General features: G+C 69.8%; 58 protein-coding genes (1 of these 58 cut by a window edge). 18 read left to right on the top strand and 40 right to left on the bottom strand.

The features are described from left to right. A protein-coding gene (locus ACFWV3_RS10800; protein ID WP_382410610.1) for a class I SAM-dependent methyltransferase crosses the window boundary here: on the bottom strand, nt 1-691 show its 5' portion. 29 nt of this gene lie to the left of the window's left edge; 691 of the gene's 720 nt are visible here — the first part of the coding sequence; the start codon lies at nt 689-691; its stop codon lies off the left edge, out of view. Nucleotides 692-724: 33 nt separating this feature from the next. Between ACFWV3_RS10800 and ACFWV3_RS10795 the strand changes: the two genes are divergently transcribed. The 4 genes from ACFWV3_RS10795 to ACFWV3_RS10780 are packed head-to-tail and all read left to right on the top strand — an operon-like array spanning nt 725 to nt 4,607. Next, nucleotides 725-1,570, top strand: coding sequence for a ParA family protein (locus ACFWV3_RS10795; protein ID WP_382410608.1), 846 nt, complete (start codon nt 725-727; stop codon nt 1,568-1,570). Then, complete coding sequence (locus tag ACFWV3_RS10790; RefSeq protein WP_382410606.1) at nt 1,563-2,324, top strand: Fpg/Nei family DNA glycosylase; 762 nt, start codon at nt 1,563-1,565, stop codon at nt 2,322-2,324. Before ACFWV3_RS10795 ends, ACFWV3_RS10790 begins: the two co-directional genes overlap by 8 nt. A 53-nt stretch (nt 2,325-2,377) precedes the next feature. Continuing rightward, nucleotides 2,378-3,595 (top strand): cytochrome P450, encoded by a 1,218-nt coding sequence (locus tag ACFWV3_RS10785; protein WP_382410604.1) that lies wholly within the window; start codon nt 2,378-2,380, stop codon nt 3,593-3,595. Between the two features lie 34 nt (nt 3,596-3,629). After that, entirely contained in the window at nt 3,630-4,607 is a 978-nt protein-coding gene (locus ACFWV3_RS10780) for a quinone-dependent dihydroorotate dehydrogenase (RefSeq protein ID WP_382410602.1), read from the top strand. On the opposite strand, the gene ACFWV3_RS10775 is transcribed toward ACFWV3_RS10780, so the two are convergent. From ACFWV3_RS10775 to ACFWV3_RS10730, 10 genes are all read right to left on the bottom strand, one after another. Continuing rightward, nucleotides 4,588-5,802 (bottom strand): glycosyltransferase, encoded by a 1,215-nt coding sequence (locus ACFWV3_RS10775; protein ID WP_382410600.1) that lies wholly within the window; start codon nt 5,800-5,802, stop codon nt 4,588-4,590. The two genes, ACFWV3_RS10780 and ACFWV3_RS10775, sit on opposite strands and share 20 nt — an antisense overlap. A gap of 197 nt (nt 5,803-5,999) precedes the next feature. After that, nucleotides 6,000-7,184, bottom strand: coding sequence for a uracil-xanthine permease family protein (locus tag ACFWV3_RS10770; protein WP_382410598.1), 1,185 nt, complete (start codon nt 7,182-7,184; stop codon nt 6,000-6,002). Between the two features lie 237 nt (nt 7,185-7,421). Further along, the gene (locus tag ACFWV3_RS10765; RefSeq protein ID WP_382410596.1) at nt 7,422-8,243 is read right to left on the bottom strand and encodes a hypothetical protein; all 822 of its coding nucleotides are present in this window, start codon (nt 8,241-8,243) and stop codon (nt 7,422-7,424) included. Between the two features lie 34 nt (nt 8,244-8,277). Further along, nucleotides 8,278-9,129: a PspA/IM30 family protein gene (locus ACFWV3_RS10760; RefSeq protein ID WP_382410594.1), complete on the bottom strand. Its 852-nt coding sequence runs from the start codon at nt 9,127-9,129 to the stop codon at nt 8,278-8,280. Nucleotides 9,130-9,478: 349 nt separating this feature from the next. Continuing rightward, entirely contained in the window at nt 9,479-9,901 is a 423-nt protein-coding gene (locus ACFWV3_RS10755; RefSeq protein WP_382410592.1) for a helix-turn-helix domain-containing protein, read from the bottom strand. Nucleotides 9,902-10,003: 102 nt separating this feature from the next. Further along, nucleotides 10,004-10,483: a CinA family protein gene (locus ACFWV3_RS10750; RefSeq protein ID WP_382410590.1), complete on the bottom strand. Its 480-nt coding sequence runs from the start codon at nt 10,481-10,483 to the stop codon at nt 10,004-10,006. Next, nucleotides 10,480-11,058, bottom strand: a complete 579-nt coding sequence (pgsA, locus tag ACFWV3_RS10745) for a CDP-diacylglycerol--glycerol-3-phosphate 3-phosphatidyltransferase (protein ID WP_382410588.1) — start codon at nt 11,056-11,058, stop codon at nt 10,480-10,482. Before pgsA ends, ACFWV3_RS10750 begins: the two co-directional genes overlap by 4 nt. Continuing rightward, a complete protein-coding gene (rimO, locus tag ACFWV3_RS10740) occupies nt 11,055-12,458 on the bottom strand; it encodes a 30S ribosomal protein S12 methylthiotransferase RimO (protein WP_382410586.1) in 1,404 nt (467 codons plus the stop codon). Before rimO ends, pgsA begins: the two co-directional genes overlap by 4 nt. 39 nt (nt 12,459-12,497) lie before the next feature. Then, nucleotides 12,498-13,055, bottom strand: coding sequence for an RloB family protein (locus ACFWV3_RS10735; RefSeq protein WP_382410584.1), 558 nt, complete (start codon nt 13,053-13,055; stop codon nt 12,498-12,500). Beyond that, complete coding sequence (locus ACFWV3_RS10730; RefSeq protein WP_382410582.1) at nt 13,042-14,292, bottom strand: ATP/GTP-binding protein; 1,251 nt, start codon at nt 14,290-14,292, stop codon at nt 13,042-13,044. The genes ACFWV3_RS10735 and ACFWV3_RS10730 overlap by 14 nt, the downstream gene beginning before the upstream one ends. Nucleotides 14,293-14,486: 194 nt before the next feature. Between ACFWV3_RS10730 and ACFWV3_RS10725 the strand changes: the two genes are divergently transcribed. The 7 genes from ACFWV3_RS10725 to ACFWV3_RS10695 all read left to right on the top strand — a co-directional run bounded on the left by ACFWV3_RS10725 (nt 14,487) and on the right by ACFWV3_RS10695 (nt 19,493). After that, complete coding sequence (locus ACFWV3_RS10725; protein WP_382411318.1) at nt 14,487-14,936, top strand: amino-acid N-acetyltransferase; 450 nt, start codon at nt 14,487-14,489, stop codon at nt 14,934-14,936. 62 nt (nt 14,937-14,998) lie between these two features. Then, nucleotides 14,999-15,850, top strand: coding sequence for a MerR family transcriptional regulator (locus tag ACFWV3_RS10720; RefSeq protein ID WP_382410580.1), 852 nt, complete (start codon nt 14,999-15,001; stop codon nt 15,848-15,850). Next, on the top strand, nt 15,834-16,625 hold the full coding sequence (locus tag ACFWV3_RS10715) for a hypothetical protein (RefSeq protein ID WP_382410578.1): 792 nt from the start codon (nt 15,834-15,836) through the stop codon (nt 16,623-16,625). Before ACFWV3_RS10720 ends, ACFWV3_RS10715 begins: the two co-directional genes overlap by 17 nt. Next, a complete protein-coding gene (locus tag ACFWV3_RS10710) occupies nt 16,597-17,130 on the top strand; it encodes a hypothetical protein (protein ID WP_382410576.1) in 534 nt (177 codons plus the stop codon). Before ACFWV3_RS10715 ends, ACFWV3_RS10710 begins: the two co-directional genes overlap by 29 nt. Beyond that, nucleotides 17,127-18,281 carry a YcaO-like family protein gene (locus tag ACFWV3_RS10705; RefSeq protein ID WP_382410574.1) on the top strand — a complete coding sequence of 385 codons (1,155 nt, stop codon included), beginning with the start codon at nt 17,127-17,129 and terminating at the stop codon, nt 18,279-18,281. Before ACFWV3_RS10710 ends, ACFWV3_RS10705 begins: the two co-directional genes overlap by 4 nt. A gap of 5 nt (nt 18,282-18,286) precedes the next feature. Next, nucleotides 18,287-18,940 (top strand): nitroreductase family protein, encoded by a 654-nt coding sequence (locus tag ACFWV3_RS10700; protein WP_382410571.1) that lies wholly within the window; start codon nt 18,287-18,289, stop codon nt 18,938-18,940. Nucleotides 18,941-19,025: 85 nt separating this feature from the next. Next, nucleotides 19,026-19,493 (top strand): phospholipase, encoded by a 468-nt coding sequence (locus tag ACFWV3_RS10695; protein ID WP_382410569.1) that lies wholly within the window; start codon nt 19,026-19,028, stop codon nt 19,491-19,493. A gap of 263 nt (nt 19,494-19,756) precedes the next feature. Here ACFWV3_RS10695 and ACFWV3_RS10690 read toward each other — a convergent pair whose 3' ends face one another. Beyond that, a complete protein-coding gene (locus ACFWV3_RS10690) occupies nt 19,757-22,150 on the bottom strand; it encodes a DNA translocase FtsK 4TM domain-containing protein (RefSeq protein ID WP_382410567.1) in 2,394 nt (797 codons plus the stop codon). A 148-nt stretch (nt 22,151-22,298) separates the two neighbouring features. On the opposite strand from ACFWV3_RS10690, the gene ACFWV3_RS10685 reads away from it, so the two are divergent. Then, nucleotides 22,299-23,042, top strand: coding sequence for a lysophospholipid acyltransferase family protein (locus ACFWV3_RS10685; protein ID WP_382411317.1), 744 nt, complete (start codon nt 22,299-22,301; stop codon nt 23,040-23,042). Here ACFWV3_RS10685 and ACFWV3_RS10680 read toward each other — a convergent pair. Together ACFWV3_RS10680 and ACFWV3_RS10675 are read right to left on the bottom strand one after the other, a co-directional pair. Continuing rightward, complete coding sequence (locus tag ACFWV3_RS10680) at nt 22,939-23,619, bottom strand: hypothetical protein (protein ID WP_382410565.1); 681 nt, start codon at nt 23,617-23,619, stop codon at nt 22,939-22,941. The genes ACFWV3_RS10685 and ACFWV3_RS10680 overlap by 104 nt on opposite strands. A 48-nt stretch (nt 23,620-23,667) precedes the next feature. Further along, nucleotides 23,668-26,439: a BTAD domain-containing putative transcriptional regulator gene (locus ACFWV3_RS10675; protein ID WP_382410563.1), complete on the bottom strand. Its 2,772-nt coding sequence runs from the start codon at nt 26,437-26,439 to the stop codon at nt 23,668-23,670. A gap of 137 nt (nt 26,440-26,576) precedes the next feature. Here ACFWV3_RS10675 and ACFWV3_RS10670 point away from each other — a divergent pair, with 137 nt between their 5' ends. Continuing rightward, on the top strand, nt 26,577-27,191 hold the full coding sequence (locus ACFWV3_RS10670; RefSeq protein WP_382410561.1) for a class I SAM-dependent methyltransferase: 615 nt from the start codon (nt 26,577-26,579) through the stop codon (nt 27,189-27,191). A gap of 69 nt (nt 27,192-27,260) precedes the next feature. Here the strand turns inward: ACFWV3_RS10670 and atpB are convergent, their stop codons facing one another. The 8 genes from atpB to thyX all read right to left on the bottom strand — a co-directional run bounded on the left by atpB (nt 27,261) and on the right by thyX (nt 34,460). Continuing rightward, entirely contained in the window at nt 27,261-28,064 is an 804-nt protein-coding gene (atpB, locus tag ACFWV3_RS10665) for a F0F1 ATP synthase subunit A (protein ID WP_382410559.1), read from the bottom strand. A 127-nt stretch (nt 28,065-28,191) separates the two neighbouring features. Beyond that, nucleotides 28,192-29,871: a ribonuclease J gene (locus ACFWV3_RS10660; RefSeq protein ID WP_382410557.1), complete on the bottom strand. Its 1,680-nt coding sequence runs from the start codon at nt 29,869-29,871 to the stop codon at nt 28,192-28,194. After that, nucleotides 29,868-30,764, bottom strand: coding sequence for a 4-hydroxy-tetrahydrodipicolinate synthase (dapA, locus tag ACFWV3_RS10655; protein WP_382410555.1), 897 nt, complete (start codon nt 30,762-30,764; stop codon nt 29,868-29,870). The genes ACFWV3_RS10660 and dapA overlap by 4 nt, the downstream gene beginning before the upstream one ends. Before the next feature lie 19 nt (nt 30,765-30,783). Next, nucleotides 30,784-31,395, bottom strand: coding sequence for a TIGR03085 family metal-binding protein (locus ACFWV3_RS10650; protein ID WP_382410553.1), 612 nt, complete (start codon nt 31,393-31,395; stop codon nt 30,784-30,786). A 25-nt stretch (nt 31,396-31,420) separates the two neighbouring features. After that, nucleotides 31,421-31,834 (bottom strand): hypothetical protein, encoded by a 414-nt coding sequence (locus ACFWV3_RS10645; protein WP_382410551.1) that lies wholly within the window; start codon nt 31,832-31,834, stop codon nt 31,421-31,423. A gap of 2 nt (nt 31,835-31,836) precedes the next feature. Beyond that, a complete protein-coding gene (locus tag ACFWV3_RS10640; protein WP_382410549.1) occupies nt 31,837-33,279 on the bottom strand; it encodes a serine/threonine-protein kinase in 1,443 nt (480 codons plus the stop codon). A 70-nt stretch (nt 33,280-33,349) separates the two neighbouring features. Continuing rightward, nucleotides 33,350-33,751: an ACT domain-containing protein gene (locus tag ACFWV3_RS10635; protein ID WP_382410547.1), complete on the bottom strand. Its 402-nt coding sequence runs from the start codon at nt 33,749-33,751 to the stop codon at nt 33,350-33,352. Nucleotides 33,752-33,755: 4 nt separating this feature from the next. After that, nucleotides 33,756-34,460, bottom strand: coding sequence for an FAD-dependent thymidylate synthase (thyX, locus tag ACFWV3_RS10630; RefSeq protein ID WP_382410545.1), 705 nt, complete (start codon nt 34,458-34,460; stop codon nt 33,756-33,758). 67 nt (nt 34,461-34,527) lie between these two features. On the opposite strand from thyX, the gene ACFWV3_RS10625 reads away from it, so the two are divergent. Continuing rightward, a complete protein-coding gene (locus ACFWV3_RS10625; protein WP_382410543.1) occupies nt 34,528-35,043 on the top strand; it encodes a toxin-antitoxin system HicB family antitoxin in 516 nt (171 codons plus the stop codon). Between the two features lie 5 nt (nt 35,044-35,048). Then, nucleotides 35,049-35,990, top strand: a complete 942-nt coding sequence (locus ACFWV3_RS10620) for a DUF4097 domain-containing protein (protein WP_382410541.1) — start codon at nt 35,049-35,051, stop codon at nt 35,988-35,990. A gap of 31 nt (nt 35,991-36,021) precedes the next feature. On the opposite strand, the gene ACFWV3_RS10615 is transcribed toward ACFWV3_RS10620, so the two are convergent. Genes ACFWV3_RS10615 through ACFWV3_RS10605 form a run of 3 tightly spaced genes read right to left on the bottom strand, consistent with a single transcriptional unit; the run spans nt 36,022 to nt 38,132 of the window. Continuing rightward, the gene (locus ACFWV3_RS10615) at nt 36,022-36,516 is read right to left on the bottom strand and encodes a hypothetical protein (protein WP_382410539.1); all 495 of its coding nucleotides are present in this window, start codon (nt 36,514-36,516) and stop codon (nt 36,022-36,024) included. A gap of 18 nt (nt 36,517-36,534) precedes the next feature. After that, complete coding sequence (locus tag ACFWV3_RS10610; protein ID WP_382410537.1) at nt 36,535-37,143, bottom strand: TetR family transcriptional regulator; 609 nt, start codon at nt 37,141-37,143, stop codon at nt 36,535-36,537. 5 nt (nt 37,144-37,148) lie between these two features. Then, nucleotides 37,149-38,132 carry an aldo/keto reductase gene (locus ACFWV3_RS10605; RefSeq protein WP_382410535.1) on the bottom strand — a complete coding sequence of 328 codons (984 nt, stop codon included), beginning with the start codon at nt 38,130-38,132 and terminating at the stop codon, nt 37,149-37,151. A 131-nt stretch (nt 38,133-38,263) separates the two neighbouring features. Between ACFWV3_RS10605 and ACFWV3_RS10600 the strand changes: the two genes are divergently transcribed. Both ACFWV3_RS10600 and ACFWV3_RS10595 read left to right on the top strand, forming a co-directional pair. Continuing rightward, a complete protein-coding gene (locus ACFWV3_RS10600; RefSeq protein WP_382410533.1) occupies nt 38,264-38,806 on the top strand; it encodes a helix-turn-helix domain-containing protein in 543 nt (180 codons plus the stop codon). Further along, nucleotides 38,803-39,672 carry an SRPBCC domain-containing protein gene (locus tag ACFWV3_RS10595; RefSeq protein ID WP_382410531.1) on the top strand — a complete coding sequence of 290 codons (870 nt, stop codon included), beginning with the start codon at nt 38,803-38,805 and terminating at the stop codon, nt 39,670-39,672. Before ACFWV3_RS10600 ends, ACFWV3_RS10595 begins: the two co-directional genes overlap by 4 nt. Before the next feature lie 178 nt (nt 39,673-39,850). On the opposite strand, the gene ACFWV3_RS10590 is transcribed toward ACFWV3_RS10595, so the two are convergent. After that, nucleotides 39,851-40,348: a hypothetical protein gene (locus ACFWV3_RS10590; protein WP_382411316.1), complete on the bottom strand. Its 498-nt coding sequence runs from the start codon at nt 40,346-40,348 to the stop codon at nt 39,851-39,853. A 30-nt stretch (nt 40,349-40,378) separates the two neighbouring features. Beyond that, entirely contained in the window at nt 40,379-40,921 is a 543-nt protein-coding gene (locus ACFWV3_RS10585) for a GNAT family N-acetyltransferase (protein WP_382410529.1), read from the bottom strand. A gap of 70 nt (nt 40,922-40,991) precedes the next feature. Here ACFWV3_RS10585 and ACFWV3_RS10580 point away from each other — a divergent pair, with 70 nt between their 5' ends. Next, nucleotides 40,992-42,197, top strand: a complete 1,206-nt coding sequence (locus ACFWV3_RS10580; protein WP_382411315.1) for a winged helix-turn-helix domain-containing protein — start codon at nt 40,992-40,994, stop codon at nt 42,195-42,197. Nucleotides 42,198-42,964: 767 nt separating this feature from the next. On the opposite strand, the gene ACFWV3_RS10575 is transcribed toward ACFWV3_RS10580, so the two are convergent. The 13 genes from ACFWV3_RS10575 to ACFWV3_RS10515 form a co-directional block, all read right to left on the bottom strand. Then, nucleotides 42,965-43,402, bottom strand: a complete 438-nt coding sequence (locus tag ACFWV3_RS10575; protein WP_382410526.1) for a tetratricopeptide repeat protein — start codon at nt 43,400-43,402, stop codon at nt 42,965-42,967. Further along, entirely contained in the window at nt 43,399-44,136 is a 738-nt protein-coding gene (gene dapB / locus ACFWV3_RS10570) for a 4-hydroxy-tetrahydrodipicolinate reductase (RefSeq protein WP_382410524.1), read from the bottom strand. The genes ACFWV3_RS10575 and dapB overlap by 4 nt, the downstream gene beginning before the upstream one ends. Next, nucleotides 44,133-45,434 carry a M16 family metallopeptidase gene (locus ACFWV3_RS10565; protein ID WP_382410522.1) on the bottom strand — a complete coding sequence of 434 codons (1,302 nt, stop codon included), beginning with the start codon at nt 45,432-45,434 and terminating at the stop codon, nt 44,133-44,135. The genes dapB and ACFWV3_RS10565 overlap by 4 nt, the downstream gene beginning before the upstream one ends. A gap of 98 nt (nt 45,435-45,532) precedes the next feature. Beyond that, on the bottom strand, nt 45,533-47,773 hold the full coding sequence (locus ACFWV3_RS10560) for a polyribonucleotide nucleotidyltransferase (protein WP_382410520.1): 2,241 nt from the start codon (nt 47,771-47,773) through the stop codon (nt 45,533-45,535). Between the two features lie 237 nt (nt 47,774-48,010). Further along, complete coding sequence (gene rpsO / locus ACFWV3_RS10555) at nt 48,011-48,280, bottom strand: 30S ribosomal protein S15 (RefSeq protein WP_030471762.1); 270 nt, start codon at nt 48,278-48,280, stop codon at nt 48,011-48,013. Nucleotides 48,281-48,407: 127 nt separating this feature from the next. Beyond that, nucleotides 48,408-48,854 (bottom strand): 2'-5' RNA ligase family protein, encoded by a 447-nt coding sequence (locus ACFWV3_RS10550; RefSeq protein ID WP_382410518.1) that lies wholly within the window; start codon nt 48,852-48,854, stop codon nt 48,408-48,410. Next, on the bottom strand, nt 48,851-49,330 hold the full coding sequence (locus ACFWV3_RS10545) for a helix-turn-helix domain-containing protein (protein ID WP_382410516.1): 480 nt from the start codon (nt 49,328-49,330) through the stop codon (nt 48,851-48,853). The genes ACFWV3_RS10550 and ACFWV3_RS10545 overlap by 4 nt, the downstream gene beginning before the upstream one ends. An 85-nt stretch (nt 49,331-49,415) precedes the next feature. Further along, entirely contained in the window at nt 49,416-50,348 is a 933-nt protein-coding gene (locus ACFWV3_RS10540; RefSeq protein ID WP_382410514.1) for a bifunctional riboflavin kinase/FAD synthetase, read from the bottom strand. Nucleotides 50,349-50,395: 47 nt separating this feature from the next. Beyond that, complete coding sequence (truB, locus tag ACFWV3_RS10535; protein ID WP_382410512.1) at nt 50,396-51,283, bottom strand: tRNA pseudouridine(55) synthase TruB; 888 nt, start codon at nt 51,281-51,283, stop codon at nt 50,396-50,398. Nucleotides 51,284-51,294: 11 nt separating this feature from the next. Continuing rightward, nucleotides 51,295-52,620 carry a nitrate/nitrite transporter gene (locus ACFWV3_RS10530; RefSeq protein ID WP_382410510.1) on the bottom strand — a complete coding sequence of 442 codons (1,326 nt, stop codon included), beginning with the start codon at nt 52,618-52,620 and terminating at the stop codon, nt 51,295-51,297. Between the two features lie 130 nt (nt 52,621-52,750). After that, nucleotides 52,751-54,052: an MATE family efflux transporter gene (locus ACFWV3_RS10525; protein ID WP_382410508.1), complete on the bottom strand. Its 1,302-nt coding sequence runs from the start codon at nt 54,050-54,052 to the stop codon at nt 52,751-52,753. 62 nt (nt 54,053-54,114) lie between these two features. Continuing rightward, nucleotides 54,115-55,248 carry an ROK family protein gene (locus tag ACFWV3_RS10520; protein WP_382410506.1) on the bottom strand — a complete coding sequence of 378 codons (1,134 nt, stop codon included), beginning with the start codon at nt 55,246-55,248 and terminating at the stop codon, nt 54,115-54,117. Then, nucleotides 55,245-56,231 carry a bifunctional oligoribonuclease/PAP phosphatase NrnA gene (locus ACFWV3_RS10515; RefSeq protein ID WP_382410504.1) on the bottom strand — a complete coding sequence of 329 codons (987 nt, stop codon included), beginning with the start codon at nt 56,229-56,231 and terminating at the stop codon, nt 55,245-55,247. The genes ACFWV3_RS10520 and ACFWV3_RS10515 overlap by 4 nt, the downstream gene beginning before the upstream one ends. Between the last annotated feature and the right edge of the window lie 296 nt (nt 56,232-56,527).

The following is a 56,527-nucleotide window of genomic DNA, read 5'->3' as shown; positions in this document are numbered from 1 at the left end:
AGCGGGCGGCGACATCGCGGAGCGGGGACCGCGTGGCAGCGGCCAGTTCCAGCTCGGCGAGCGCGTCCGCGGCGCCGGGGTTGGCGTCGAGCACCACCCCGGGCACCAGGTCTGAAACTACGCCGTGACCTTGCAGGATCTCGACAGCCAGACCGGATTCGAGGACGAGTTTCTCGAGTCCCGCGACGTCGAACCGGCGCTGGAGCGGGTCGCGGGTACCCGCCAGCTGCCCGGCGTCGTCGTCCAGGAGCCTGCGCGCGTCGACGATACGACCCGCGATCGCGCGGTGCAGGATCGCCGCGAAACGGTTCACGACCAGCACGGACACGGCCCCGCCGGGCGTCACGGCCGCGGCCAGCGCCGACAACGCCGCCGGTGCGTCGTCCACGACCTCGAGCAGGCCGTGCGCCAGCACCAGATCGGCCTCACCAGCGGGAACACCCAACGAGTCGGTGTCGCCCTGGACCGCGGCGATCGTCACGCCGGCCTCGCGCGCACGGGTGTGCAGCGTGGCCAGTGCGTTCGGAGAGGGCTCCACGACCGTGACCGCGCATCCCGCCGCGGCGAGGGGCACGGCCCAGACACCACTGCCGCCGCCGACGTCGAGCACACGGGGCGCCTCGCCGCCTCTGCGCTCACGCGCGGCAGCCAGTTCGGCGTCGAGCAGCCGTTGTACGGCGTCCGGTCGCATGGCACACAGAGTAGGAGACCCTAGAGTAGGTCTGTGCATACGGTGTCCGTGCTCAGCCTCAAGGGAGGCGTCGGCAAGACGACGGTGGTGCTCGGCCTGGCCTCTGCCGCCCTGCGCCGTGGCGTCCGCACTCTGGTAATCGACCTCGATCCGCAGTGCAACGCCACGTCGACGCTGGAACCCGAGGAGTCCAAGGCCAGCATCTACGACGTCCTGCAGGACCCGTCCGAGGAGAACCTGGAACAGGCGATCCGTCCCAGCAGGTGGGGTGACGGCATCGACGTGCTGTCGGGGTCCGAGGACGCCGAGCTGCTCAACCACCCCGATCCGAACGAGTCGCGGCTGCACCGCTTGAAAGACGCGCTGCGCACGTTGCGGGACATGTACGACGAGTTCCCGTACCACCTCGTGCTGCTCGACTGCCCGCCGTCGCTGGGCCAGCTGACCCGCTCGGCGCTCGTGGCGGCCGACCGCGCGCTGCTGGTCACCGAGCCGACGATGTTCGCCGTGGCGGGCGTTCAGCGGGCGTTCGAGGCGGTCCAGAACGAGCGCGAGGCCAACAACGCCGACCTGCAGCCGCTGGGCGTCGTGGTGAACCGGGTGCGGCCGCGCTCGCACGAGCACCAGTTCCGCATCGACGAGCTGCGCGACATCTTCGGCCCGCTGGTGATGCCGGTGGCGCTGCCCGACCGGCTCGCCGTGCAGCAGGCCCAGGGCGCGTGCATGCCGATCCACGAGTGGGGCACGCCGGGCGCCCGTGAGGTGGCGCTGGCGTTCAACCTGCTGCTCGCCCGCATCCAGCGGATCTCCCGCAGCCGGCGCCGCGCCGTGCACCACGACTTCGACGACGACGAGATCCAGGAAGCGGTGGATGCCTGAGGGCGACACCGTCTTCCTCGCGGGCAAGCGCATGCACGACGCGCTCGCCGGGAAGACGCTGCTGAAGGGCGAGCTGCGCCACCCCAGGCTGGCCACGATCGACCTGGCGGGCCTCGACGTGCTCGGCGTGCGCACCTACGGCAAGCACATGTTCACGCACTTCTCCGACGGCACCAGCCTGCGCAGCCACTTCCGCATGGACGGCTCGTGGCACCTCTACCGGCCGGGCGAGCGCTGGCGCCGTCCCGCGCACCAGGCCCGTGCGGTGTTCGAGGTGGACGACCGGCAGGCCATCGGATTCGCGCTGCACGACATGGAGATCGTTCCGACATCCCGCGAAGATGAGCTCATCTCGCATCTCGGACCTGATCTTCTCGCGGACGACTTCGACGCCGCTGAGGCCGTTCGGCGGTTGACCGCCGATCCTTCCCGACCTATCGGGATCGCATTGTTGGACCAGCGGGTGATGGCCGGGGTCGGCAATCTCTACCGCGCGGAAGTGTGTTTCCTGTTGCGCGTTCTGCCGACCGCCCCGGTGTCGGCCGTGGACCCCTCACGTGCGGTGGCGCTGTCGCGGAAGCTCTTGCAGGCCAACCAGTGGCGGCCCGAACAGTCGACGACGGGCGACCTGCGCGTGCAGCACTACGTTTTCGAACGCACCGGCAAAGCCTGTTTGCGCTGCGGCACAAGAGTCCGATCGGACGAGATCGAGGGCAGATTCGTGTACTTCTGCCCAAAATGCCAATCCGGTTGAACCGAGACGCTCCTGCGGCCGTGTCCCTCGATATGGCGGTAAATCTGGATGCGTTGCGCCCGGGCTTCACCGACGACCCGTACTCGGTGCTGAAGAGCCTGCGCGAGTCAGGTCCCGTGCACCGGGTCGAGACCCTCGGTGTGCCGATGTGGCTCGTGACCCGATACCCCGACGTGCGCGCGGCGCTGGACAACCCGCTGCTGTCCTCGCACGGCTCCGCTCTCGCGGAACCCCTGCGCGGCCATCCCCACTTCGCGTCGTGGTGGTTCGGCGACCTCTCGGACCACATGATGAACGCCGACGCGCCCGACCACACGCGCCTGCGACGCGCGGTGTCGAGCGTGCTCACGCCGCGCCGGATCGCCGCCCTCCGGCCGCGCGTCGAGCAGCTCGCCGCCTCGCTCGTGGACTCCTTCGCGGACGCGGGCAGCTGCGACCTGATCGCGGACTTCGCGGCCCCGCTGCCGATCACCGTGATCATGGAGCTGCTCGGCGTCCCCGCCGTCGACCAGGAGAACTTCCGCTACTGGGCCGACGTCGTCACGGGCCTGGCCGCCGGTGACGCGGCCTCGGCGCGTGAGGAGACCTCCGGCTACCTGCGCGACCTCGTGGCGCACAAGCGGACGTCCGGCGACGACGACCTGATCGGCGGCCTGGCCCGCGCGACCGGCGAGGCGGCGCTGACCGACGACGAACTGGCGTCGCTGTCGTTCCTGCTGCTCGTGGCCGGCTACACGACCGCCGTCGACCTCGTCGGCAACGGCACGCTCGCGCTGCTGCGCGACCCCGAGCAGCTCGAGCTGCTCCAGCGCTCGTCGTCGCTGCTGCCGGGCGCGATCGAGGAGTTCCTGCGGTTCGACGGCCCGACCTCGCACGTGCTGCGGTTCGCCGCACAGCCCCTGACGATCGGCGGCGTGCAGATCCCCGCCGGCGACGTGGTGCTGCTGTCGCTGGCCTCCGCCGAGCACGACGGCACGCGCTACCCGCGGGCCGACCAGCTCAACATCGAGCGGGCGGACCGGCAGCACCTGGCGTTCGGGCACGGCATGCACTTCTGCCTCGGCGCGCCGCTGGCCCGGCTGGAGGGCGACGTGGCGTTCCGGACGCTGCTGGAACGGTGCGCGGGCCTGGCGCTCGACACCGCGCAGCCGCTCGGGTGGCGGGTGTCGCTGGGCAGCCGCGGGCTGCGTGCCCTGCCGGTGACGTTCCGGACCAAGCCCAGGATGCCGCTGGACGAGCAGGCGACGATCAAGGTGCCCAAGCCCATGTGACGCCGCCCCTGAACTGGCGTTATAGGGTGGGCGCGTGGTCTACAAGCAGGTGGTTCGCAGGGCGTTGTTCGGAATGCACGGTGGCGACGCGGAGCGGGTCCACGAGACCACGCTGAACGTCATGGCGCGGCTGAGCCCGCTGGCGCGGTTCGCGCGCGGCCAGAACAACCCGCGCACCGTCTTCGGCGTCCGCTTCCCGAACCCCGTCGGGCTCGCGGCGGGCCTGGACAAGGACGGGCGCGCGCTGCCGGCGTGGGCCGCGCTCGGGTTCGGGTTCGTGGAGGTCGGCACCGTCACGTGGCACGCGCAGCCCGGCAACCCGAAGCCGCGGCTGTTCCGCCTGCGCGAGGACGAGGCGATCATCAACCGGATGGGCTTCAACAACGCGGGTGCGCAAGCGCTTGCCGCCAAGCTCGACAAGACCTCGCTGAAGGCCCCGCTCGGCATCAGCCTCGGCAAGTCCAAGATCACGCCGGTCGAGGACGCCGTGCAGGACTACCTGAACTCGCTCCGCGCGTTGCAGCACCACGGCGACTACTACGCGATCAACGTGAGCTCCCCCAACACGCCCGGCCTGCGCAGCCTGCAGGACAAGGGCGCGCTCACCGAGCTCGTCCAGACGCTCACCAGGGCGACGGACAAGCCGATGCTCGTCAAGATCGCGCCGGACCTCACCGACGACGCCATCGCCGAGGTCATCGGGGTGTGCGTCGACAACGGCGTGCAGGGCCTCATCGCCACGAACACCACCCTCGGCCGGGAGGGGCTTAAGAGCGCCCATCGGGACGAGACCGGCGGCCTGAGCGGCAAGCCGTTGACCCGGCGCGCGAACGACGTGGTCCGCTTCATCACCAAGAACAGCGACCTGCCGGTCATCGGCGTCGGCGGCATCGCGACCCCCGACGACGCCAAGCGCATGATCGACGCGGGGGCGAGCCTCGTGCAGATCTACACCGGGTTCATCTACGAGGGACCGGGGCTCGTGTCCCGGATCAACCGGGTACTGAGGTGAGCGTGCGCTCGACGTGCTCCCAACGGCCGACGGGCCGATAGCCGCGCAGGACCGTGAACAGCGAGCGCAGCACCGCCACGAAGTCCACGAACACGATCACCATCAGCAGCGGGTACGCCAACGGCGCCAAGGCCAGCAACGGTGCCTTGGCGCGCCATGGTTCCGTGAGGTCGCCGACGATCGTGAACACCGCGACGCCCGTGTAGACCGCGCACAGCAGCACGATGCCCGTGAACCACCCCGTTTGGAACGTCGCGCTGATGACGACGTAGATGAAGACCGGTTCGAACAGCACGAGCACCTCACCCGCCGCCGTGTACGGCAGGTGCACCCACGAGAGAAGACGCGAGCACGTGGAGCCGAAGAACAGCGAGCGGTGCTTGTAGAACGCCTGCAGCCGCCCGAACTTCCACCGGAACCGCTGCCGCAGCAGGCCCTTGAACGACGGCACCGCCTGCGTGTACGCGATCGCGTCGGCCGCGAAGATGATCCGCCAGTCGAAGTTGCCGCGCTGGGACAGGATCTTCATCGAGAAGTCGATGTCCTCCGTCATGGTGTCGGTGTCGAAGTAGCCGCACGACCGCACGATCGACGTGCGGAACATCGAGCCGACACCGCCGATGACGTACTCGCAGTTGAACACCGTGTAGCCCTGCTTGAGCCGGTGCACCACCGCGTACTCCAGGCGCTGCACCCACCCCAGCACCCCGCGCTGCCCCGCCACCTTCACGTTCGCCGCCGCGGCGAGGACGACCGGGTCCGCGAAGTGCGCGACCATCTTCTCGACGGCGGTGCGGGACAGCGTCGAGTCGGCGTCCAGCACCATCACGAGCCCGTCGCCGACCAGCCGCATGCCGGTGTTGATCGCCGCCGCTTTGCCCGCGTTCTCCTGGGACACGACGCGCACGCGCTCACCGAAGCCCGCCAGCGCCGCGACGGTCCCGTCGGTCGACCCGTCGTCCACCACGACCACCGACACGTCCGGATAGGAGCTGTCCACAACGGACTGCACCGCCCTGGCGACGCACAGCTCCTCGTTGTACGCCGGGATGACGACCCACACCGTTGGCGTGTAAGGCAACGGGCTGGACCCGAACAACGACAGGTCGTAGACGTCAGCCGCCACGAGGACGACGCACACGCGCACAATGCCGATCATCGCGAGCGGCACCATCAACCACGCCAGTGATGTCATCGGCGGTGGCGCAACAATCGGATGCGGGACGCGACCAGGCTGCCCGTGATGACGGCGCAGGCGAAGAACAGCACCACGTAGTACGCGGCGACCATGAGCAGACTCCCTCTGTGGACCGGAAGCAGGATCGTCCGGAGTGGAGGGACGAAAACCACACGAAGGTGTGGGAGTCGATCACGCCTCGCGGTGCGGCGGGATCAGGTGCGGCGAGCGGCCCTGAGCCAGCGCATGATCGGGTGCAGGATGACGACGAGCAGCGAGCCCCAGACCAGGCCGCCCATCTCCAGGTCGCCGATCTCGATCGTCAGGTCGCCGACCCCGGCCACCAGCGCGGCGCCGCCGACCATCGCGTTCGCCGGGTTGGCCAGGTCGACGCCGCGGTCCATCCAGATCCGCACGCCGATCAGCACGATCAGGCCGTAGAGGATCACCGTGCAGCCACCGAGCACGCCCGGCGGGATGGTGCCGAACAGCGCGATGGCCTTCGGGGAGAACGCCAGTGCCGCCGCGAAGACACCGGCGAACGCGAACGCCGCCGTCGTGTAGACGCGGGTCACCGCCATCACGCCGATGTTCTCGGAGTACGTCGTCGTGCCGACGCCCCCGCCCAGGCCGGACAGGGCCGTCGACAGCCCGTTCGCGATGATCGCGTCGCCCGCGCTGCCGTCGAGGTTTCTGCCGGTCAGCGCCGCGACCGCCTTCACGTGCCCGACGACCTCGGCCACCAGCACGATCACGACCGGGAGCATCAGCAGGACGACGGACGGCCGCAGTTCGGGCTGGTGCAGCTGCGGCAGCCCCACCCACGCCGCCTCGCGCAGCGCGGTGAACTTGGCCTGCGGCACCGCGCCGGCCAGCAGTCCGCCCACCCAGACGGCGACGAAGCCCAGCAGGATCGAGAACCGGAACAGCAGCCCGCGTCCCAGGACGCCGGCCAGCAGGATCACCACCGTCGTGATGGCGGCCAGCAGCGGCTGCTCGGCGAAGTTCGAGGTGGCCTGGTGCGAGAGGTTCAGGCCGATGATGATCACGACGGCGCCGCTGACGACCGGCGGCATGACCGACTCGAGCAGCCGCACGCCGAGCGCCTTGACCGCGATGCCGACGACGATCACCAGCAGACCGGCGGCGACGACACCTCCGAGCTGGGCGGCCATGCCCTGTTCGCGGGCGGCCACCAGCGGTGCCACGAAGGCGAAGGAGGAGCCCAGGTAGCTCGGGACGCGGTTCTTGGTGATAACGAGGAACAGCAGCGTGCCCAGGCCGGAGAACAGCAGCGTGGTGGCGACGGGGAGGCCGGTGGCGGTGGGGACGAGCACCGTCGCGCCGAACATGGCGACCAGGTGCTGCACTCCGAACCCGAGGGTGAGCGGCCAGCTCACCCGTTCCTGGGGTGCGACGGTTTCACTGTCGGTGATCCGACCGTCCCCGTGCACGGTCCACAACGCCAACGCACTGCCTCCCGGCGTTTCAGCCGGTCTTCCCGCAGACCGGCCCCGGAATCCTGCCACGCCATGTAGTGACCACGGCTAGGTAACGGTCTGATAATCACACGATCGCCGTAAAGATCTCCAGAGAGAACCGCCGATTAGGCGCACGCGACCACGGAGAGTTAGATCTCAGTGCGCTGAATAGCCGGACACGTCACGCATCGCGGACGCCAGTCCGGCCAGGTGGTCCGTCGCGTCGTCGAGCACGGCGCGCGGGTCCTGGAACTGGGTGCTCGCCGCCAGCGCCTTGCCCGCCTCCGCGACCAACGCGCAGTAACGGTCCACGCCGTCCGCCAGCTGGATCCTGAGCACCCGCACGCCCTCGACCAGCTGCGCGCGCTCCAGGTGCGGTGCCGTGTCACGGGCGCGCTCCACGGCCTGCAGCTGCCCGGACACCGCGCGGATGGCCGACGAGGCCTCCTGGGCGGTCTGACGGGCGTGCTGGACGGACTCCGCCGGCATCGTCGTGAGCGCGGGCGAGTCGAGCTGGCGCAGCAGCTCGGTCATCGCGTCCTCGGCGCTGTGCAGCTTCTCCATCGGCACGCGCGCGGACGAGATGTGCGCGGGCAGCGGCGGCCGGGGCGGCGGCGGTGGCGACAGCGCCAGCCGTTGCCGGGCCGCGGTCAGCTCACGCAGCTTGACCCCGCTGCGCACGGCGAGCAGACCGGGCACGGCGGCACCGATCGTGCCGCCCACCGCCGCCCACGTGCCGAGCACGCCGGTGAAGCCGAAGACGGCGAGGGTGCCGAAGATCGTGATCAGCACCAGCCAGAACGTGAGCACGGCGTTGGTCCGCTTGCGCCTGCGTTCGAGCTTGGCGACCGGGTCGTTCCACTTCTGCAGGCGGTACCGCGCCTGCTCCGCCAGCGGGTGGCCCTGGAGCGACGCACCCAACTCACCGACGACCTTGCGGACGATCTCGTTGTTGGGACGGTTTCTCCAGGGCTCCATGATCACCTGCTGACTCCTCCTGCCCCGCTGCCCGTCAGTTCTGGGCCGGCGGGACCTGCTGCTGCGTGGTCTTCTGCTCCTGCTGGACGCGCTGCGCGATCTCGGCCTGGATCTGCGCGGCGGCGCTGTTGCCCGCGGTCACCTGCTGCGGCGTGCCGGACTGGCCGCCGTGCATGGACGCGCGGATCTGCTCCAGCCGCGACGAGCCGGCGAGCTGGGTCGTCGAGGCCTGCACCTCGAGCATCCGGCCCTGCACCGAGTTCTGGGCGAGCTCGGCGGACCCGAGGGCGGTCGAGTAGCGCTTCTCGATCTTGTCGCGCACCTCTTCGAGCGACGGGACGTTGCCCGGCGCCGCGAGTTCGCTCATCTGGTTCAGCGACGCGGAGACCTGCTCCTGCATCTTGGCCTGCTCCAGCTGGCTGAGGAGCTTGGTGCGCTCGGCCAGCTTCTGCTGCAGCATCATCGAGTTGCGCTCGACAGCCTGCTTGGCCTGCGCCGCGGCCTGCAGCGACTGGTCGTGCAGCGTCTTGAGGTCCTCGATGCCCTGCTCGGCGGTGACGAGCTGGGTGGCGAAGCCCTGCGCGGCGTTCTCGAACTGCGCGGCCTTCTGCTCGTCGCCCTTCGAGCGCGCCTCGTCGGCGAGCACGAGCGCCTGGCGTGCGGAGGCCTGCAGCTTCTCCACGTCGCCCAGCTGGCGGTTCAGCTTCATCTCCAGCTGGCGCTGGTTGCCGATGACGGCCGCGGCCTGCTGAGAGAGCGCCTGGTGCTGACGCTGCGCCTCCTCGATGGCCTGCTGGATCTGCACCTTCGGGTCAGCGTGCTCGTCGATCTTCGACGAGAACGAAGCCATCAGGTACTTCCAGAACTTCACGAACGGACTGGCCATCTCCTACGCCTGCCTTCTCGGTGCCGGTGTTGGATCCATCGTCTCAATTGTGCGTCGGCGGTTCCACCAACCTGGGGAGATATCCGGGAAGACCCCGACCCACCCCGGGACTTTGGATTGACACACCCGCCGGCGCCAATCCTGCCCGCACCCGCGCCCCGAGACGCGGTGACCCAGCGTGCTGATGCCAAGCCGTTGCCTGCCGTCCGGCACGCCGCCGTCGTTGTCAGTTGAACGTACGACGAGCCCGTCTTGTTGCAGACCGTCACGTGGCCCGGGCCACAGACCACCCGGATGCAGGCGGCCCCGCACGCCTGGTGGCATGCGGGGCCGGAACGACATGGGGGTGTTACGCCGCGACGACCGCCTTGGGCGTCTCGCCGATCTTGCTGGTGAGCCTGTGCGTGAGCATGGGCTGCAGGCGCAGGTCGGACAGGTCGTCCGACAGCGTGGACGGCAGCACGCGGCCACCCTCCAGCTTCCCGCGGTCCGAACGCCCGTCCGGGACGGTGTCCGGCACCGTGTCCGGCGTCTGCTGGACGGCGCCGATGTCGGAGGCGACGTGGTGCAGAAGTTCGGACAGCGGCAGTTCCAGTGCTTCGCAGATGGCCGCGAGGAGCTCGCTGGACGCCTCTTTGCGGCCGCGCTCCACCTCGGACAGGTACCCCAGGCTCACGCGGGCGGTCCGAGAGACCTCGCGCAGCGTGCGGCGTTGGTTGGTGCGGGCATGGCGAAGCCGATCACCGATCGCCTCGCGCAGCAGCACGGTCATCGCGCGCCTCCTTCCGGCCGGCCGTGTCCCTACGTTACCGATCGACACCGACAACGGGCAGTGACTTCCGAACACGTCCGCCAAGGGCGAACGAACGGCCGGTCATCGTTTGTTCCCGTCCGGGGTGATCAGCAAGTATTCCGAGAGCAGGACCAGCGCTTTTTCCACGGCCGAGAAACGCACCGCTTTTCTGTCGCCACTCACAGTGATTGTCCGCACTGTGGACACTCCAGGGCCGCTCAAGCCGATGTGGACCGTGCCTGGAGCGACTCCGTCCTGCGGGTCCGGTCCGGCGACCCCCGTGAGCCCGATTCCCCAGTCGGAACCGCACCTGCGGCGGGCGCCCTCGGCCAGCTGGACGGCGACGTCCGGGTGCACGGCACCGTGCTCGTCGAGCAACTTCTGATCCACGCCCGCGAGCTCGTGCTTGAGCTCGGTCGCGTAGACGATCAACCCACCGCGGACCACGGCACTCGCCCCCGGTGTGTCGACGATCGTCGCGCACAGCAGACCCGCGGTCAGCGACTCGGCCGTGGCGACGGTCTCGTTCCTCGCTTTGAGCAGGTCGACGACGCCTTTCACAGCACCGCCCTGCCTGCTCTCGCCTTCATCTTGAACGCCCGGATGACGTAATCGATTCCCGTGACGACGGTGAGGACCAGCGCGACGGCCATGATCACCCACGCGATGAGCTGCAGCACGTCGTTCTGCGGGAGCACGAACAGCCCGATCGCGATGACCTGGGCGAGCGTCTTGGCCTTGCCGCCGCGGCTCGCGGGGATCACGCCGTAGCGGATCACCCAGAACCGCAGCAGCGTGATGCCGATCTCGCGCACGGCGATGACGATCGTGATCCACCACGGCAGCACGTCGAGGATGCTCAGGCCGACCAGCGCCGACCCGGTCAGCGCCTTGTCGGCGATCGGGTCGGCGATCTTGCCGAAGTCGGTGATCAGGCCGTGCTTGCGGGCGAGCGTGCCGTCGATGTGGTCGGTGAAGCTCGCGACGGCGAAGACACCGAACGCGATGAGCCGCCACGTCGTGTCGAAGCCGCCCGCTTCGAACAGGGAGAACAGGAAGACCGGAACGAGGACCAGCCGCGCCATCGTGAGGATGTTCGCGACGTTGAGCAGCGGGACCTTCCGGGCCTCGGTCATGTCGGGATTACCTCGACGACCAGGTCCACTCCCTCGGAGTCGACCACCCGGCACCGCACGAAGTCGCCGCGCTTCAGCCCCTCGGCCTCGAGCACGATGCACTCGCCGTCGACCTCGGGCGCCTGGTGCTCGGCCCGCCCGACGCAGTCGCTCTCCTCGTCCTCCTCGGTCTCGATCAGCACCGTGACCTCGGTGCCGACCCGGTCCTCCGCGCGCTGGCTGGTGAGCTCCTCGACGAGGTTGCCGATCCGCTGCACGCGCTCGGCGATGGTGTCCGCGTCGAGCTTGCCGTCGAGCTCCTCGGCCTCGGTGCCGTCCTCGTCGGAGTAGCCGAAGATGCCGACGGCGTCGAGGCGCGCCTCCGTGAGGAAGCGTTCGAGCTCTTTGAGGTCGTCCTCGGTCTCGCCGGGGAAGCCGACGATGAAGTTGCTGCGGATGCCGGCCTCGGGCGCGTGCTCGCGGATCTGCCAGACGAGTTTGAGGAAGCTGTCGGTGTCGCCGAACCGGCGCATGCGGCGCAGCACGTTCTCGCTGGAGTGCTGGAACGACATGTCGAAGTAGTTCGCGACCTTGTCGGTCTTCGCGATGGCGGCGACGAGGCTCGGCTTGGTCTCGGCCGGCTGCAGGTAGCTCACCCGCACGCGCTCGACGCCCGGGATGCTCGCGAGACGCGGCAGCAACTGCTCGAGGGCGCCCTGCTCGCGCGGCAGGTCCTTGCCGTAGCTCGTGGAGTTCTCGCTGACGAGGAACAGCTCCTTGACGCCGTTCTCGGCGAGCCACATGGCCTCGGACACGATCTCGTCCGGGTGCCGCGACACGAAGGCGCCGCGGAAGCTGGGGATGGCGCAGAAGCTGCACCGCCGGTCACAGCCACTCGCGATCTTGAGCGGCGCCACCGGAGCGTCGTCGAGGCGCTTGCGCTGGACTTTGGTGGGACCCCAGCCGTGGCCGGGCACCTGCACCGCTTGAGCAGCTTCCTGGCGCTGCACCGGTGTGATCGGCAGCAGCGTGCGGCGGTCCACCGGCACGTGCGACTCGACGGGCTTGCCGTGCAGCACGTCCTGCAGCCGCTCGGCGAGGTCGTTGTACTGGTCGAAGCCGAGGACCGCGGCCGCCTCGGGAAGGCTGTCCGCGAGCTCCTTGCCGTACCGCTCCGCCATGCACCCGACGGCGACGACCTTGGCGCCGGTGTCGGACGCGGCGAGCAACGTGTCGACCGAGTCCTTCTTGGCCTGCTCGACGAAGCCGCACGTGTTGACGACGACGACGTCCGCGCCCTCGTCCACCAGCTCCCAGCCGCCCTCGCCGAGCCGTCCGGCGAGCTCTTCGGAGTCGACCTCGTTGCGGGCGCAGCCCAGGGTCAGCAGCGACACGCGTCGCGGAGTGGTGGGAGAAGACACGGTGCTCAGCGTAACCGGGTGGGGTGTCAGACCTTGAATTCAGTGCCGCAAGAGCACCTCGACGAGGCGCCACACGTCGGTCGACGGGTTGCCGGCGGGAAGCTCCTTCGCACGCTTGACCGCCATGTCGACGCCTCCTTCGAACGCCGCGTAGTCGAGCTTCTTGTCGTAAGCCGGAACGTGCTTGGCGAGCAGCTTGCAGGCGGCCTTGCCGTTGTCGACGTGAGCGCGGTGGTCGATGAAGTGCAAGAGCAACCAGACTTCGAAGCAGGGTTCGGACACCGCCAGCTCGACACCTTGACGTGCCGCCTCGACACGGGCGGCCATGATGTCGAAGTCGTCCACGTCGACGACGCACCAGACGCTGTCGTACTCGTCCTTCGTGTAAATGCTTTTCGCATATCTCACGAGATTCTCGGGCGAGTCGGTCTTCTGCCTCACCTTGACGCGAGCCCCACGCGCTCGGGCGAGGCCGTTGAAGTAAGCGGGTTCGGTGCATCGGCCACCTGTCGCGATCAGGACGTGACCGGGTCGCAGTTCCCGCGGCCTGCCAAGCCTCGACTGCGAGTTCTCCCGCTTCTTTTCACGCTTCGCCACGGCGGCCTCGGACGACTTCGGCGAACCTGTCCTCGAACAGTTCGGGCACGGCTCCGTAGCGACCTGCGAGATAGCGGCGTTCGAGGTTGTCCTCACCCCGCGGTTTGAAATCGGTCAACGGGTAGAGAGAGCTGGCTCCGCTGCTCCGCTCCTTCTCCACGAACCAGACTTCGTCACGCGCCAGCACCTCCTCGGCGAAAGGCGCGTGCAACAACGTCGCGTCGTGCGTGGTGAAGATCAGCTGGCCGCCGGACGCGTTCGCGTGCTCATCGTTGAACAACGTGATGAGCCGCATCGTCAGCAACGGGTGCAGACTCGCGTCGATCTCGTCGATGACCAGGCAGCCGCCGTCTCGGAGAACCGCCAGAACCGCGGGAAGCACGCCCAGCCACGACCGGGTGCCCGCAGACTCCTCATCCAGCCGGAACGGCTCCGCGCATCCTCGGTGCACGAGATGAATGGCTGGGCCGGGGAAGAAAACGTCGAACATGGACCGCGTTTTACCGCTGCCGGTCGGGATTTGGACGAGATCGGCCTCGTCGACGACCACCGCGTCATCGATGCCCACGTCAGCCGCACGAACGAGTTCGACCAGTTCGGCCCTGGACTCGGGGTGCTGTCGCAGGAATTCCGCAACCTCGTCCTCAGCGGCCCTACCGCCGGAGTTCACCCGAAAACGAAGAGAGCCGACGAACCAGCGGTACACCGGCAACACCCAGGAAATCTTGAGTTGTGCGGCAAGGCTGATGAGAAGCGCGTTGGGCCGGAGGACTGTCTCGAGAACTTCCAGCGCGGCCTTCGACTCGTCGAGCGTGCTTCCGAACTTGACGCCGTCGCCATCCCGCTCGAACAGCACCCGCTTGCGCTTCTCCGGATAGCTGTACAGCCACTCCTCGAGAACGCGCTCGTCGTCCACCTCGACGCCGTAGGTGTACCGCACGCCGTCCTGGACCAGCTCGACCACGTACGTGGAGGGCTCCGCGCGCTTGCCCACATCGAGCTTGAACGAACGCCGGCCGACCACCCCCGCGTCGGGCCCCCAGGCGCTGAACGAGTCCCTCACGGCCTCCGCCAGGAACTTCAAGCCGTCGAGGAGGTTCGACTTGCCGGAAGCGTTCGCGCCGTAGATCGCCACGACGGGCAGCGCGTCCCGCCCCTTGGCATACGCGGGCATGAGCAACAACTCGTGCTCATCGCGGAACGAGCGATGATTCTCCAACCGGAAGCTCCTGAGCACCCGAACCACCTCCTCCAGAATTTTCAGGCCGTATCGCGCGGGTAAACCACACAAAGTCACGTCTAGCTTCTCAGATCATCCCTTGTTGCGGCTACGACATCTGCCCGCAGGCCCCGCACGGGCGCGGCCCATACTTGACCCTCGTGACCAGTGGGGTAGTCGTGCGGCGCGCCCGCACCAGCGACGTGCGCGCCATGAAGGCGTTGATCGACGGGTACGCGGGCAAGGTCCTGCTGGCCAAACCGCTGGTCACCCTCTACGAGGCCGTCCAGGAGTTCTGGGTGGCGGAGGAGGACGGCGAGCTGCTCGGCTGCGGCGCCCTGCACGTCATGTGGGAGGACCTGGCCGAGATCCGCAGCGTCGCGGTGTCGCCGATGGCGCTGGGCAAGGGGGTCGGGCACCGGATCGTGGCGCAGCTCATCGCCACGGCGAAGGAGTTGGAGCTCGCGCGGATCTTCTGCCTCACGTTCGAGACGCGATTCTTCGCCAAGCACGGGTTCGTCGAGATCGAGGGGACGCCGGTCAGTCCCGAGGTCTACGAGGAGATCATGCGGTCGGTCGACGAGGGTGTCGCCGAGTTCCTCGACCTCAGCTACGTGAAGCCCAACACGCTCGGCAACAGCCGGATGCTCCTGGAGCTCTAACTCTTCGAGTAATTACTCGAAGAGTCTTGACTCGACGAACCAACCGGCGCCAGGATCGTCCCGTGTCCGAATCGCTGACCGTCGACGAGCTCGCCGCCCGGATCGGCCTGCCCAGCAGCACCATTCGCATGTACCAGACGAAGGGTGTGCTGCACGCGCCGAGACGGCAGGGTCGCGTGGCGTACTACGACGCCTCGCACGTCGAGCGGTTGACGTTGGTCCAGCGGTTGCAGCAGCGGGGGTTCTCGCTGCCGGCGATCGCGGAGCTGATCCAGGCACGGGAGAAGGGCGAGTCGGTCGCCGCGGTGCTCGGCATGGGCGAGACCGAGGGGCCCGACGACTGGGTTCGGATCAAGGTGCGCGACATCCGCCACCTCGTTCCGATGGGAGATGTCCAACCGCGACTCCTCCTCCGGGCTATGCGGTTGGGCTTGGTGCGGTGGAAGTACGGCTGGCCGCACGCGCGTCGCTGGGCACTCGAGGCGGGCGGCAGGCTCGCCGGTCTGCGGGTGCCCAGCGATGACGTCATGGACAGCTTCACGCGCCTGCGCACGGCGACCGACGCGGTAGCGGCGGACTTCGTGCGGTTGTTCGAGCGGCAGTTCTGGCCCGAGCTCGCGCGCAAGGCCGGGGACGAGAACCAGCTCGAGAACGTGCGGGCGTTGCTCGTCGAGCTGACCTACACGGCGGAGACCGCCGTGGTGGGGACGCTGCGGGAGTCGATCCGGGACGCGGCCGAGGAGTTCGCGTCGCGGCACGGGCTGCTGCCCAGCGACGACTACCAGCCCGCGTGGGCCGAGCAGCCGTTGCCGCCGATCGCCGAGAACCTGATGGACCCGGCCGGCGATCTGCCGAGCGAGCAGGAGATCGCGAGCTTCCTGCAGAGGGGGGACGAGGATGAGCCTGGTCGCTGATCCCGCCTGGCAGGCGCAGCTGAGAGAAGAAGGCCTGGTCGTGTACGCGGGAGCCGATCTCGCGTACCTGATCCCGGACCTGCCCGGGGCGGTGGCCGCGGAGCTGGCGGGGCTGTTCGAGCCGGTGTCGAGGGGAGCGGCTCGCACGGTCGACGAGAGCCGGTTGGGGGAACCGGTCCGCCGGCACGTGGCCCAGCTGAGGACTCTGGGCGCTCTCCGCCCGGCCGGGTTGCCCTCCGACGACGCGCGGCCGGTGAAGGTCGGCACGCTCGTCGTCGGGGAGGCGCCCGCCGGGCTGGTGGAGCGGTTGCCGCACGACCAGGACCCGGACCTGCTGCTCGTCGTGCGGACCACCGGAACGCTGCTCGACCTCGTCGAGGTGGCGCGCACGACCGAGGTCCCGCACCTGCTGCTGGACCTCGCCTACCACCACACCGCCGCGATCGGGCCCTTCGTGGTGCCCGGCGCCGGTGCCTGCCTGGCGTGCCTCGCGGTGCGGGCGGGACGGCGGTGGGGCGACCCGCCTCCTCCCCCGAACCCCGGCGCACTGGCCTTCGACTTCCCGCTTTCCCTTGCCACGCAAGCCATCCAGAACATCCGCAGCGGTTCGCTGGCGCTGCTCGACACGGTCGTCACCGTCCACCTCGACGAGTTCACGACGACGCGCGAGAGCGTGCTGCTGGCCGCCGGGTGCGAGGTCTGCCCGAAGATCGACGTCGGGCGCGTCTCACTTCCTTGGGGGGACCATGAACGCGACAGCAGTCCGGTTACCTGACCAGTTCTCACCCGGTGCGGCCGCCACCAGTGCCGCCACGCCCACCTGTTGCTGTTGTTGTTGCTGCTGTGCGGTTTCCTCGGTCGGCGCGGCCGTGCAGATCCCGGCGGCACTGCACCGGGACACCAAAGACCTCCCCGGCCCTCGCGGCGCGCTCGTGCTGCCTTCGGCGATCTTCCCGCTACTCGTCCTCGTGTCGCCGTTCGTCACCCACGGCGCGGTCTTCGACCTGCACTGGGGCTGGTGGGCCGGCGCGGTCGGCGCGGTGCTGGGGTGGGCCGTCGCGGCGGGGTTCCTCGCCCGGTCGCCGAAGCCGTGGACGAGCGCGGTCCGGCTGCTCGGCTGGGCGTCGCTGTTCTGCGTCGAGCCGTTCGTCGCGGTGCCGCTGCTGGGCGGGATCTCCCAGCTCGGCGACGTGGCCGCGGCGAGCGGGTTCGTCCTCTACCTCGGCGGCGCGCTGACGCTCGGGATCTGGATCTTCCGGCGCAACCGGGCCAAGTCGTGAAGACCGTCGCCGAGACGCTCGTCGAGCGCGCGGTCGGGTGGCGGCAGGGCGTGGTGTCGCAGCTGCATCCCGTGCCGCACAGTCTGTCCGATGTGGACTTGGAAGGCTGGGCCGCCGTGCCCGAACCGTTCGCGGTCGGGGGCACGTCCGGCGGCACGTCGAAGGTCGCGGCTATCGCCGAGGCCCTGGAACGCCACGCCGCCGCACGCGCACCTCTGGAGATCGTCACCGACGGCCCGTGCTGGCCGTTGGAGCACTTCAGCCTGCACACGGTCGAGCAACGCGTCGCCCCGAACTACCGCTATCGCAAGGGATACGTCGACACGCCCTACACGCGGGCTTGGACATTGCCCGCCAACGAACCGATCCGCGTGCCCGCCGGACTGGTGGGGCTGGACGCGTCCTACGGGCTGCCCACGACCTCCTCTGGCCTCGCGGCCGGACCGTCGACGACCAGCGCGTTGCTGAGGGCGGCGCAGGAACTGGTCGAGCGCGACGCGTTCACCACGACCTGGCTGCACTCCCTTGCCCCGCAACGGTTCGACGCCGATCTTCCGGACGGCGTCGAGGCGTTCGACCTCACGCCCGCCTACAGCCCGCACCCGGTGGTCGCCGTCGCGGGGTCGCTGCCGATCGCGGGCAAGCCCCGGCCAACGCTGGGTCTCGCCTGCCGCGCGACGGTCGCGGAAGCCGTGCGGAAGGCGTACGAGGAGTGGGTGCAGGGCACGGTGTTCATCGAGGTGTGGCTGGCGCGCAACGGCGACCAGCCCGTCGGGGAGGCCACCGACTTCGACCGGCATGCCGTCTACTACGCGACGCACCCGTCGAAGTGGGATGCGCTGCGGTGGTTCTCCGGCTTCGAGACCGACCCACCGCGCGACGCGGAATCCGTTGGCGTGGCAGCGGAACTGACCGAGCTGGTGCACGCCTTGGACGACGCCGGCGTCCGCATCGCCTACCGCGAGCTGACCACCCCGGAACTGTCCGCGGTCGGGCTGCACTGCGTCCGCGTGCTGTCCCCGGACCTCGCGCCGCTGCACGCCGACCACCGCTGGCCGCACCTCGGTGGCCGCGCCCGCGAGCTCGGCTGGCGCTACCCGCACGCCTCGCCGGGCGTGTTCCCGAATCCCGCACCGCATCCGCTGGGGTGACGCCGATGTTCGACGACTTCTGGGCCGCCAGCCGGTTCTCGACGCTGCACCAGCGCAGGCTCGGCGAACGGCTGCGCGACTTCCGCCCGCAGCCGCCGCTGGTCGACCCGCTCGAACTGCCGTCGGCGCCCGTCGCGCTCCCCCGCCCGCACGACCGGCTGCAGAAGCTGTTCCAGGCGCGCAGGAGCACCCGCGAGTTCGCCGCGAGGCCGTTGACGGACAAGCAGCTCGGCACGGTGCTGGGCGCACTGTCGGACAACAGCGTCCCGTCCGCCGGCGGGCTGAACCCGGTGCGCTGCTACGCGTTCGTCGGCGAACGCGCGGTCCGCTACGACATCCGGCGGCACGCCCTGCAGGACATCGGCCCGGCCCCGGCGGACCTGGCCGAGATCCTCGGCACCCCGTCCACGCCCCCGCTGACGATCGTGCTGGTGCTCGCGGACACCGACTCGTTCGAGAAGTACGGCGAACGCGCGGGCCGGTTCGGCCTGATAGAGGCGGGCGCGGCGGCCCAGACGATCTGCCTCCGGCTGGCGGAGCAGAAGCTCGGCGGCTACCTGCTCGGCGGGGTGGCGGACAACGAGATGCTGCACGCGCTCGGCCTCCCCCGCACCCTCCGCGTGGCCACGGCGATCGCCTGCGGCCACGTGATCACCTGACGTTCACCGGATCGTGTCTACCGGGGGCAATCGATCACGGACTACAACTGGGCGAGACCCTGCTCACGTTCCAGAGGAGCTCGCCATGTCGAAGACCCTGCGCTCGGCATTCGTGGGTGCCGCCGCGCTGCTGTCCCTGCTCTTCACCGGCACCTCGGCCCACGCCGTGGACGCCGTCGCGGTGACCGACGACTACCTGTTCTCGAAGTCGCTGAGCCAGTTCACAACACTGCGCGCGCAGCAGCCCTACGCCGACCAGCTCGACTGGTCGTCCGACGGCTGCTCGTACTCGCCGGACAACCCGTTCGGCTTCCAGTTCCTGCCGGCCTGCCACCGCCACGACTTCGGTTACCGCAACTTCAAGCGGCAGACGCGGTTCACCGAGGCGAACCGGCTGCGCATCGACAACAACTTCAAGGCCGACATGTACCACCAGTGCGGCAGCAACTGGGCGTGCAAGCGGACCGCCGACATCTACTACGCGGCGGTGCGGCAGTTCGGCGGCAGCGGGTCGTCGACGGCCGCGATCATCCAGCGGGCAGGCGTGAAGTAGGACACCCGCCGACTGTCAGACCTGCCGACTACGGTGAAACGCAGGGGTTCCCAGTCAGGGGGTACCCCTGCGTCAGCTCGGCTTCCCGGTCAGAAGGGGCCCGGCGGCGGCACGGCATCCTGATCAACGGGGACCCTGCGGCAGCTCGGCTTCCCGATCACGACGAGCCCTCCGGCAACTCGGGTTTCCACCCCAGAAGGCCCTGCGGCAGCTCGGGTTCCCGGTCCCGCAGAGCCTTCTCGAGCGAGGAACGACCGGAGGCCCTACTCCTCGTCCTCCGGCCCGCCACCCCCGCGCATCAGGTAGACCACCGACTCCAGCTCGTCCGGCTTGATCAGCACCTCACGCGCCTTCGAGCCCTCCGACGGCCCCACGACACCGCGCGTCTCCAGCAGGTCCATCAGCCGGCCGGCCTTCGCGAACCCGACGCGGAGCTTGCGCTGCAGCATCGACGTCGAGCCGAACTGCGACGTCACGATCAGCTCGGTCGCCTGCACCAGCAGCTCCAGGTCGTCGCCGATGTCGGCGTCGATCTCCTTCTTCTCGCCCGCCTTCTGCGACGTGACGCCGTCGGTGTACTCGGGCTGCGCCTGGTTCTTGGTGAAGTCGACGATCTGCGAGATCTCCTCGTCGCCGACGAACGCGCCCTGGATGCGCACCGGCTTGCCCGCGCCCATCGGCAGGTACAGGCCGTCGCCCATGCCGATCAGCTTCTCGGCGCCGGGCTGGTCGAGGATGACCCGCGAGTCGGTCAGCGAGGACGTCGCGAACGCCAGCCGCGACGGCACGTTGGTCTTGATCAGGCCGGTGACCACGTCGACGGACGGGCGCTGCGTCGCCAGCACCAGGTGGATGCCCGCGGCACGGGCCTTCTGCGTGATGCGGACGATCGCGTCCTCGACGTCGCGCGGCGCGGTCATCATCAGGTCGGCCAGCTCGTCGACGATCGCCATGATGTACGGGTACGGCCGGTAGACGCGCTCGGAGCCGGGCGGCGCGGAGATCTCGCCGGACTTCACCTTGCGGTTGAAGTCGTCGATGTGGCGCACCCGGTTGACCTGCATGTCCTGGTAGCGCTGCTCCATCTCCTCGACCAGCCACGCCAGCGCCGCCGCGGCCTTCTTCGGCTGCGTGATGATCGGCGTGATCAGGTGCGGGATGCCCTCGTACGGGGTGAGCTCGACCATCTTCGGGTCGATCAGGATCATCCTGACCTCGTCCGGCGTCGCGCGGGCGAGCAGCGACACCAGCATCGAGTTCACGAACGACGACTTGCCGGACCCCGTGGAACCCGCGACCAGCAGGTGCGGCATCTTCGTCAGATTCGCGGTGACCATGTGGCCCTCGATGTCCTTGCCCAGGCCCACCACCATCGGGTGCGTGTCCTTGAGCGTGGACGGCGAGCGCAGCACGTCGCCCAGGCGCACCATCTCGCGGTCGCTGTTGGGGACCTCGATGCCCACCGCGGACTTGCCGGGGATCGGCGCGAGCAGGCGGACGTTGTCGGTGGCGACGGCGTAGGCGATGTTCTTGGTCAGCGCGGTGATCTTCTCGACCTTCACGCCGGGGCCGAGCTCGACCTCGTAGCGGGTGACCGTCGGGCCGCGAGTGAAGCCGGTGACCTGGGCGTCGATCGAGAACTGGTCCAGCACGCCGGTGATGGCCTCGATCATCTGGTCGTTGGCCTTGCTGCGGGCCTTCGGCGCGTCGCCGTCCTTGAGGATCCCGGGCGGCGGCAGCTGGTAGTCGCCCTCGACCGCGCGCACCGCCATGGCCGGGGCGGCAGCAGCGGCGGCGGCCTTCTTCTCCTTCTGCACCGGAGACCTGGGAGCGGGTTCCGGCTCCTCCAGCGGGAGCTCGGCCTGCGGCTCCTCCTCGGCGACGGTCTCCGCGGTCTGGCGGCGGCGCGACGGACGGCGCAGGCGCGCCGGCTTCGGCTCCTCCTGGACCGGTTCCTCGTCGTCCGCGGGATCGAGGGTGCGCTCGCGGTGCACGAGGGCGCGAAGTCGTTGCGGCACCTCGCGAACCGGCCAGTGCAGCACGCACAGCAGACCGAAGACGAAGATCAGCAGGAGCAGCGGCCCGGCGACCCACGGCGTGAGGCCCTGCGCGAGGAACCCGCCGGCCAGGTACCCCAGCGCGCCACCCGCGTCACGGCGGGCGACCGGGTCCATCGGCAGGCCGCCGATCAGGTGGAACATGCCGAGCACGCCGATGGTCATCAGCACGCCGCCGACGACGAGCCGGAACCGCTCCTCGGGCTTCGAGTCCGTGCGCATCAGCGTCACGCCGATGCCGAGCAGCACGACCGGGACGATCACCGCCGGGAACCCGACGGAGCTGCGCACGGCGACGTCGACCCACTGGCCGACCGGTCCGCCCGCCTGCCACCAGACGCCCGCACCGGTGATGAACGCGAGCGCGATCAGGAACAGGCCGAGGCCGTCGCGCCGGTGTTCGGGTTCGAGGCCCTTCGTGCCGGTGATCGCACGGACCACGCTGCCGACACCACGTCCCAGACCGCCCCACACGGCGCTGATCGCGCCGCCGCTCCTGCGCGGAGCGGGCTTTCTGGACGCGGTGGATCGCGCCCGCGGCTTCGCTGGTGCTTTGCCGCGTGACGTGGTCTTTCTCGAAGTCCCTGTACGCCCGGCCATGTCTACAAGGTAGTCCCTTGCGCCTCACCAGCCTCGTTTGCAACCGGGACGCGCGCGAAACCTCATGGTTCACCGGATCGGGCACGGCGTCCGGACGACACGCCGTACGCTGCGCGGCGTGTCCACACCGCTTTTCTGGCGCGTGCTCATGGTGGTCGACCGGGGCCTGATCGCGCTGACTGGCAAGCTCGAGGTATCGGGCGACATCCCGCCGGAGCTCGTCGGCAAGCCGTTGCTGCTGGCGTCCAACCACATCGGCAACCTCGACCCGATGGTGCTCATCGCGGCGTGCCGCAAGATCGGCGTCAACCCGCGGTTCATGCTGGCCGGCGGGCTGCTCGACGCCCCGGTCATGGGCCCGGCCCTGAAGGCGTGCGGTCACCTGCGCGTCGACCGGCGGTCGGCGAACGTCGGCGAGGCGATGCACCGGGCCGTCGAGGCGTTGAACGAGGGCGGCGACCCGATCGCCGTCTACCCCGAGGGCAAGATCACGCTGGACCCCGGCATGTGGCCGGAGCGCGGCAAGACCGGTGTCGCCCGCATGGCGCTCGGCGGCGGCATCCCGGTGGTCCCGATCAGCCAGTGGGGCGCGCACGAGGCCGTGTACTGGGGCAACCTGAGCGTCGGCGGGTGGAGGGACCTCCTGCCGTACCTGACGTCGTGGCTGCGCGCGGTGCGCAGGCGGCCGACGTTCAAGGTCCACTTCGGCAAGCCCGTCGAGCTGTCGGACCTCAGGGCCGAGACGATGGGCGACGCCCGCCGCGCCCACGAGCGGATCATGCTCGCCATCACCGAGGGCCTGGTGCCGTTGCGCCTGGACGAGCCGGACGCGCCGAAGTTCCACGACCCGACGCGCCCGACGACCGGGTCCTCGCCCTGGCGGCCAGCCTGATCGCATAGGCGATCACCGTGACCAGCATGAACAACGGTCTCGGGCCACCGCTGTAGAGGCTGAGCGCGAAGTCGGCCACCGGCACGACCAGTGCCAGGACGAACGCGGCCGTGCTCGCCGTGGGCAGCTTGACCTTCGGGTCCGCCCATGGCGTGCGGCCCCACGGCTTGGCCACGCTCAGCCACGTCTGGAACGCGATCGCGCTGATCATCAGCGCGGTGCCCACCGGCATCCACGGCGAGACGTGCCCGTGCGCGGCCGCTGCGAGGTTGTCGCTCAGGATGAAGATGCCGACGTACAGCTGGACGACGGTGATCACGAACTTCGCGAGCACCCACCAGTGCCGGAAGTAGCCCCACGGCGTCGTCGCGCTGAGCATGAACCCGCTGAACGCGCTGACGTTCGCCATCACCGCGAGCACCTGGTGGTCGAGGAAGCGCGCCATCTCGAACGCCTTCACGTCACCCGAATCCATGCCGTACAGCACCAGCGCCAGCAACGCGACGGCCTGGCTCAGCCAGCCGACGGACGTGACGACGTGCAACCACACCACCAGAGTTCGCGCGCGCTTCTGCATGACATGTAGCTTGCCTACATATCAAGCCACGCACATCAGGGATCGCCCCTAAGAGAGCTCGTGCAGCCGTGCGCGGACGTCCGGCATCAACGGGTGGTCGTAGTCCTCGTAGATCGTCAACGCCTCCAGCAGGTGCGTCCGCGCCACCTCCGGCTGCCCCGCACTCGACTCCCCCACGCCGTGCAACGCCTCCGCGAGGCTCTTGCGGTCGCCGAGCACGCGCAGGAAGCCGACCGCCTCACGGAACGAGTCGCGCGCCTCGACCCGTTGACCGAGCTTCAGCCGTGCCCAGCCGATGCTCACCAACGCCATCGCCTTGGCGTGCACCGCGCCGTTCGCGTCCATCACCTCGAACGCCCTGCGTGCCGCCGCCAGCGACTCCTCGTGCCGCCCGGCCAGCCGCAGGATGTCGCTCAGGAACAGTCGCGTGCCGCCCTCCCCGAACCACGACCCGACCTCGGCGTGCCGGTCCAGCGCCTCGCCGAACCTCTCGACGGCCAGGTCGAACCGGCGCAGGCCGCCGTACGCCATGCCCAGGCCGGTGAGGCTCCACGCGGCACCGACGCGGTCGTCGATCTCGCGCCGGATCGCCAGCGCGCGGTCGAACAGTTCGAGCGCGTCGGCGAACCGCTGACCGCGGAACGCGGCGAGCCCTTGACCGTGCACCGCCCACGCACGTGCGGCCTGGTTGCCGTCACGCGCGGCCGTCCGTTCGGCGACGCGGTACGAGCGGGTCCACTCGTCCAGGGCACTCGACACGATGAAGTAGTTCCACAACGCGACCGGGATCTGCCACGCCGCGGGCGAGTGCTCGTCCTCGGCGAGCCTCGTCACCGCCAGCAGGTTCGCGGACTCGGTGCGACACCAGGTGAACGCCTCGTCGTGCGAGGTGAAGTCCTGAGTGGACAGTGGCGGCAGCAGGAACGCCGGGTGGTCCGGTGGTCCGATCATCGCCCCCGCGGCGTTCGCGGTGCCGGAGTACCACCGCAGCAGGCGTTTCACGGCCTCGTCGCGGCCGTCGGGCGACTCCTCGGTGGCGCTGAGCTCCGTGGCGTACAGGCGGAGCAGGTCGTGCAGGCGGAACCGGCCGCGCGCGACCTCCTCGATCATGTGGCCGCCCGCCAGGACGTCGAGCAACGTCCGCGCCCGCGACACCGGTACGCCCGCCAGCGCGGCGACGGCGGCCAGGCTGATCTCCGCGCCCGGATGCAGGCCGATCAGCCGGAACGCCCTGGCGGCATCGGGTTTGAGGGCCAGGTACGACCACGAGAACGCCGCGCGCACGGCCGTGTCCTCGTCGTCGCCCGTCGCCAGCACGTTCAACCGGTCGCGCTCGTCGGCCAGGTCACCGGCGAGGTCGGCCAGCGTGAGGTGCGGGCGGGTGACCACGCGTTCGGCCGCGATCCGCACCGCCAGCGGCAGGTGCCCGCACAGCTCGACCAGCTTCGCGGCGGCAGCGGGTTCGGCCTCGACGCGGTCCGGCCCCACCGCGGACGTCAGCAGCGCCAGGCCCTCGTCGCGGGTGAGCGTCGACAACGTCACCGAGTGCGCGCCGTCCCTCGCGACGAGCCCGCCGAGGTGGTTTCGCGACGTGACGAGCACCATCGACGACGACCGCCCCGGCAGCAGCGGACGGACCTGGTCGGCCAGCCGCGCGTTGTCGAGCAGCACCAGAACCCGCTTGCCCGCGAGCACACTGCGGTACAGCGCGGACTTCGCCGCCAGGTCGTCCGGCACGCGTTCGGCAGGTACCCCGAGGCTCTGCAGCAACTGGTGCAACGCCGCGGCGGGCTGCACCGGCGGTGACGAGGCGTCGAACCCGCGCAGGTCGACGTGCAGCTGCCCGTCGGGGAAGCGGGAGGCCACCTGGTGCGCGAAGCGGACCGCGAGCGCGGTCTTGCCGACGCCACCGGTGCCGGTGATCACGACGAGCGCCGGCGAGTGGTCGCGCGGCACGACCTCGGCGAGCTTCGCGAGCTCCTTCTCCCGGCCGGTGAAGTCGCGGACCTCGTGCGGCAGCTGCACGGGAACGAGGACGGGCGCGACGGGTTCGGGCTGTGGGTCGTGCCGCCCGGCGAGCAGTTGTTCGTGCAGGCGGCGCAGCTCCGGGCCGGGCTCGATGCCGAGCTCCTCCACCAGGACGCGGCGCAGGTCGGTGAAGACGGCCAGCGCCTCCGCCTGTCTGCCCCCGCCGTACAGCGCGGACATCAACAGCCCGTGCAGCCTCTCCCGCAACGGATGCGCGCTGACCAACGTGGTGAGCTCCGCCGCCACCTCCGCCTCACGCCCGACGGAGAGCATCAACGCCGCACGCTGCTCCACGGCCGTGAGCCGCAGTTCGGCCAAACGCGCGCGTTCGACCGCGGCGAACGGACCGGGCACGCCGTCGAGCGCGATTCCCCGCCACAGCCCCAGAGCGAGGTCGAACGCGGCGATCGCCTCGGCCGGTTCGTCGCGCAGCCGCCCGGCCTCGTCGAGGTAGGTGCGGAACACGGCGGCGTCGGTGCTGCCGGGCGGAAGCCTCAACAGGTAACCCGAATCCGTCGACAGCAGCACCGAGCTCGGTGCGCGCGAAGCCCTTCCCGGTTCGAAGAGCCGCCGCAGCCCGGCGACGTAGGTGTGGATGCCGTTGTCCGCGCTCGCGGGCGGCTCGTCGCCCCAGACCGCGTCGATCAGCTCGCTGCGGGACACGACGTGGTTGGCGCGCAAGGCGAGGACGGCCAGCACAGCCCTCTGCCGCGGCGGCCCGAGGGTGAGCTCGTGACCGTCGAGCGTCGCGGCGAGCGCGCCCAGCAGACTGACGCGCAACTCGTTCTGCACTTCTCGTCCCACTCCGTCGCTGTCCGCAGTCGGGTAGCAACCTATCGTCAGGAATCGTCCAGAAGCCATCCAGAAGCCGTGCAGACCGGTTCTCCACACTTCACTCAGGTGGATTGGGCCGAAATGAGGGGGCGGGGATGAACGCGGCCGAGGTCTTCGACACGCTCGGACTGGAGTACCAACGGGCGTGGTCGCACCAGCCCGCGCTGCACGGCACCCTCGCGTGGTTCTCCGCCACCCAGCCCGCCGGTTCGCGCGTGCTCGACATCGGTTGCGGCACAGGCGTTCCGGTGGCGCGCACGCTGGCGAAGGCGGGCATGCGGGTCACCGGCATCGACGTCTCCCCGGTGATGGTCGACATCGCGGCCCACCAGGTCCCCGACGCGACGTTCCACAAGATCGACGTCCGCGACTTCGAGTCGCCGGCCGGGTCGTGGGACGTCATCTGCGCCGTGTTCTCGTTGCTGCAGATGCCCCAGGCCGAGATCATCCGGACCCTCGGCCAGATCTCGGCGTGGCTGCGGCCGGGCGGCCACTTCTTCCTCGCCACCGTGCCGATCGACGTCGAGCAGGTGACGCTGCCCTGGATGGGGCAGGAGATCGAGGTGTCGTCGTTCTCCGAGGAGAACCTCGAGTCCCACCTCGGTGACGTGGGCTTGCGGGTGGTGCGCCGGAGCCGTCCGGTGTTCACCCCCTCGTTCCCCGGCGCGACGCCCGAGGAGTCGCTGCACCTGGTGTGCCAGCGCCCGTAGGTGGCCGGCGAACGGGCTGTGCCTCGGCATCCCTGGTCCGAGGCACAGCCCGGGGTTCGCCGGGCGGGGTCAGTGCTGCTCCGCCAGCGCCCGCCCGATGAAGTGCGCCGACAGCAGCGCGAAGATGTAGGCCTGCAACACCTGCACCAGCGCCTCCAGGAAGAACAGCGCGATCGCGAGCGCGAACCCCAGCACCGACACCGGTTTCAGGTAGATCGGCGCGGTGAGGAGCAGGAACTCGCTGCCGAGCGTGAACACCAGGATCAGCAGGTGGCCCGCGAACATCGCCGCGAACACCCGGATCGCGAGGTTCACCGGGTCGAAGAAGAACTTCAGGATCACCTCGGTCGGGATCAGCAGCCCCCACAGCACCGGCTTCGGCACGTCCGGGATGACGAACTGGTTGCGCAGGTAGCCCTTCAGCCCGAACTTGCGGATCCCCACGAAGTGGTAGAGCGGGAAGATGACCAGCAACGCGACGGCCGCCGGGAACCCGCTGTGCGTGAAGGTCGGGAACTGCACGAACGGGATCAGCCCGTAGAGGTTGTTCACCAGCACGAAGCAGAAGATGCTGACGATCAACGGCACGTACGGCGCGAACTCCTTCGCGCCGATCTGCTCCCGCGCGATGGTGTTGCGGCCGAAGTCGTAGACCGACTCGGCGGCGAACTGCCAGCGCGACGGGACCAGCTTCATGCTCCTGGTGGTGACCAGGAAGAACGTCAGGACGATCACCACCGACAGGACCAGCAGGGCCTGCGGCTTGGTCACCGAGAAGTCGAACGGCAGCCCGAACGGCTCGTGCCAGGTGAAGATCGGCGGTAGGAGGATGTCTTCCTTGCCCGGCGGGGAGAAGACGTCGTCAGCGGCCATGAGGCGAACCCCCTCGTCCATGGTCTGGGACCAAACCTTACCGAACGAAGGCGGCGCAGATCACAGCGGGATCACGACAACGGCCTGCTGTCACCCGAAGGTGTCAGCAGGCCTCCTGTGAGGAAGATCAGACCGGGATGACCGTCGGCACGATCATCGGCCGGCGGCGGTAGGTCTCCGCCACCCAGCGCCCCACCACCCGGCGCACGGCCTGCGCCACGCGGTGCGTGTCGGTGATGCCCTCGGCCTCGGTGCGCGCCAGCTCCATCTCCACCAGCGGCACGACCTGGTCCAGCGCCTTCGGGTCGTCGGAGAACCCGCGCCCGGAGATCGTCGGCGACGACACCGGCCTGCCGGTCGCGGTGTCGATGGCGACGGAGATCGAGATGAACCCGCCCTCGCCCAGCACCAGGCGGTCGGACAGGGTCGACTCGCCGACGTCGCCGACGGACAGGCCGTCGACGTAGACGTGGCCCACCACGACGCGGCCGGACACCGCCGCCTTGCCGTCCACCAGGTCGACGACGACGCCGTCCTCGGCGATCACGACGTGGTCCTCGGCGACACCGGTGGCCACGGCCAACGCGGCGTTCGCGCGCAGGTGGCGCCACTCGCCGTGCACCGGCATCACGTTCGACGGCCGGACGGCGTTGTAGAGGAACAGCAGCTCGCCCGCCGGGGAGTGGCCGGACACGTGGACCTTGGCGTTGCCCTGGTGCACCACGGTCGCGCCGAGCTTGGCCAGGCCGTTGACAACGTTGAAGACCGCGTTCTCGTTGCCGGGGATCAGCGACGACGCGAGGATCACCGTGTCGCCCTCGCGGATCGAGATCTGCCGGTGCTCGCCGCGGGCCATCCGCGACAACGCCGACAGCGGCTCGCCCTGCGACCCCGTCGACACGAAGAGGACCTCGTCCTCGTGCATCCGCATGGCCTCGTCGAGGTCGACGAACAGGCCGTCGGGCACGTTCAGGAAGCCCAGGTCCGAGGCGATGCCCATGTTGCGCACCATCGAGCGGCCCACGAACGCGACCTTGCGCTTGTACTGCACGGCGACGTCGAGCACCTGCTGCACGCGGTGCACGTGCGAGGCGAAGCACGCGACGATGACCCGCTGGTCGGCCTTGCGGATCACGTTCTCCAGCACGGGGCCGATCTCGCGCTCGGGCACCACGAAGCCGGGCACCTCGGCGTTGGTCGAGTCGACCAGGAACAGGTCGACGCCCTCGTCGCCCAGGCGGGAGAACCCGGCCAGGTCGGTCAGGCGGCCGTCGAGCGGCAGCTGGTCCAGCTTGATGTCACCGGTGTGGAGCACGAGCCCGGCCGGCGTGCGGATGGCCACGGCCAGCGCGTCCGGGATCGAGTGGTTGACGGCGAAGAACTCGAGGTCGAACGGCCCGAACGGGTGCCGCTCGCCCTCCTTCACCTCCACCAGCCGGGGGTTCTGGCGGTGCTCCTTGCACTTCGCGGCGAGCAGCGCCAGCGTGAAGCGGGAGCCCACGACCGGCACGTCGGGGCGGAGCTTCAGCAGGAACGGGACCGCGCCGATGTGGTCCTCGTGGCCGTGCGTGAGGACGATGGCGTCGATGTCGTCGAGCCGGTCCTCGATGGCGCGGAAGTCGGGCAGGATCAGGTCCACGCCCGGCTGGTCGTCTTCGGGGAAGAGCACGCCGCAGTCGACGACGAGCAGCCGGCCGGCGTGCTCGAAGACGGTCATGTTGCGGCCGACCTCGCCGATTCCGCCGAGTGCGACGACGCGGAGGCCGCCTTCCGGCAGTGCGGGTGGCAGTTCGGTCGATTGGGTCACGCGTTGACTCCCAGTTCGGCCGCGATGGCCTCGATGTCCTCGGCCGCGGCCGGCACCAGCGGCAGACGGGGTTCCCCCACGTCCAGTCCGCGCAGGCGCAGCGCAGCCTTCGTGTACGTCACGCCGGGAACCCGGCGGAAGGGTCGCAACAACGGCAGCAGCGACTCGTGGATCTCCTTCGCTCGCACCACGTCACCCGACTCGAAGGCGTCGGCCATGTCGCGGAGGCGGTCCGCGGCGAGGTGGCCGATGACGCTCACGAACCCGACGGCGCCCACGGACAGCCACGGCAGGTTCAGCGGGTCGTCACCCGAGTAGTAGGCGAGGTCGGTGCTCGCGATCACCCGGCTGCCCGCGTGCAGGTCGCCCTTGGCGTCCTTCACGGCGAGGATCCGCGGGTGTTCTGCCAGGCGCAGCAGGGTGTCGACCTCGATCGGCACGACCGCGCGCGGCGGGATGTCGTAGAGCATCACCGGCAGCCCGGAGGCGTCGGCGACGGCGGTGAAGTGCGCGAGCAGGCCCTCCTGCGGCGGCCGCGAGTAGTACGGCGTCACGACGAGGACGCCGTGCGCGCCGGCCTTCTCGGCCTGCTGCACCAGGTGGATGCTGTGCGCGGTGTCGTAGGTGCCCGCACCGGCGACCACGGTCGCCCGGTCGCCCACGGCCTCCACGACGGCCGTGAGCAGCGCGGCCTTCTCGCGGTCGGTCGTCGTGGGGCTCTCCCCGGTCGTGCCGTTGACGACCAGGCCGTCGTTGCCCAGGTCCACCAGGTGTTTCGCCAGTTCCTGAGCCTGGGCGAGGTCGACCTCGCCGCGCGCGTCGAACGGCGTGACCATGGCGGTGAGAACGCGGCCGAACGGGCGGCTCGGCGCTGCGTACGGGCTTGCAGGCATGCGCAGAAACTACCCGAGTTCAGACACTTCGGTTCAACGACCGCACTCGTGCCACCGCGTCGGCGTCGCCGCTGTACTCCACCCTGGCCTCGTCACGCCCGAACGCGAGCATCACGAGCTCGGGCACCTCGCCGGTGATCACCACACCGTTCGCGCCCTGCTTGGCGACGACGTGCTCACCGTCGGGACGCACCAGCGTCACCCCCACCGGAGACGACTTGTACGTCATGCGCGCGGTCAACGGCAGCGCCTTCCACAGCACTGCCTCGCGATGACCGTCGTACGGCCGTGGCTCCCAGTCGGTCTGTGCGCGGCGCACGTCCTCGTGGTGCACGAAGTACTCGACGGTGTTGATGAGGTCGTCGACCGGCTTGATCCAGAACGGCGGCGTGCGCACGAGGTCGAGCAGCTCGCTCCACGCCTTGTGCGCGTAGTCCTGCTGCACCTTCTCCGTCCACTTCGCGAATGCGGGCAGCACGATGCCCGGCGCCGTGTCGGGACGCCGTTCGCGGATCGCGAGGTGCGCGGCGAGGTCCTTGGTCAGCCACGTGCCGCACAACGTGGGCGCGTCCGGGCCGAGCTCGGTCATGAGGTCGACGAGCGCCTTGCGCTCGTCACGGGCAAGACTCACGACCCCATTCCACCACAGCCGGGCGTCAGGCCTCGTTCGGCTGGTAGCAGCCGGCGAACCCCGCGGGCTTGGACGAGCTGTCGGCCAGCAGCTTGACCACCTGGTCGCGCTTGAGGTTCTCCGGGTAGCCGGGCCAGTCCGGTTCCTGCCCGTTGACGTGCAGCTCGTCGAGCCAGTAGCCGGACTGCCCTGAGACCTTGGCCATCTCGAGGTCGCAGCCCTTCACCCGGACCATCACCTCGATGATCTTCTCCGAGGACTTGACCATGCGCTTGCCGATCTTCTTGGACTTCTTCTCGGTCTCGGTGCTGGGCTCGCCGGGGTTGCTGAACCCGGCGGCCTTGAGCTCGGAGACGAACTTGTCCTCGTTGTTCGCGCACGCCGTCAACGCGGCCGCGCAGCCGAGAACGAGCAGGACGGGCAGGATCCGTCGCTTCACTGTCAGTTGTCCTTCTTCGCGCTGATGGTGCCGTCCAGTTTGCTGCCGTCCGCGGCCGACGCGATGCACCAGATCTTGCGCTCGGCGTTGCCGCTCTTGTCCTTGCGCCAGGCGTTCTCGCCGGGGACGAGCGTGGTGAGCTTGAGCTTCGCGCCGTCCTTGACGAACTCCGACTTCAGGGTCATCTCGCAGCGGGAGACGCCGAGGCTCGTCAGCGAGTCGAGGCCGGGGTAGGCCGCGTCGGGGTAGTTGGACACGACGGGCAGCGTGTCGATCACGTCGAACACCTCGAAGTCGTGCGGCTTGTCGCACTCCTCGCGGCTGTCGGAGTTGAGCAGCTTGGCCGGGGCGACCTCGCCGAGGCCGCACGTGTTCTCGTACAGGCCGAAAACCGGGATCTGGCCACCCTCGCCGTACGTCAGCGCCTGGCTGCCGCTGCTGCCGCCGGGAGTGGTGAACGCCCGGTGCGCGAAGATGCCGCCGGTGAACGCCGCCGCGGCGATGACGACCGCGGCCACCGCGGCGATGATGCGGTTGCGCTTCTTCTTCGCCGGGCTGACCGCAGCGGGCTGCTGGTAGTGCTGCGTCTGGACCGGCGCGATGCCGGTGGGAGGCGTCGGCTGGTTGCCGATGCTGCCGAGCATGGCGCGGGCCTGCGGGCCGGACAGCCTGGCGTTCGGGTCGGCGATCAGCAGACCGGTGATCACGGCGCCGAGCACGCCGGTCGCCCTGGTCAGCCGCGGCGTCTCGCTCATGATCGCGTGCAGCGTCGAGGCCGTGGAGGAGCGCTCGAACGGGCTCCAGCCCTCGACGGCGTAGCAGAGGGTCGCGCCCAGTGCCCACAGGTCGGACGCGGGTCCGGCCTCGTGGCCGTGGATGCGCTCCGGCGACATGTACGCGGGCGAGCCGATGAGGCTGCCGCTGGTCGTGAGGCGCGGGTCGTCGACGGCCTGGGCGATGCCGAAGTCGGTGAGCTTGACCTTGCCGTCCGGGCGGACCATCAGGTTGCCGGGCTTCACGTCGCGGTGCACGATCCCGGCCTGGTGCGCGGTCTCCAGCGCGGACAACGCCTGCAGCGCGATCGACACGACCTGGTTCGGCGGCATCGGGCCGTGCGTGCTGATCAACGTCGACAGCGTCGCCGCCTCGACCAGCTCCATGACGATGTACGTGGTGCCGTTCTCGTTGATGGCGTCGTACACCGTCACGACGGCGGGGTCGTTGAGCTTGCCCGCGGTGCGCGCCTCACGCAGGGCGCGCTCCTCGAGGATGCGGCGCTCCTCGTGCGCGATGCCGTCCGGCAGGTGCAGTTCCTTGATCGCGACATAGCGCCCGATGTGCCGGTCCTGGGCACGCCAGACGATGCCCATGCCGCCGCGGCCGAGCTCGGCCACCAGGGCGTACCTGCCCGCGATGACGCGCGGTTCGACTGCCTGTCCGTGCACCTGCACTCCTACAACCTGGGAACCGAGGGCGTTGACGGTACTTCAGACCCGCCACCTGGAGGATCGGTTCCTAGACTTCCGGTGCTACAACCAGTTCGTGACCTGCGGCACGCAACGCCACGACGGCGCGCCCGAGGTCGGCCTGCTTCACGAGCAGGTGGTCGGTGTCGTAAGTGGACAGCGCGAACAGCGAGACGCCGGCGGCGGCCAGCTCCCCCGCGAGAGCGGCCATGATGCCGGTGAGCGTGAACTCCAGCGGGCCGCGCACGGTCAGCAGCCGCCAGCCCTTCTCGGCGCTGCCGTCGCCGATCGCGAACGACGACGGCGCGATGATCGACACCTCGTCCGGCGTCCTCGTCACCGAGACGAGCACGTCCGCGAGGTCGAGCAGCCCGGCGGGAACTCCAGCGTCCGGTGCCAGGCGCGTGACCGAGTACTCGCCGGGACGGACGTCGACGATGAGCCGCTTCATGCCCTCAGCCTTCAACCACCAGCGGGCTGGAGGCAACTTCTGTGCCGTCCGGGAGTGTCGAGACCACGAAGTCCGCGAACGCGTTCGGCGCCGCCTTCACCAGCTCGCGCAGACAGGCCACGGCGAGCTCGCGCAGCTCGACGTTGATGTGCTCGGTCGCGCGCATCGCGATGAAGTGCCGCCACGAGCGGTAGTTGCCGGTCACGACGATCTCGGTGCCGGTGGCGTTGGGCAGCACGGACCGGGCGATCTGCCGGGCGCGCCGGCCGTTCACGGACTTCTCCAGGCTGTGCACGAGGTCCTCGTACGCCTTCAGGCTGGCCTCGGTGGCGGCGACGAACCGCGCGTGCAGCTCGGGGTCCTCGGCGATCAGCGCCGGCTCGACGACGTCGGTCGGGTCGGTGCGCTGGGAGAGCTGCGAGTACGAGAAGTGCCGGTGCCGGATCAGCTCGTGGGTGAGCGAGCGGGGCAGCTCGGTCAGGTAGAGCGTGGCGCTGCCGTGCTCGAACGCGGCGAGGTGCCCGACGTCGAGCAGGTGGTGCAGGAACGTCGCGTTGGTGTTGGTCATGGGGTTCGAGCGGTCCCACGACTGGTAGCACGCGCGGCCGGCGAACTCGACGAGCGCCGCACCGCCGTCCGCGTCGGTCGTCCACGGCACGTCGTCCGGCGGGATGAACTCGGTCTTGGCCACCAAACGCACTCTCGGCATGGCCCGACAGTAGCTCTGATGTCAGGTGGTGGTTGCACGATGTCGCAGGTGACGTCATAGTGGTGTCATGGATCTGTCGCCGTACATCGCGTCACTGCGCGAGGACCTGGCGACGGCCGCATCTGCGGGGGATGAGAACACCCGTCGAACGGCCGCCGCGTTGTCCGCAGCGCTCGAGCCAGCCGCGCGACTGGCAATCATGAACGCACTGTCCGACCTGGCCGCGGAGGTCACCGCCTCCCTGGACGGCCAGGTCGTGGACGTCCGCCTGGCCGGTCGTGACGTCCAGGTGGTCGTCACCGGGTCGGCCGAGCCGGAGCCGGAGCCCGCCCCGCGTCACGAGGTGCCGCAGTTCGGCGCCGGTGACGCCACGGGTGACATCAGCCGCATCACGCTGCGCATGATCAACGAGCTCAAGTCGAAGGCCGAGGCCGCCGCGGCGGCCCAGGGCGTGTCGCTGAACTCGTTCATCCAGCAGGCCGTCGGGGGCGCGGTGCACGGCAAGCACAAGCATCACGGGCACAAGGGGTGGAGCGGGAACACGGGCTCCGGCTCGCGGGTCCGCGGATGGGTGCAGGGGTGAGCGGGATGACCGAACCGAACGAGGAGACCGGACCGGCGGAGTCCGCCGAGCCGGCCGAGACCGCGCAGCCGGGTGTGGTGCGCCGGCAGAGCTTCGAGTTCGCCGGGGTGGCCGAGATCGACATCTCGCTGCTCAGCGGCAGGGTGCAGGTGAAGCTGACCGACGAGCCGGGCGTGCACGTCGAGGTGCGGCACGACCCGAGCGCGGCCAACTCGTGGACCGAGGGCCTGTCCAACGTGCTGAGCTGGGTCAGCGGCCAGTTCGGCGACAAGTCCGCGCCGGCCGCCGCCGGCCCGGAGGAGGCCGTGCGCGAGGCCCGCGTGGAACTGCTGGGCAACCGCTTGCGCATCGAGTCGTCGAAGGCGCTGCCGCTGCGCGCGGTGCCGTTGTCCGTGGTGGTGTCGGCCCCCGCCGGGTCGCACGTGTCGTCGCGGACCGGTGCGGCCGACGTCGTCGTGACGGGTGGCGCCGGCAGGCTCGACCTGACCACCGGCACCGGCACGGTGTCCGCGGACCGGGCGACCGGCGAGGCGAAGGTGAGCTCGGGCGCGGGCACCGTCCGGCTCGGCACGATGCTGGGCTCGCTGAAGGCCAAGACCGGCGGCGGCGACGTCGAGGTGTCGTCGATCGGCGGCACGAGCTCGGTGGTCACCGGGACCGGCGACGTGTGGCTGGGCGCCGTGCAGGCCAACGTCCAGGTGCGCACCGGCAGCGGTGACCTGACCGTGGCCGACGCCGCCGCGGGCGAGATCCAGCTCGGTACGGGCTCCGGCCACATCCGCGTCGGCGTCCGCCAGGGCACGCTCGCGCGCATCGACCTGGTGTCGACGTCGGGCACCGCCCGCAGCGACTTCGACGTGTCGGCCGAACCGCTGGGCACCGCCTCGCTGACGGTCACGGGCCGCACCGGCAGCGGCAACGCGCTGGTGACCGCCGCCACGAACTGACCGGGGGGTCGGATGGGGACGACGTCCCCGGTCAGGGCTCCTGGAACGGTTTGGAGCCACCGGGGACGTCGTCCGGGAAGATCGGGCACCGGATCTCGCCGGTGAGGAACTTCCTGATGAAGCTCGAGAACGTCCCGTCGTAGGACCAGCTCTGCCGCAGGTCCGTGATCACGACGGTCCACTCGTCCGGCTCGCCGCGGGTGTACCAGAGGCAGTGGTCGTTGTTCACCGTCACGCCCCACGGCAGCAACCCCGGCGACTCCGGGTGCACGCGCAAGCCTGGTTGTCTTCGCAGCGCGCGCAGGACCTTGGGCGTCTGCGACATCCAGTTCAGGAACGGCGCCCGCGCGGCCGGATGCAGGATGCGGACGTAACCGCCGACGATCAGCGGTGGGTAGGCCTCGACGAGGTGCACGTAGTCGGCCGGGAGCGCTGTTCCCACCCGTGCGTTGACCGTGTCCCAGTCAACCGGGTCGGGACGCCGTTCTGGCGCTCCCAGCAGATCGATCCACTCGTCAGGCGGCACCGTTCACCTCCGGGACCCTCAAGCATCGCCTGTGGCACTCGGAACTCGGTTGTACCGCAGTCCACCGACGACCAGTGAGACCACGGCGTCGAACTCGTCCCGGATGTGAGGATTCCCCCACTCCCGGGCGTGAGCCGGGTGGTGGAACATCAGGGTCGCGTCCCACACCGCCTGCGCCGTCCTGCCGACGTCGTCCGCCGCGAACTCGCGGGTTTCCACTCCCGCCGAGATGATGCTCGCGATCATCCCCACGAGGATCGCGACGTGGTCCTCCACGACGCCGCTGCTCTCGTTGGCGAGGGTCTTGAACGTCGTGAACAGCTCCACGTCGTCGGTGTGCGAGCGCCTCTTGTTGTCGAAGAGCTTCTGCAGCCAGGTCCTGAGCACCTCGGCGGCGGTGACGCCCTCCCCGAACGAGGGCGCCATCTCCTCGTGGATCGCGCTGAGCCAGCGCCTGGTCACGGCCTCCCGCAGGGCGGCCTTGGTCGCGAAGTGGCGGTAGACGCTGCCGTGGCTGACCCCGAGCGCCTTGGCGACGTCGACCACCGTCGCCTTGGCGGGCCCGTACCTGCGCAGCACCTCTTCGGTAGCCACGAGGATCGCCTCCGCGGTCAACGCCTCCGCCACTGCACTCACCTCTCGCTGTCCAGCATCGCCATCTGCGCGGCCGCGTAGCGCGTGCCGGCTGCGGCCCCGACGGGAACGACGGCCTCGATCTCGGCCAGCTCCCGCTCGGTGAACGTCACGTCGACGGCACCGACCGCCTCCTCAAGCCTCGCACGCTTGGTCGTGCCGACCAGAGGCACCACGTCCTCACCGCGCGAGGCGACCCAGGCGATGGCGAGCTGCGCGACCGTGACGCCCTTGGCCTGCGCGATCTCGGCGAGCTTGGTGACGAGGTCCTGGTTGCGGGTGAAGTTCTCGCCCTGGAACCGGGGCGCGGAGCCGCGGTAGTCGCCCGCACCGAGGGTGAGCGGCGTGGACGAGATCAGGCCGCGCGACAGCACGCCGTACGCCGTGATGCTGATGCCGAGCTCGCGGGTGGTCTGCAGGATCTCCCGCTCGACGTTGCGCTCCAGCAGGCCGTACTCGATCTGCAGGTCGGCGATCGGGTGCACGGCGTGCGCCCGGCGGATGGTCTCCGCGCCGACCTCGCTCAGGCCGATGTGCCGGACGCGGCCCTTCTCGATCTGCTCGGCGATGGCGCCGATGGTGTCCTCGATCGGGACGGCCGGGTCGAGTCGCGCCGGCCGGTAGACGTCGACGTGGTCGGTGCCGAGCCGCTGCAACGAGTAGGCGAGCGAGTTGGCCACCGCGATCGGCCGGGAGTCGAACCCGAGGAACGCGCCGTCGGCGTCGCGCATGCCGCCGAACTTGACGCTGAGCTGCACCTCGTCCTGGCGGCCCTTGACTGCCTCGGCGACGAGCAGCTCGTTGTGGCCCTGCCCGTAGAAGTCACCGGTGTCGAGCAGCGTGACGCCCGCGTCGAGTGCCGCGTGGATCGTCGCGATGCTCTCGTCCCGGTCGGCCGGGCCGTAGGCGTTGGACATGCCCATGCAGCCCAGGCCGATGGCGGACACGACCGGACCGGTGGCGCCGAGCTGACGCTTCTGCATTTCGAATCCCTTCGTCGTTCTTCGGTAACTCCCACACTGCCCGATGGACTGACAGATTTCAATATCTGTCAGCTCATCATTTGTCAGCAGTGTTGACAAAAAAGTTTTGAACGTTCAAAGTGTTTTTTGCGATGAGAGACGTGATCTACCTGGACCGGATGGAGCAGGCCGAGACCCTGCTCAAGCCGCAGCGCGTGGAGGTGCTGCGGCAGCTCGCCGCGCCGCGTTCGTGCACCGAGGTCGCCGAGGTGCTCGACCAGACGCCGCAACGCGTGCACTACCACGTGAAACAGCTGGTCAAGGCCGGTCTGGCCACCCAGGTCGCCGAGCGCAGGGTGCGCGGCGTCCAGGAGGGCCTCTACCAGGCCGTGGCGCGGTCGTACTGGCTGTCGCCGCGGCTCGTGGGCCGGCTCGGCTCGCGGGACGAGCTGGTGCTCGGCCACCTCGTCGACCTCGCGGAGCAGATCCAGGTCGACGTGGCGGCCCTGGACCGTTCGAGCGAGCTGCCGTCCGTGGGCGTGTCCGGGGAGATCCGGGTGCGGCCCGAGGAGCGCGCGGAGTTCCTGGCCGAGCTGCAGAACACGCTGCAGGACCTGTTCACCAGATATGGCGGCGCGGAAGGGGATGCGTTCCGCATCGCGCTCGCCTGCTACCCCAAGGGAGACAACCGATGAGCACTGGAACCGTCCGAGTTCGCACGTCCGCCAGCCCCGCCCGCATCTTTCGGGCGCTCACCGACGCCGACGACCTGCGTACGTGGCTGGCCGAGCACGCCCACGTGGACCTGGAGGGCGGTGAGTACGAGTTCTGGGGCCGCTACACACCCGAGGGCGAGCGTGGCCGACAGAAGCTGTTGGAGGCGACTTCTTCTTCGGTGCGCTTCTCGTGGTTGTTGTTCGGCACCGAGTACACGGTCGAGCTGAGCGTCGAGGAACGCGACGGCGAGACGTTGATCGCCGCGACGCAGTCCCCGTACCCGACCTGGGGCCAGGGTGAGGACCGCGACGAGGTCCTCCAGACGTTCTGGCCGCTGGTGCTCGGCAACCTCGTCGAGCTCGTCGAGGGCCGCCCGGTGCTCGGCCTCTGCGACTTCACCTCGCCCGAGCAGCGGTTCGGGTTCGACATCGCGGCACCTCCCGCCGCGATCATCGACGCGCTGACCGATCCCGACGTGTTCGCGCGCTGGTTCGGCGCCCGGATGGAGATCGAGCCGCACGTCGGCGGCCGGTGGTCGATGGGCCCGCTGGCCGACGAGCCGAACCCCGGGAAGGTCCTCGCGCTGGACGAGGAGCACTTCGCGCTGGAGCTCCCCGGCGGCAGCCTGGTGTCGTCGTGGGAGCTCAAGGGCTCCGAGGGCAAGACGCGGCTGACGTTCGTGCAGAGCGGCTTCGACCCGGCGGACCCGCCCTACGGCCCGTGGATGGGCTGGCTGTCCGGCTTCGCGGACCTGCGCCGGATGCTGGAGCTGCCGGACTGGCGGCCGATGTGGCACTCGTACGACCTGCCCGGCCTGCCGGACGGGGTGCTCGTCCTCGAATGATCGGGCGTAGATCAACGGGTGAGAGCCAGATCATCCGGCTCTCACCCGTTTGCGCCTGGTTTTCGCCGGACCGAAATCGATATCTTCGGGGCCGTGCTTGAGTCGGTGCGAGTGGCCGTGGCCGCGGCGTTGATCGCCTTCTCCGTGACGATCGCGGCGTTCTTCAACTACTAGGGCTCTAGAGCCAGGCCATCACGATGGCTGGCGAGGCCGCGAGGATGCTGAACCTCGCGAAGCGCCCCACCATGCCGGTGGCGATGAACATGGTCGTGGACATGCCCGCGAGCCCGGCCAGGACGCTCGTCGCCATGAACGGCGGCACCCCGACCAGCGCGCTCACCCCGTGCGTGCCGGCCATCCAGTTCGGGTGCGCCCGGCACTTGACGTGGATCCACTCGCCCCACCGGTGCATCCGCGTGCCGGGGCCGAACCAGCGGTCGAGTTTCGACGGCTTGTCACGGGGCTTGCGGCGCAGGAACTTCGGCAGGTGGATGTCGCCGCGCGCGGCGTAGAAGTACAGCAGCTTGCCCAGCACCTGGCCGACCGCGACCGAGAGGCCGACGATCCAGAACGACGTGTCCGGCCAGCGCGCGCAGAGTCCCAGCACGAACATCTCGATGCTGATCAAGGGGACTATCGCCGAGCCGAGAGCGACCCCGAAGGTGAGGCCAACCAAGGCGAGCACCCGGCCGAGGCTACACACATCTCACGGGTCGAGCCGGACGGTCAGATCGCCGGACACCCGGATTTCGCGCAACGGACGCCCGCCTGCGTCCAAAGTGCGCACCGTGCCGTCACCCGTCCAGCCCAGTCGTTCGTAGAAGTTCCGCGAGGCCTTGTCCGCCTCCGGCACCCACGCGATGCCCTTGGTCGCGCCGGACTCCCGGAGCTTCCGCGCGACCTCGGCGACGAGCCGCGTGCCGTGCCCGCGCCGCCCCCACCGCGGCTCGACGAGAACGCTGACGAGCGCCGTGGTGGCCGCGTCCGCGGGGAGCGTTCCGTCCGCGTCGGCCACCTCGTCGTCGGGAGCCTTGCCGGCCACGACGAACCCGACCGTCCACTCCCCCTCGGTCGCCTTGAGCACGGCGCCCTGCCCGACGGCCAGCGACCAGGCCTCGTCGGTGTCGAGCGCGTCGAGCACGTCCCCGGGGAGCAGCTCGGCGTAGGCGAGCCGCCACGTCTCCCGGTGGATGCGGACGATCTCCGAAAGGTCAGCAGCGGTGGCGAGGTGCACGCCGGCGTCGGCCATGAGCGCACCTTACTGACGCCACGTCGCGGAATTGTCAGGGGTGCGTGGCAGCATCGCTCCCGTGCAGACGATGAGTGCGGACGTGGCCCGTCGAATCGCCCTGGGCGCCCAGGGTTTCACCGACCTGAGGCCGGCCGCGGCCACCCGCAGGCACCTGCAACGCGTCCTGTCCCGCGTGCAGCTGCTGCAGATCGACTCGGTGAACGTGGCCGTGCGCGCGCACTACATGCCGCTGTTCTCGCGCCTGGGCTCCTACGCACCGTCGCTGCTGGACGAAGCCGCGTGGACGCACTCGTCCCGCAAACCCCGCATGCTCGTGGAGACGTGGGCGCACGAGGCGTCGCTCGTGCCGGTGTTCGACTGGCCGCTGTTCCACTCGGGAGCCAAGAAGCGCGGCTGGTGGCAGAACTACCAGACGATCCTCGACCGCTCACCCCAGCTGGTGGACGACGTCCTGGCCGCCGTGAAGGAGCTCGGCCCGATCGGCGCCGGCACCCTGGAGAAGGCCCTGATGGGCGACCAGGGCCGCGCGAAGGGCCCGTGGTGGGACTGGTCGGAGGTCAAGCGGATCTGCGAGGTCCTGTTCGGCGTCGGCATCCTGACCACCGGCACCCGCCGCTCATTCGAACGACTCTACGACCTGACCGAACGCGTCATCCCGGCCGACGTGCTGGCCCAGAAGTGGGACGCCGACTCCGGCGCCCGCGAACTGGTCCAGCGCTCCGCGGTGGCCCTGGGCGTGGCCACCGAGCCGGACCTGCGCGACTACTACCGCCTGGACCCCAAGCGCTCCCAGTCCGCCGTCGCCGCCCTGGTCGAGGAGGGCGTGCTGGAACCGGTGGCCGTGGAGGGCTGGCGAGGCACCGGCTACCGCCACGTCGCCGCCTCAGCACCCCGCCGCGTGCTGGGCCGGGCCCTGCTCTGCCCGTTCGACCCGCTGATCTGGGAACGCGCCCGCACCGAACGCATCTTCGGCTTCCGCTACCGCATCGAGATCTACGTGCCGGAACCCAAGCGCGTGCACGGCTACTACGTCTTCCCGTTCCTGCTGGACGGCCAACTGGTCGGGCGCGTGGACCTGAAGGCAGACCGCGCCGCCGGCGTGCTGCGCGTGCAGTCGGCGTGGGCGGAACCCGGGGTGGACCGGTCGCGAGTGGCGTTCGAGCTGGCCGGGGAGCTGCAGCACATGGCCGAGTGGCTGGGGCTGGAGGACGTGCTGGTGGTGCAGAAGGGGGATCTGGCGGCGGACCTGATCGCGGCCGTCGTCAACAGCTAGTACCCAGCCCGGAAGTTCTCGGTCTCAACCCGCACCTGGCACCCGCGTACGCAGCCGGTGGCTCCGCCCCGCAGCTCACCCAGGTGCCGCAGCCACATTCGCAAGGTGACCGCAGAACATCGGTTCGGTGCATGCCGACGCAGGAGGCGTGTGCCGGGTCGGCGAAGCCGCGCCGTGAGCACGCACCAAACGGGCAACGCACGCCACCCGACCCCGTCTCCCACCAACGCCGGTCGACTGATCTCGCGTCCCTGCCCGCCAGTCCCACTGACTCTCACGCCTCTGCTGGCCCGCCCACCTCGCAAGCCGGTCGCTCTCGCACTCCTGCCGGCCCGCCCACCCGCAAGCCGACTGACCTCGCGGTCCGTGCCAAGACGTCCGCACCACAGACCGCCAACCCTCGCACCTCTGCTGAATCGCTTGTCCCGCAAGCCGCCGATCTCGCGCCTCTCCAGGATCGCTTGTCCCGCAGCCGCCCGATCTCGCACCTCTGCGAGCCCGCCCGCCCCGCAAGCCGACCGATCTCGCGCCCCTGCCGGGACACCTGTCGCGCAGGCCGCCTGATCCTCACGCCCCCACCAACCCGCGCGCCCCGCAAGCCCCCGCCCTCACACCGCTACCAGCCCGCGCACCCCCACAAGCCACCCGGCCGCCCCGCCGACTCACCCCACAGCCCGACCGCCCCCAGCCCTGCGCGCATGCTGACGCAGGGGTCCCCCCGAACCGGGAACCCCTGCGTATCAACGTACTCACCACCCCCGACAAGATCAGGAGTGCAGCTCGATCGCCTTCCGCATCGTCTCCCGCGCCCGCCCGCGGTCCCCCGCGATGTCGTACGCGTGAGCCAGCCGGAACCAGACCCGCCAGTCGTCCGGCGAAGCCTCGACCTCGGCCCGCCGCTCCTCGAACCACGAGTCCGCGGCCTCCCGATCGACCCGCCCGGACGGACGGCGCGGCAGGTGCGAGACGTCCGGCAGCAGGTCGTCCGCGTCGAGCTCGCGCGCCATCTTCTCGGTCTCCCACCCGAACCGCAGGTTCGAGTACACGAGCCACACCCCGAGCAGCGGCAGGATCAGCACGCCGACGCCGAGCAGCACACCGACCAGGGAACCGGTCTGCAGCAACGCGACCGCGCGGCCGGCTAGCAGGACGAAGTAGACCGCGAGAGCCGCGATCAGCACTCCAACGGTGATGCGGACCTTCACAGGTCGAGGTACTTGTCGAGGCCAACCGCAAGTCCGGGACGGGAGACGATCTCCCGCACGCCCAGCACGACGCCGGGCATGAAAGACGTGCGGTGCAACGAGTCCTGGCGCAGCGTCAGGGTCTCGCTCTCGCCACCGAACACGACCTCCTGGTGCGCGATCATGCCGGAGATCCGCAGCGAGTGGACGCGCACGCCGTCGATCGCGGCGCCGCGCGCACCCGGCTCCTCGACGGTGGTCGCGTCGGGCATCGGGTCCATGCCGGCGCGCGCCGCCGCGATCAGGCGGGCGGTGTGCGCGGCCGTGCCCGAGGGCGCGTCGGCCTTGCGCGGGTGGTGCAGCTCGATGATCTCGGCCGACTCGTAGTAGCGGGCGGCGATCTCCGAGAAGCGCATCAGCAGCACGGCGCCGATGCCGAAGTTCGGGGCCACCAGCACACCGACGTGCGATCGACCCTCGAGCAACGCCTCGACGGCGGCCAGCTTCTCGGCGTCGAACCCGGAAGTGCCCACCACGCAATGGATTCCGGCCTCGACGCAAAACGCGAGGTTGTCCATCACGACGTCGGGGTGCGTGAAGTCGACGACGACCTGGGCACCGGCGTCGACCAGCGCGGACAGCGGGTCGTCGGCGTCGATCGCCGCCACGACCTCCATGTCCTTCGCGGCCTCGACCGCGCGGACCACCTCGGAACCCATGCGGCCCCGCGCGCCGAGAACTCCGACGCGAATCATGCAATCACCTCGTGTACCTGGTCCGGCAGATCGTCGGCGTGATCGTAAGGTCCCACCACCGCCGCGGCGACGGGCCTGCGCAGCAGCTCACGTGCGAGCAGCGCCACTTCCTCGGCGGACACCTCGTCGATGCGCGCCAGGGTCGCTTCCACGCTCAGGTGGTCGCCGTAGTTCAGCTCCGACTTGCCGATGCGCGACATCCGCGAGCTGGTGTCCTCCAGGCCCAGCACCAACGCGCCGCGGAGCTGTCCCTTGCCGCGCGCCACCTCCGCGTCCGAGAGGCCGCCGCGGGCGATGTCCACGAGCACCTCGCGGATCACGCCGGCGGTCTCGCCCAGCCGGTCCGGCTGGCAGCCCGCGTAGACGGAGAACGTGCCGGTGTCCGCGTAGAGCCCGACCGACGAGTACACCTGGTAGGCCAGGCCCCGCCGTTCGCGCACCTCCTGGAACAGCCGCGAGCTCATGCCGCCGCCGATCGCCGCGTTCAGGACGTTCAACGCGAACCGGCGCTCGTCGTGGCGGTCCAGGCCCTTCATGCCGAGCATCAGGTGCGCCTGCTCGGTGTCGTCGGTGTGCAGCACCAGCTTGCGGGCGTCGGCGATGCGCGCACGACCCGCTCGGGGCGCCACCGCGCTGCCCTCCCGCGACAGCCGGTCACCGACGGCCTTGCGCACCAGGCGCATCACCTGCGCGTGCTCGATGTTGCCCGCGACGGCGAACACCATGCGCGGCAACGTGTAGCGCTTCTTGTAGAACGAGAACAGGTTGTCCCGCTCCATGTCCTGAATGGACTTCTCGGTGCCCAGCACCGGACGCCCCAGCGCGTGCCCGCCGAACAACGCCTCGATGAACGCGTCGTGCAGCAGGTCCTCGGGGTCGTCGTCGCGCATCGCGATCTCCTCGAGCACGACACCGCGTTCGGTCTCGAAGTCGCGCGGACCGCAGATCGCCTCGAACACCACGTCCGCGACCAGGTCCACCGCCAGCGGCAGGTCCTCGTCCAGGACGTGCGCGTAGTAGCAGGTGTGCTCCTTGGCCGTGAACGCGTTCAGCTCACCGCCGACCGCGTCGATCTCCTCCGCGATCGCCGCGGCCGTGCGGCGCGCGGTTCCCTTGAACAGCAGGTGTTCCAGGTAGTGCGCGGCACCCGCGACCTCGGGCCGTTCGTCCCGGGAACCGACCTGCACCCACAGCCCGACCGAGGCGGACCGCACGCCCGGGATGCGCTCGGTGATGACCCGCAGGCCCGAGGGCAGCATGCTGCGCCGCACCTCGGACCCCGCGGACGTCTCGAGCACGCGCGTGCTGCCGGGCTTCTGCAGATGCCCCGGCGTCGCAGTACGCGGACGGCCGCGGGTGGTTGCACCCGCGGCCGTCACGTTGTTGCTCGTCGCACTCACTGCGCGGGAGCCGCCTCAGCAGCGGTTTCCTCCGCGGCCGGAGCGTCGGCCGGCTTCGCCGCGTCCTCTTCGGACACGACGACCAGGCTGATCTTGCCGCGCTGGTCGATGTCGGCGATCTCGACGCGGAGCTTGTCGCCGACCTTGACGACGTCCTCCACCTTTGCGATGCGCTTGCCGTTGCCCAGCTTCGAGATGTGGACGAGGCCGTCCTTGCCGGGCAGCAGCGAGACGAACGCGCCGAACGCGGCCGTCTTCACCACGGTGCCCAGGAAGCGCTCGCCGACCTTCGGCAGCTGCGGGTTCGCGATCGCGTTGATCAGGCCGATCGCGGCCTCGGCCGAGGGGCCGTCCGCCGCGCCGACGTAGATCGTGCCGTCGTCCTCGATGGAGATGTCGGCACCGGTCTGCTCGGTGATCGAGTTGATCATCTTGCCCTTCGGGCCGATGACCTCGCCGATCTTGTCGGTCGGGATCTTCACCGACGTGACGCGCGGCGCGTAGGCGCTCATCTCGTCCGGGTCGGAGATGGCCTCGGCCATGACCTCGAGGATCGTGTAGCGCGCGTCGCGGGCCTGGCCCAGCGCCTGCGCCAGCACCTCGGACGGGATGCCGTCGAGCTTCGTGTCGAGCTGCAGCGCCGTCACGAACTCCTTGGTGCCCGCGACCTTGAAGTCCATGTCGCCGAACGCGTCCTCGGCACCGAGGATGTCGGTCAGCGCCACGTAGCGGGTCTCGCCGTCGACCTCGTCGGAGACGAGACCCATCGCGATGCCGGAGACCGGCGCCTTCAGCGGGACACCCGCGTTCAGCAGCGACAGGGTCGAGGCGCAGACCGAGCCCATGGACGTCGAGCCGTTGGAGCCGAGGGCCTCGGACACCTGGCGGATCGCGTACGGGAACTCGTCGCGCTTCGGCAGCACCGGCATCAGGGCGCGCTCGGCGAGCGCACCGTGGCCGATCTCGCGGCGCTTCGGCGAGCCCACGCGGCCGGTCTCACCGGTCGAGTAGGGCGGGAAGTTGTAGTGGTGCAGGTAGCGCTTGTGCGTCTCGGGCGACAGCGAGTCGATCTGCTGCTCCATGCGCAGCATGTTCAGCGTGGTGACACCCAGGATCTGGGTCTCGCCGCGCTCGAACAGCGCCGAGCCGTGCGTCCTCGGGATCACGGCGACCTCGGCACCCAGGTCGCGGATGTCGGTGAGGCCGCGGCCGTCGATGCGGACCTTGTCGCGCAGGATCCGCTGGCGCACGAGCTTCTTGGTCAGCGAGCGGAACGCGGCGCCGACCTCCTTCTCGCGACCCTCGAACTGCTCGGCCAGCTTGTCGAGCGTGGCGGCCTTGATCTCGTCGAGCGTGGTCTCGCGCTCCTGCTTGCCCGCGATGGTCAGCGCCTGGGCGAGCTCACCGGAGGCAGCGGACTCGACGGCCTCGAACGCGTCGGCCTGGTAGGCCGGGAACGTCGGGTAGTCACCGGTCTCCTTGGCGGCGACCTGCGCGAGCTGCGCCTGCGCCTCGCAGAGGACCTTGATGAACGGCTTCGCGGCCTCGAGACCCGCGGCCACGACCTCCTCGGTGGGGGCGACGGCGCCCTCGCCGATCAGGTCGATCACGTTCTCGGTGGCCTCGGCCTCGACCATCATGATCGCGACGTCGCCGGACTCGACCACGCGGCCCGCGACGACCATGTCGAACACGGCCTTCTCGAGCTGCTCGTGCGTCGGGAACGCGACCCACTGGCCCTCGATCAGAGCGACGCGGACGCCGCCGATCGGGCCGGAGAACGGCAGGCCGGCGAGCTGCGTCGACGCGGACGCGGCGTTGATCGCCACGACGTCGTACAGGTCGGCCGGGTTGAGGCTCATGACCGTGATGACGACCTGGATCTCGTTGCGCAGACCGTCCACGAAGGACGGGCGCAGCGGACGGTCGATCAGGCGGCAGGTGAGGATGGCGTCCGTGCTCGGACGGCCCTCGCGCCGGAAGAAGGAGCCGGGGATGCGGCCCGCGGCGTACATGCGCTCCTCGACGTCCACCGTGAGGGGGAAGAAGTCGAAGTGGTCCTTGGGGTGCTTCGACGCCGTCGTGGCGCTCAGAAGCATCGTGTCGTCGTCCAGGTACGCCACCACGCTGCCGGCGGCCTGACGCGCGAGGCGCCCGGTCTCGAAGCGGATGGAGCGCGAGCCGAACTTGCCGTTGTCGATTACGGCAGTCGCCTCGTGGACTTCAGTGTCCGTCATTTACTTGTCTGCTCCTCGTCTTTTGGACACCGCTCACGCTTCTGGTGACGAGGCCGGTCTTCGATCGAAGCCCCCTGGGGCGAATCCACCAGGGAACCACTACCGAGGACCGGCGCGAAAACTGCTTCTCGCGCGACGCGGGTCCTGTTGTGCTTCCTCTTTGCAACCAGGGATCTGTATACACCCGGTTGTGCGCCGAGGGGGAGTGACCGGCCGGTCACTCCCCCTCGGCAAGTGTCACCTGCGCAGACCGAGGCGCTGGATGAGCGCGCGGTAGCGGTTGATGTCCACCTTGGTCAGGTAGTTCAGCAGACGGCGGCGACGGCCGACCATCAGCAGAAGACCACGGCGGGAGTGGTGGTCGTGCTTGTGCTGCTTGAGGTGCTCCGTGAGGTCCGCGATGCGCTTGCTCAGCAGGGCGACCTGCGCCTCGGTGGAGCCGGTGTCGCTGTCGTGCAGCCCGTACTCGCCGAGGATGGACTTCTTCTGCTCCGTGGACAGTGCCACTGGGTGAATCTCCTACTTGTTCAGGTCCGTGCGGCCCCACGCCCGCCGAATTGCTGGCCGGGGTAGCCGGTGCTGGCCGCCACGGACCGCAGCCAGACCCAACTGCGAAGGCTATCAGGCACCGTGCTCAGCGGCGCGCTGACGTGCGCAACCCCACCCGCGACACGGATGTGTACACGCCGTCGGCACTGCTCACGAGCACCGCCTCGGATGGCTGCCACGGGCTGCTCAGGAACTCCGGCATCGCCTGGCCCCCGTACCCGTAAGCCACCGTCAGGTGCGCGAACCAATCATCGCCCGCACCCGCCGACGTCGCCAACCGATTTAAGTCGCCGGCTATTCCCGCCCAGAGGACCTTGCCGCGGAAGACGCCGAAGTTCCTGAGCCGGATTTCGGGGACCTCGTGGCCTTCGAGCGCCGCGAAACGTTCCTCATCTGCGGTTTCGCCGTGAAAGCACAGCGTGATGTGCCACTTGAAGGGTTTCGTCCATTCCAGGCCGATGCCCGGATCGAGCACCGCGCTCAGCTCGTCGACCACGTTCGGCGGCGGGAAGAGCGCGGTGAACAGCGTCACCTGCCTGCGGCCCTGATGACGCGGCGGAACAGGTCGGCGATGGCCGGGAAGTCGTCGGAGAGCAGGTCGGCCGCCTGCTGCAGCTCGGAGCGGTCCGCGACGCGGCGCAGCACCGGATACGCGACGCTCTCGTCGCCGTTGACGGGCAGCGAGTCGCGGGACACCGTCGGCTTGGACTCGCGCACGTCGTCGAGCGCGCGCTGCAACGCCTCGGGAGCCCCGGTCGCCACGTCCGGCGTGAGCACCTTGCGCTCCAGCATGATCATGCGGGCGAGCACGGACGGGTTGCCGATCTTGGCCCGGCGGCCGCTCATCACCTGGCTGAGCATGGGCGCGCTGATCCCGAGCACGTCCGCGAGCTGGGCCTGGGACACGTTGAAGGCCACGACCAGGCGGCGCACTCGGTCACCCAGGGGCTCCCCGTACCACTCCCGCTGAAGCGCGAGGTTGCGCTGCACGATCTTGTGGTCCTCCACCGTTGGCCTCTCCAGTAGCCCGCACTCTGCCCCGCATCCTGCCAGCACAGCGGCTTTCAGATGCCCATTTCGCCTGATCTGACGTTCACGACTCCGCGAGCAGTTCCCTCGTTCGGTCGACATCCCGGTGCATCTGTTCCAGCAGCGCCTCGACGGAGTCGTACTTCTCCATCTCGCGCAGCCTCTCGACGAAGTCCACGGCGACCCGCTGGCCGTAGTAGTCCTCGTCGACGTCCAGCACGAACGCCTCGACGCGCCGCTCCCGCCCGGAGAACGTCGGGTTGGTCCCCACGCTCACCGCGGCCTTAAGGCGCGCGCCCTTGGCGTCGGTGAACCAGCACGCGTAGATGCCGTCCGCCGGCACCGCGGCGAACTTGGGCGTCGACAGGTTGGCGGTCGGAAAGCCCAGGTCCTTGCCCCGCCCGTCGCCCTTGACGACGATCCCCTCCAGACGGTGCGGGCGCCCCAGCGCCTCGGCCGCCGCCTTCACGTCCCCCGCGTCGATGCACGCGCGGATGTAGGTGGACGAGTACGTCACCTCTTCTGCGGACACCAGATCAGCCCCCTCGGTCGCGAACCCGAACCGCTGCCCGAGCTGGCGCAGCAACGCGACCGTACCGGCCGCCTTGTACCCGAAGGTGAAGTTCTCGCCCACGACGACCGCCGCCGCGTGCAGCTTCTCGACCAGGACCTCGTGCACGAACTCGTCGGCGGGCATCCGGGAGGTCTCGAGGCTGAACGGCACCACCACGAAGTGGTCGATGCCGAGCTCCTCGACCAGCCCCGCCCTGCGGCGCAGCGTCGTGAGCTGGGCGGGGTGGCTGCCGGGGCGCACCACCTCGGACGGGTGCGGGTCGAACGTCATCAGCACCGACGGCAGGCCGCGCTCCCGGGCGAGCTCGACGGCCCTGCCGATGAGCGCCTGGTGCCCTTTGTGGACTCCGTCGAACACACCGATGGTGACCACGCAGCGGCCCCAGCCGCCGGGGAGGTGGTCGAGACCGCGCCAGCGTTGCACGGTGATCAGCCTACGTCGGCCGCCCTGCCCGCTGCTCGACACCTGTCTCAGCCCGCCGGGCTGAGCACGACCACCGGCTTGCAGGCGGTGCCCTCGTCCTTGGCCAGCGCGATGACGTGCCCGTCCGGCCCGAACACGCCGTAGGTGCCGTCGATCCCGCCCGCGCGCAGCCGCTGCCCGTGCGACAGCGCCGACGCCTCGGCCGGGTCGATCTCGCGGCGCGGGAACGCCGTGGCGACCGCGGCGTCGAGGTCGAGCGACAGGCCGGGCGTGTCCTCCAGCTGCTGGAGCGTCCGCGCCACGCGGAGGTCGAACGGGCCGACCCTGGTGCGCCGCAACGCCCCCAGGTGCCCGCCGACACCGAGTGCGACGCCGAGGTCGCGGGCCAACGCGCGCACGTACGTGCCGGAGGAGCACTCGACCATCACGTCGAGCAGGACCGTCTTGTCCTCACGTCGCGTGAACAGCACGTCGAACCGATGCACCGTCACGGGCCGTGCGGGGATCTCGACCTGTTCACCCGCACGTACTCGTGCGTACGCGCGCTTGCCGTCGATCTTCACCGCGGACACGGCCGACGGCACCTGCTGGATCGGGCCGGTCAGCTTCGCCACCTCGGCGGCGACGGCGTCGTCGGTCACCTCGGAGGCGTCCACAGTGGACAGGACCTCGCCCTCGGCGTCGTCCGTGGTGGTGGACGCGCCGAGCACGATCGTGGCGAGGTAGGCCTTGCTGTCGAGCGCCAGGTGGCCGAGGAGCTTGGTGGCGCGTTCGATGCCCAGCACGAGCACGCCGGTGGCCATCGGGTCGAGCGTGCCGGCGTGCCCGACCTTGCGGGTGCCGAGGATCCTGCGCACACGCGCCACCACGTCGTGCGAGGTCATGCCGTCCGGCTTGTCGACGACGACCAGGCCCGGTGCAACAGAGGGTTTCACGGCGGCAAATCCTAAGCGACGCGCAGAGCGTCCCAACGACGACGCCGGATCTGCACCGGCACGGTCTCGCCGCGCTCCTCGGCCGCGAACACGGCGGCACGCGCACGCCGCCACCACACGAGCATCCGCCAGCCGCCCACCACGAGCACCAGCACGCAGAAGCTCAACGCGATGCGGAACGCGGTCTGCGGGCTGAGCACCCCTTCGACGAGGTCCAGCAGCACGCCGACGCCCAGCGCCGTCACCGTCACGGCGAGGAAGCCGCCGACGTTGACCAGGCCGCTCGCCGTGGACTGGCGGTGCGACGGGTTGTAGTCGCGGGCCAGCGCGAACGCCACGCCGGAGATCGGCCCGCCCACGGTGAGCACGAGGAACACCACGGCGAGGACCGGGGCCGGCACGCGCCCGCCCGGCCACAGCAGCAGCACGGCCCAGCCGGCCAGTGCGAACGCCAGGAACCCGACCGAGATCGGCATGCGCCACTCCGGGTTGCGCGAGAACAGCCCGCCGATGATCGGGCTCGCCACGATCGCGCCGACGACCAGCAGACCGAGCGTCGAGGACGCCGCCTTCGGGGACATGCCCTGCGCCTGCACGAGGTACGGGTAGCCCCACAGCAGGCCGATGACGGCCGGTGTGGACATCGTGCTGAAGTGCGCCCAGAACCCGAGACGGGTGCCCGGGACGCTCCACGCCTGCCGCACCTTCGGCCAGATCTTCTTGAACGGCACGGGTTCCGGCTTGGGCGCGACGAACCCGTCCGGCACGTCGCGCACCCGCAGGAACGCCACGGCCGCGTACAGCGCGGTGATGCCGCCGGCGATGAGGAACGCCCACGTCCAGCCGATCGAGCCGAGCATCAGCGTCAGCGGCACGGTGGCGACGAGGTTGCCGACGCCGCCGATAGCGGCCGTGACGGCGACGACGAGCGAGTACTGGCGCGGCGGGAAATGCGTCGCGACCAGGCGGATCACGCTGATGAACGTCATCGCGTCACCCATGCCGAGCACGGCTCGCGCGGTGAGACCCAGCGCGTAGGAGTCGGCGACGGCGAAGAGCAGCTGGCCGGTGCCCATGAGCAGCGCGGCGACGGTGAGGACGCGGCGCGGCCCGTAGCGGTCGACGAGCAGGCCGGTGGGGATCTGCATGAGGGCGTAGACACCGATCTGCAGCACGGTGAACACACCGAGCTGCGCGGGTCCGAGCCCGAAGCGTTCGCTCGCCTCCAGACCGGCCACGCCGAGCGTGGTGCGGTGGAACAGGGCGGCGAAGTAGACGAAGACGGCGGTGGTCCAGATCAGCCACGAGGTTCTGGTGGCGCGATCGACCGACGGCAAGACGGCACTCTCCCAGGTCAGAGGTAGGCAGACATTAGTTACATCGCCTAAACAACCTTCTTGGTAACGATTCCATGCCGTGAGGTCGACCACAGCGGCCGATCGGGGTGCGGGCCTGTGAGCAGGCCCACTAGCGCACCGCGCCCTCCACGGCCCACTCCCCCGACCGAGCCCGCCAGAGCACCGCCACCAGCCGCAGCACCATGAACGCCGACAGCCCCGTCCAGATGCCGGCGAGCCCCCACCCGAACGCGTACGAGGCCCACACCAGCGGCAGGAACCCGACCACCGCGGACCCGAGCGTCGCCGTGCGCATGAACTTCACGTCACCGGCACCGAGCAGCACGCCGTCCAACGCGAACACCACACCCGCGATCGGTTGCAGCGCAACGAAGAACCACCAGGCGTGCGGGATCTCGGCGAGCACGCCGGCGTCCGAGGTGAACGCCCGCGGCAGCACGGTGAACAGCGCCGCGAACACGGCCCCGAGCCCGATGCCGAACACCAGCCCGTACCGCGTGATCTGCCAGGCGAGCGTCTCCGCCTGCTTGCGCCGCGACGCGCCGAGCGCCGCGCCGACCAGCGACTGCGCAGCGATGGCCAGCGAGTCGAGCACAAGCGCGAGGAACGTCCACAGCTGCAACACGACCTGATGCGCACCCAACGCACCGACGGACGTCCGTGCCGCCACGGAAGCCGCACTGATGAAGCACGCCTGGAACGCCAAACTCCGCAGCACCAGGTCGCGCCCCATGCCGAGCTGCGCGCGCATGGCCGTCCATTGAGGCCGCAACGACACGTGCTCCGCGATCAGGGCCTTGAAGAACAGCGACGCCGACAGCACCTGCGCCACGACGTTGGCGATCGCCGAGCCTTCCAGCCCCCAGCCGGCGCCGTAGACGAGCGCGGGACACAGCACCGCGCTGATGCCGTTGCCGATCAGGATGTACTTGAGCGGTCTCCTCGTGTCCTGGACGCCGCGCATCCACCCGTTGCCGGCCATCGTGACGAGGATGAACGGCGCCCCGAACAGGGCGATCCGCACCCACTCCACCGCCGCGTCCGCGACAGCGCCGTCCCCGGCGAGCAGCTCCGCCAACGGCCGCGCGAACACCTGTCCCAGCAGCACGACGAGCACGCCCGCCGCCAGCGCGAGCCAGGTCGCCTGCACGCCCTCCTCGACGGCCTCCCCGCGCCGCCCGGCCCCGTGCAACCGGGCCGTGCGCGCCGTCGTGCCGTACGAGAGGAACGTCAGCTGCGTCGACACCTGCGTGAGCAGCACACCACCGAGCGCCAGCCCGGCGAGCGGCAACGCGCCCAGATGCCCGACCACCGCCGTGTCGACGAGCACGTACAACGGCTCGGCCGCCAGCACCCCCAGTGCGGGCACCGCCAGCCCGATGACCCGCCGAGCGGGAACCCGATCCTCCACCCGTCGAACCTAAGCGCTGACGACGCCGTCCGTCCGGTGACGGCGACCACTCACGCCACGACTCACGAGCGCTGGGGCAGCCCGAACACCCGCTCGCGCGCCACCGCGAGCGCCGAGTGCAGCGCCCCCGACCGCACCGGGTTCGCCGTGATCTGCGCCAGGCTCACCGGCGTCCGCGGCACCACCAGCTTCAGCAGCTCCGCCGCCACCAGGTCGCACAACGTCTCGCCACCGGCCTGCGCCACCCCGCCCGAGAGCAGCACCAGCTCCGGGTCGAGCACGCACACCACGTTCGCCAGCCCCAAAGCGATCCTACGAGCGAGGTCCGACAAGAACGCGCGCCCTTCGGTCCCCGCGGTCAGAGCCTGGGCGACCGCCTTCAGCCCGGACTCCGCCGTGATCCCGTGCGTCGCCGCCAGCGCCACGATGGCCTCGTTGTCGACCAGGTCGCCGTACCGGCCGCCGGGGATCTGCATCGAGTCGATCTCACCGGCGCCGCCCGTGACCCCGCGCAGCAGCACGCCGTTGACGACGACCGCCGACCCGATCTCGTCCGCCGGCCAGAACAGCACGAAGTTCCGCACGCCCGCCGCCCGGCCGGAGCTCATCTCCTCCAGCGCGGCGAGGTTGATGTCGTTCTCGATCGACACCGACGTGCCCAGCAGGTCGCGCAACGTCGACGGCAGGTCGACGTCCACCAGCCCCGGCAGGTGCGGCGCGAACCCGAGGTGCCCGGTGGACGGGTCCACCGCACCCGGCGTGCCCACCACGACGTGCGACAACGCGTCGAGCCGCAACCCGGCCAGCGCCGCCGCCTTCTGCACCGTCTCGCGGAACGCCCGCAGCGTGTGCTCCTTGGGCATCGGCGCGCTGTGCTCGGCCAGCAACGACCCCGTGATGTCCGCGACGACCACGTCGATCATCTCCGGCGACAACGCCACCGCCGCCACGTACCCGACACCGCCGTTGACGGCCCACATCTGCGCCCGCGGCCCACGCCCACCCCCGCGCAACCCGGTGCGGACGACCATGCCGTCCTCCTCGAGCCGAGCCAGCAGCTGGGCGGTAGCGGGCTTGGACAGCCCGATGACCTCCTCCAGCTCGGCCCGCGTCATCGCACCGCTGCGCAACAACGTCTCGATCGCGGCGCGGTCGTTGATCTCCCGCAGCAGCCGCGGACTACCAGTCCGTGTCATGACCCCACCCGCTCCAACGCGCCCTTCAGCGCGGCAACGACCTGCTCCGAGCCCCCGTCGAAGGTGAACCCGGCCGCCAGCCGGTGCCCACCACCCCCGAGGACCTGCGCCACCTCACGAACGTCGACCACACCGACCGCCCGCAACGACACCGACCAGTGCCCGGGCCGCAGCTCCTTCAGCACAGCGGCCACCTCGGCCTCGGACGTGGAGCGCACGACGTCGATCACGCTCTCCACCTCCTCGCTGCGCACCTCACGAGCGTCCTCGAGCCCGACGACGGCATGCACCAGCCCCAGCCCACCCGCGGCGCCCCGATCCAGCTCGGCCCGCGCCAGCACCCGCGACAACATGCCGAGATAAGCGAACGGATGAGCATCCATCAGCGGCCGCGTAACGGTGTACGCGTCAACCCCGGTCTGCAACAGCCGAGCCGCCGTCTCATGCGCAGCGGGCCCGGCCTTGCGGAATCCCCCGGTATCGGTGACAAGCCCGGCGTAAAGACACCGAGCGATCGGCTCGTCGACCTCGACGTCCATCTCGTCGAGCAACTTCAACGCGATGAGCGCAGTCGCCTCAGCGTGCTCATCAATGCAATGCACAGTCCCGTACCGCGTGTTCGACACGTGGTGGTCAACAACGATGACGGGCCCCCGCGCATTCGCAACCCGATCCCCCAACGGCCCGAGCCGCTGCACGCTGCCGGTGTCCATGACCACCAGCAACTCCGGCGCCACCGGCACCTCATCGCGGTGAACCAGCAACCCGGCGACGTCCAACGCCCGCAAACTCTCAGGCACGACCTCGGGCGCCCCGAACGCCACGCGCACTGCCACCCCACGCCGGTGCAACGCGAGCCCAACGGCCAATGCACTCCCGAGCGTGTCGGCATCGGGATTGATGTGACTGAGCAGGGTCACATCACGGGCGTCGGCCAGTAACCGCGCGGCCTCGGCAATGGTGGTGCTCAGGTCGTCTGCCACAGGGAGACGTTAGCCGCTGAACGTCCGAATGTGCTGTGCGGCACCCTCGGACAAGACAGTTTCCATCCGATATCCAAGCATCGGCGCACCACCCGCGAAGCCAAGGCAAGCCGCCCCAGACGCAAAGCCGGGGGGCGAGCCGCTCTCAACCACGAGGCCGAAGGCGAGCCGAAGCGAAGGCGAAGCCGAGCCGCTCTTGGCTTTTGCTCTTGGCTTTTTCCATGCGCTCGGGTGGGGTGGTCCCGTCACGAGCAGTGCTGACGCGTTTGGCCGCGCGCGAGGAGGGGTGTCAACCC

This window comes from Lentzea sp. NPDC059081 (assembly GCF_042738015.1).
In the GTDB taxonomy this organism is placed as follows: Bacteria; Actinomycetota; Actinomycetes; order Mycobacteriales; family Pseudonocardiaceae; genus Lentzea.
The sequence above is the reverse complement of the archived record's forward strand: the minus strand, read 5'-3'. Positions and strand labels throughout refer to the sequence as shown.

Coding starts and splice junctions, on each gene's coding strand:
- ACFWV3_RS10605 (WP_382410535.1), bottom strand. CDS start 38,132: ATGCAGAAGCGTCAGCTCGGCGCCACCGGTCCGGTCGTGTCCGCCATC.
- ACFWV3_RS10695 (WP_382410569.1), top strand. CDS start 19,026: ATGTCGAAGACCCTGCGCTCGGCATTCGTGGGTGCCGCCGCGCTGCTG.
- ACFWV3_RS10560 (WP_382410520.1), bottom strand. CDS start 47,773: ATGACGGACACTGAAGTCCACGAGGCGACTGCCGTAATCGACAACGGC.
- ACFWV3_RS10600 (WP_382410533.1), top strand. CDS start 38,264: ATGAGAGACGTGATCTACCTGGACCGGATGGAGCAGGCCGAGACCCTG.
- thyX (WP_382410545.1), bottom strand. CDS start 34,460: ATGCCGAGAGTGCGTTTGGTGGCCAAGACCGAGTTCATCCCGCCGGAC.
- ACFWV3_RS10520 (WP_382410506.1), bottom strand. CDS start 55,248: ATGACACGGACTGGTAGTCCGCGGCTGCTGCGGGAGATCAACGACCGC.
- ACFWV3_RS10725 (WP_382411318.1), top strand. CDS start 14,487: ATGAAGGCGTTGATCGACGGGTACGCGGGCAAGGTCCTGCTGGCCAAA.
- ACFWV3_RS10690 (WP_382410567.1), bottom strand. CDS start 22,150: ATGGCCGGGCGTACAGGGACTTCGAGAAAGACCACGTCACGCGGCAAA.
- ACFWV3_RS10760 (WP_382410594.1), bottom strand. CDS start 9,129: ATGGCCAGTCCGTTCGTGAAGTTCTGGAAGTACCTGATGGCTTCGTTC.
- dapA (WP_382410555.1), bottom strand. CDS start 30,764: ATGCCTGCAAGCCCGTACGCAGCGCCGAGCCGCCCGTTCGGCCGCGTT.
- ACFWV3_RS10765 (WP_382410596.1), bottom strand. CDS start 8,243: ATGGAGCCCTGGAGAAACCGTCCCAACAACGAGATCGTCCGCAAGGTC.
- ACFWV3_RS10585 (WP_382410529.1), bottom strand. CDS start 40,921: ATGGCCGACGCCGGCGTGCACCTCGCCACCGCTGCTGACCTTTCGGAG.
- ACFWV3_RS10700 (WP_382410571.1), top strand. CDS start 18,287: ATGTTCGACGACTTCTGGGCCGCCAGCCGGTTCTCGACGCTGCACCAG.
- ACFWV3_RS10790 (WP_382410606.1), top strand. CDS start 1,563: ATGCCTGAGGGCGACACCGTCTTCCTCGCGGGCAAGCGCATGCACGAC.
- ACFWV3_RS10775 (WP_382410600.1), bottom strand. CDS start 5,802: ATGACATCACTGGCGTGGTTGATGGTGCCGCTCGCGATGATCGGCATT.
- ACFWV3_RS10580 (WP_382411315.1), top strand. CDS start 40,992: ATGAGTGCGGACGTGGCCCGTCGAATCGCCCTGGGCGCCCAGGGTTTC.
- ACFWV3_RS10625 (WP_382410543.1), top strand. CDS start 34,528: ATGGATCTGTCGCCGTACATCGCGTCACTGCGCGAGGACCTGGCGACG.
- ACFWV3_RS10595 (WP_382410531.1), top strand. CDS start 38,803: ATGAGCACTGGAACCGTCCGAGTTCGCACGTCCGCCAGCCCCGCCCGC.
- ACFWV3_RS10620 (WP_382410541.1), top strand. CDS start 35,049: ATGACCGAACCGAACGAGGAGACCGGACCGGCGGAGTCCGCCGAGCCG.
- ACFWV3_RS10710 (WP_382410576.1), top strand. CDS start 16,597: ATGAACGCGACAGCAGTCCGGTTACCTGACCAGTTCTCACCCGGTGCG.
- pgsA (WP_382410588.1), bottom strand. CDS start 11,058: ATGACCGAGGCCCGGAAGGTCCCGCTGCTCAACGTCGCGAACATCCTC.
- ACFWV3_RS10755 (WP_382410592.1), bottom strand. CDS start 9,901: ATGACCGTGCTGCTGCGCGAGGCGATCGGTGATCGGCTTCGCCATGCC.
- ACFWV3_RS10685 (WP_382411317.1), top strand. CDS start 22,299: ATGGTGGTCGACCGGGGCCTGATCGCGCTGACTGGCAAGCTCGAGGTA.
- ACFWV3_RS10680 (WP_382410565.1), bottom strand. CDS start 23,619: ATGCAGAAGCGCGCGCGAACTCTGGTGGTGTGGTTGCACGTCGTCACG.
- ACFWV3_RS10715 (WP_382410578.1), top strand. CDS start 15,834: ATGAGCCTGGTCGCTGATCCCGCCTGGCAGGCGCAGCTGAGAGAAGAA.
- ACFWV3_RS10670 (WP_382410561.1), top strand. CDS start 26,577: ATGAACGCGGCCGAGGTCTTCGACACGCTCGGACTGGAGTACCAACGG.
- ACFWV3_RS10635 (WP_382410547.1), bottom strand. CDS start 33,751: ATGAAGCGGCTCATCGTCGACGTCCGTCCCGGCGAGTACTCGGTCACG.
- atpB (WP_382410559.1), bottom strand. CDS start 28,064: ATGGCCGCTGACGACGTCTTCTCCCCGCCGGGCAAGGAAGACATCCTC.
- dapB (WP_382410524.1), bottom strand. CDS start 44,136: ATGATTCGCGTCGGAGTTCTCGGCGCGCGGGGCCGCATGGGTTCCGAG.